Source organism: Pseudoalteromonas sp. SG45-1 (genome assembly GCF_014164135.1).
Taxonomy (GTDB): Bacteria; Pseudomonadota; Gammaproteobacteria; order Enterobacterales; family Alteromonadaceae; genus Pseudoalteromonas; species Pseudoalteromonas distincta.
The window spans coordinates 57,672-98,184 of record NZ_JACJEP010000016.1; the positions used below are offsets into that span (position 1 = coordinate 57,672).

A 40,513-nucleotide genomic window follows, 5' to 3' on the forward strand; every position below is an offset into this window, starting at 1 on the left:
GCCTACAGAAGCGTGTGCTTGTTCGTGTATTCGTACTTCAGTATCCCGTGCTTTTAGTTCTGTAATTTGTTGTTGTTCTTGTTCTAATTGCAGCTCTTCTTGCTCAGATTCTTTTTTCTCGATTGCTTCACTTTCTTGCTCAGTGCCCTCAGGATTTTCTGAGTTTCCATCGCGCTGCTGAACTGACTTTTCGTCTGCTATTTTTCCCGTTGCGTTATACGTCGCACCATCGCTACTGCCTGGCAATTTTGCTTTTTCAGCATCACTTTGCGCTTTGGTTTCTGTATTACTTGCGCTACTAGATGCGGGAGCCGGAATAACTTCGCGTAGTTGGTTGTCACGCCGTGCGGTTTCCGTATAAACATTTGCGGTGTTTATATTGATAGACGGAAATGGCGTGACAATATTCATAATACTAAACTTTAATATCGATTAACGTGCCAAGTACATCATCGGCCGTTTGAATTGATTGCGTGTTTGCCTTGGCATTAAATTCTTCAACTTTTAAGTTAACAAGCGCTTCATCAACACGAGCTGGTTGTGCTACTGGTGCAGTAATCGCCTCTTCAGGGCGTGCTGCCGTAAGCTGACGTTGCTGCGCTAATTGCGCGTCATCTTGTTGTTCTATACTGGCACGGTTAATCTCAGCACTGGCTTTTTCAATACCTTGGCTAGCTCGGTTAAACCCTTCTATACCACTATTAAATACTGATCCGATTGGCATATTAAAACCTCCACCAAATAAACATTGTTTAATTATCGCTCAGGTTCTGCTCAAAATAAAGCTTTAAACAGCGCTATTCTTAGCTCTATTTTAAAGCATTGATTTAACGACAGATAAAAACTCACTTTTATGAGAAATAAATGGTGCATGGGATGCTTTATCTAGTACTTCATATTCAAACTCAGTATTTAGTGCTGACATTTTGCTAATAGCTTTATAAGGTACTAAAGCATCAAGCCGGCCAAATACTCCTCTAATAGGGACTGGGCAATGAGTAAATAAGTCACGTAAATCGTCGTTTTGTAAAATATCTAAACCAGCACTCAGGGCATCGCTTTGGGGTGCGCTGTACTGATTTAGCAATTGTTTAAGCTGCTTTATATCATCACGCGCCGACTCGCTACCCATTGCTTGAATAGCTAAAAAGCGCTCTATTGTTTTTTCTCGATGATTAACTAACTGCTCTTTAAACTGCGCCAATACATTCGCTTTTATTCCAGGCCAATTATCTGCCTCTGCAAAAAAAGGAGTCGATGCTATTAAAATAACTTTAGATACCTTTTCAGGCCAATGCTTCGAAATATAAAGTGCAAATAATCCACCTAACGACCATCCCATTAAAATGCTCTTCGGCTTTAATTGCTTACTCAAAATTTCTGCTGCATCATGCAAAGTATAAGGGCTTGGGCACACATCGCTATTACCAAACCCAGGTAGGTCATGGCTACGTACATTTCCTGAATATAAAAACTCAAGTTCTGGCTGTACTAACTGCCATACGCCCTGATTCATTCCCCAACCATGTAATAACACTAACTCATTTTGCATATTTGCCTAACCTTTACCAAACTTAGGCTCATCATAACGTTTAAAAAGGCGATTGCAATGCAAGGAGCGAGTCTGTGAAAAAGCCGTTTTAAATTGGTTATTTCCCTCTTATTGCGTGCAGTGTCAAAACTCGATTGCGACCTCTTTAGGGCTATGTGATTATTGCCTTGAAGATTTACCATTGTTTGATTTTAGTAAGCATACGAGTTTATTGCATCGACCTGATATTATTGAGATGTTTCCTAATTGCGAGTTTGATAAATTATTTGCATGCGCTTTTTATCAACCTCCCTTTGAGCATTGGCTTAAAAGGCTAAAATTTAATAATCAAATTCATTATAAAAAGGCATTGCAGCAAATTATACAAAAACAGTTAACGCAGTTTTTTGAGCAAAGCCCTAACTTGCCAGATACCTTTATTATTTTACCTCTTCATAAAAGCCGCTTTATTACTCGCGGATTTAATCAGGTAAGCCAAGTTTGGCAACCCTGTTTAGCTAATTACGCCCCACTAAGTAATGTTCTTATTCGCGATAAAAAAACACAAGCTCAGTCGGAGCTATCCAAAGCAAAGCGTATAAGAAACTTAAAAAATGCCTTTATTTGTACACAGGATATGGCCGGTAAAACAGTCGCTATTGTTGATGATGTGATGACGACAGGGGCAACATTAAACGCAGCTACTAGTGCACTAAAACAAGCAGGCGCTAAACAAGTGTGGGCTTTTACAACTTGCTTAACGCCTATTTAATTATTAAAAAGTATTAAACCAATCCGCAATAATACTTAATCATTTTGCGGGGCTAAACGTGTCGCTACCTGTGTTAAAAAATTCTCATTTACGACTGCATGGATGCAGAAGGTAGAGCAATGCAGAAGAAATTGCCGAGAACAACTAAATAGCGAATTTTTTGCCTAGCTATCAACGCGTTTTTCCATCCTCAAAATAGATTACTTAATTAAGCGAATTGGTATTATTCGCCATTTGCACGAAACGTATGACCAAAAAATAACGCATTGCTTAGTAGTCGACTAGTCCCATACCAGTAACCCCTAAATACAGGGTCGTCAGTCATACCAATCACAGTGCCTCGTCCATATGAGTGCGCAATTAAGCCAGCACCACCAGCAACTTGATCAACATTAACGGCATCAGTAAAACCTGCCAATAATGGGTTTTTAGTGTAGGTAAGTACATTTACGAATGGCGCATCGGAAACTTCTAGCAACCAAGTACTGTTTTTGAATACGGGCAATGTATTGCGCTTAAGTGAAAATGTAAGCGGATGAGTTAAATCTACATTAGTATTAAAAATAGCACCTGCAATGCGTTGACGTCCTGCTAAATGGTCCTTATCGGCGTAGCTTAAACCTTTTGTTTTAAATGCACTTGCTACATCTTGGCGTGATAGATAGCTTGCTTTAAGTAATTGCTGATCAGCTAAAAATTTAGCACCGCCTTTGTGACCCCAAATAACGCCGCCTTTTCTTACCCAGCTTTTTATAGCCACTTTGTCGGTATCAGATAAGCTATTGTAGTTACCATGAGCAAGTACTATATGGCTGTAATTACTGAGTTCAATAGAGTTTAAACGCTCCATTTCAACAATTGTTGGCGCAACACCTACAAAGCGATCGAGGTAATACCATACTTCCCCAGCTTCGTACTGGCTTACGCCTTTACCACCTACCAATAATACTTTTGGCTCGCTAACAACCGCCATTGTACGAGACCCTAAATCGGCTCCTTTGCTTGTAAGCCCTGAGTTAATAGGCTTGATTGCAATTCCAAACTCGCTTTGTGCTTTATTTAATATTCCAACCCAATCATTATTCGTTTGTAAGCCTGCTGGCACAATAATACTACCAGCATCAAAGCTTACTTCACTTGAGTTTGATTTGGCTGTTAATGGGCTTAGCGCTACACGCGCTTTAATACCTTGCTTTAACAGGCTGTTTAGCATTTTAGGTGCTAGGTAATCATCCCACGAAAAGCCAAACGCATAGCCTTGCTCAAGTGAAGCAAAAGAAGGTTTTACCGCTTTTTGCCACGGTGTACTTGCAACCTCTAAACCCCAACTGCTTTTTACTTTTGCAAAAGGTAAGTTAAACGCATGCGCTAAAGTCCAGCCAGATACGTCATAAAAGGTGTTATCAGCAAAGTTTTTTTGCTCGCTAAAAATAGCTTTTATTAGGCGGTACTGTGGCTGGGCTAAGGGCACAAAGTAGCTATTGGTTGTATAGTTGTTGCCATTTGCCTTGAGTGATTTAGTAAGCGAAAAAGCATCTATTTGATGCTGTTTCAACAACCCTAAAAAATCTTTAATACGAGTGTTGTCATCCGCGCCCTCAATAACATAACCTTCAAAGCTTTCATCACTGGCTAAATCAGTAGCTTGATTATAAAACTTAGCTTGGTAATCAAGTAATGCTTGGCGGTTATCAACAGCGGCTTTAAAGGTAGATAAACTCGTTAATAGTTGATTTTTAATAGTAAAGGGAAAGCTCAAAGGTCCATTTATAGTGTCTTGGATATGCCCGCGAGAACTTGCTTGCTCAAATAAAATGCCTATGCCACCATTTACATCGGGATAGGTTGAACCTTTACCGTAATAGAAGTCGTCAAAGCTTTCTTCAGTAAAGTACAGTGCGTTGTTTTCATCTAACGTTTTTGCGTGATAGTTAGCAATCGCTTTAGTTAACGTCACATTTTCATCCGGTGTTATAGGATGCTTACGACTAGGAATACCTGGCTGAAAAAAGTAACTGCTGTTTGGTCCCATTTCATGAAAATCGGTTAAGACATTTGGTTTCCACTGATGAAATTTAGCAATACGCGCGCGCGATTCAGGGTGTTGTAGTAATAACCAGTCACGATTTAAATCAAACCAGTAATGATTGGTACGACTACTTGGCCAGTTTTCAACATGTTCACGGGTTTTAGGGTCGCTTGATAAGTTCATACCTCGGTTACTGTTGGCCCAGTTAGCAAAACGAGCAAGTCCGTCAGGATTAAGCGAAGGGTCGAGTAAAATAACCGTGTTGTTTAATAGCTCATCTATTTCAGTACCTTGTGCAGCAGCTAAGTAATATGCCACCAGCAAAGATGAGTTACTACCTGATGACTCATTACCATGCACACTATACCCCATCCATACAACGGCAGGCTGCTTTGTAGAATTAGCATCTGATCCATCGTTACTTAAGCGTGCTAAGTGAGCTTGGCGTGTCTGCTCTATGCTTGATAACTTATCAGCTGCTGTAATTGTTAGCATGACAAGGGGGCGTTGTTCATGTGTGCGGCCAATCACTTCAAAATTTATACGGTCGCTTTTATCAGCAAGTATTTCCATATAACGTACGAGCTGATCGTGTCTCACGTGCCACTCTCCTACTTCGTAACCGAGTACTTGCTCAGGAGTAGGAATTGAAGGGTCAAATTTTACATCTTGTTCAAAATAATACGAAAGTGGCTTAGCTACACTTGAAAAGCTAAGCAACACCACCATTAATGTTAATACAAAACGCATATAAATCACTCAAAAAATGTTCGTTGTTTGCACGCTACCATTGCTTAAAATAGATGCCAACTTTTTACGCTCAACACTAGCCGCAACACGATGAGCGGAGTATGATACGCAGTATCCGAGTAATTTAGTCAAGTATAGATGGTTTTATGATTTCTATTTCCGAAACAGCGCAAGCGCATTTTGCTAAACTATTAGCAGATCAATCACAACAAACCAATATTCGTGTGTTTGTTGTAAACCCTGGTTCATCACAAGCGGAATGTGGTGTGTCTTATTGTCCAGAAGACGCTGTAGAAGCGAGCGATATTCGCCTAAACTTTAACGGTTTTGATGCCGTTGTAGATGCAGAAAGTGCTCCATTTTTAGAAGAAGCTGAAATCGATTTTGTTACCGACAAAATGGGTACTCAGTTAACGCTAAAAGCACCAAATGCAAAGGCGCGTAAAATAGGTGACGATGCATCGTTAAACGAACGTGTACAGCACATGCTAGAAACCGAAGTAAATCCACAACTTGCTAACCACGGTGGTCAAGTAAGCCTTGTTGAGATTACAGCTGCAGGTATAGCTATACTTCAGTTTGGTGGTGGTTGTAATGGTTGTTCTATGATCGATGTAACACTAAAAGAAGGCATTGAAAAAGAAATGATAGCTAAGTTTGAAGAAATCACCGGTGTTGCTGATATAACAGAACACGAAGCGGGCGATCACTCTTACTATTAGGCCTTGTAAATGCTAAAGCAGCTTATCTATCGCTTAGGGAGCAATCCTAAGCTGAGCTTAAAGCGCTTTTTTCGCGGCTTAGCACTGTTTGTGCTAGCCGTGATATTCATATCTATTGGGTATTACACCCACTACAGCTTACAAATAATTGGCGTTATAATTTTACTCCCCGCATTATTTTTTGCCGGTTGGGGCTACTGCGGTATTTTTGCCAATCGTTTTTCACAAGTTTTAAAAGATATGGGCCCTAAACACCATGACCCCGATCTCTGGAAATAAACCATTTATTTAATCTAATAGCTGATTATTTATTTTTAAGTGGTGATATTTAATTATTAATGTAACCCCGCGCATTAACATAAAACAGCTCATAGCCAGCCATAACCCGTTATTTTGCAAGTCTATAAACACCCAAAACACACCAAAAAAGCCAACTCCAGCTGAAAGTATCATACTGTTACGCATGTTCTTTGCTCGCGTAAGCCCTACAAAAACACCATCAAACAAAAAGCAACTCATGGCCAAAATTGGTAATACTACTATCCATGGTAAATAATGCGTTGCCTCTTGAATAACCTCTGGCACATTGGTTAAAAGCTTGATTATGGTGTTGCCAAATAATGCAAAAAATAGGCTATATAACACACCAAAAAGCATACCCCAAAATACGCTTATTTTAACCCACAGCTCTATGTTTTTAACACTTCCTTGGCCTTTCGCTTGCCCTACTTTTGCCTCAGAGGCGTAAGCAACGCCATCAAGAGCAAAGCTCACCAACATTAAAAAATTAAGTAAGACAGCATTAGCAGCTAATGTAGTTTCGCCTATACGCGCCGCGTAAAATGTCATAAAACTAAAGCATAATTGCAGTATTAAAGAGCGAATAAATATATCTCTATTCAAACTCAATAATTCAGCCATTTTGCTAATACTCAACCAATTCGGTACATTTAGATCAATGTCTTGTTTTTTAGCTAGTTTAGCCACTAAAAACAGTGCAAATACTAGTGCTGTATAGTCAGCAATAAGTGACGCCCATGCAGCGCCTGCAACTGCCCAATCTAAATAAACAACAAAATAAATATCGAGCACTATATTAACGATATTAGTGACGAGTAATAAATAAAATGGACCTCGACCATAATGCACACCAAGCATCCAACCCAGTAACACTAAATTACATAATGCTGCTGGAGCACTAAAAATACGAATGCTAAAATACTGATAAGCTTGGTTAAGTACGTCGCCATTGGCTGCGGAGAGGTAAGCAATAGCGTGCTTTATTAATGGGGATAACACAATTAATAGCACGGCCACTGCGCTTGCAAGCAATAGGCTTCGTTTAAGTAAAGCGGCAAGTTGGGTTAAATCGTTTTTTCCGTATGCTTGTGCCACGAGTCCCGTGGTGCTCATTCTTAAAAAACCAGCAAGCCAAAATAAAATAGATATAACTGCAGAGCCAAGGGCAATTCCAGCTAAGTAGTGAGCGCTTCCTAAGTGCCCAATTACAGCAGTATCAACAATTCCTAACAACGGCACTGTGATATTTGATAGTATCATCGGACCCGCTAACAACAGCAAGCTTTTATGGTGTGCCTTATTATGTATAAGAAATTGTTTCATTTAGTGTTATTTATCCTCATTAGTGTATCTGTACGGGCTCAAGCAGCCATTATTTTACAGTATCATCATGTTAGTGAAACCCTACCCGCTGTCACGAGCGTTAGCGCCAATACATTTACGGAGCACTTAAGCTATTTAAAAGAGCACAACTTTAACGTTATTCCTCTTAATGAGTTAATTAGCGCGCTTCAACAAGGTGAAACTTTACCTGATAAAACTCTCGCCATCACCTTTGATGATGGCTATAACAATAACTATGAACAAGCCGCACCTATTTTAGAAAAGTTTGGCTACCCGTACACTATCTTTGTAAATCCTAAATTAATAGACGAAGGTATGAGTTACGTAATGGGGTGGGATAAGCTCAAAGAATTATCTAAAAAAGGGGCATTAATAGCCAATCATAGCGGACAACATGATTACTTACACCTTAAGCTTGAAAACGAAACCGATGCACAATGGCAATCACGTATTAAGCAAGATATTCTTAACTCTCAAAAGCGCATAAAAGAAGAAATAGGCCACGACTATAAATACTTAGCATACCCGTATGGTGAGTTTAATAACGAGCTGCAAGCACTCGTGACAGAGCTTGGTTTTGTGGGTATTGGCCAGCACTCAGGCGCTGTAAATAAAGATTCTAATTTTAGCCGCTTGCCGCGTTTTCCTGCATCAGGCTTTTACAGCAAGCTAGAAACCCTTATTACTAAGCTCAACTCACGCGCGTTTAATATCACCAATTTAACTTATCAAGATAGCGTTACACAGCAAAATCCACCCACGCTCACAATGGAATTTAAGATGGGTGATTTTCATAAGAGCCAATTTGCCTGTTATGTATCAAGCGTAGGCCAAGCAGATTTAAAATGGATAACTAAAAATACTGTCGAAATCACCTCACCAAAGGTGCTTAATAAAGGGCGTTCTCGTTTTAATTGCACGGCCCCTTCTATTTCAAGCCCTGGTGATTACTTTTGGTTTTCGCAGCCTTGGGTAATTGAAGCATCTAAACCTTAACGGCCTGATGTAAAAGCCGCTGGGTTATTTTATCCAGCGCAACTATCTCGTCAGCTGCATTTAGCTCAGCAGCTGCTTTAGGCATACCCCATACCACAGACGAATACTCATCTTGAGCCAAGGTATGTGCTCCGTTTTGTTTTAGTGCAAGTAAACCTTTTGCGCCATCACTCCCCATTCCTGTTAGTATGGCTGCAACTACGTTTTTAGCCCCAGTTTCAACTAATGAGTTAAACAACACATCTACCGCAGGTTTATGTCTGTTCACCGGCTCGCCATCATCAAGCTGGCAATACAAGCTAACACCTCGTTTTTTAATACTTAAATGAAACCCACCCGGTGCTATATAAGCCCAGCCTGCGCTAAGCTTATCGCCATGTTCAGCTTCTTTCACATTTATCGTGCATGTACGATTCATTCGCTCAGCAAATGAAGCGCTAAACACAGGAGGAATATGCTGAGTAATTACAATTGGCGGGCAATTTTGTGGCATTTTAATAAGCACTTCTTTTATAGCCTCAGTCCCCCCCGTTGAAGCACCTATCGCTATTACTTTATTAAGTAAAAACTGAGAATGAGTATTAATAGGCTCATTTGTGACGACCGTTTTTTTATAGCTTCTTACTCTTGCTCCAGCAGCTATTCGCACCTTTTGTTGGACAAGTGATGCATATTGGCTCAATTGCTCTCTTACGTTATTAGTAGGCTTAGCTATAAAATCAACAGCCCCTAATTCGAGCGCTTCTAGTGTGATAGGAGAGCCTTTTTGTGTCAGTGTTGAAATCATCACTACTGGCATTGGTCTTAATCGCATTAAGTTTTTTAAAAAACTAATACCATCCATTTTTGGCATTTCTACGTCGAGCGTTAATACATCAGGACTGAGTTTTTTTATCATTTCGCGAGCTTCGTAGGGATCCTCAGCACTCCCCACTACTGTAATGTCTTTAGCTTGTTGTAATATTTCAGTGAGTAAACGCCTAATTAAAGGGGAGTCGTCAATTATTAATACTTTAATCATGCATACTCCTAAAACAGCTCTATATCGGTTACTACTTCTTGCTTTTTAAGGTTTTGTAAGTAACGGACTTCGCGTTTTTCAATCGTATTATTATGTAGGTTTTTAAGTTTTTTCATATGAACTTTACCAGTGTTCGGGTGAAAAAATATTTTTCGCGGCCACGGCCCCCCCATATCATGGGCAACTAGATTTAATGCCTCTTCTTTAATATACGCTGCTGCAAAACTAATATTACCCAGCCCTATATCAGTCATCGCACTAATAATTTTCCCCCCGCCAAAAAGTTTTACTTTTAGGTTACACCGAGACGCGCCATTTTTTAAAACTTCGTTTATAAGATACTCCATAGCCCAATTACCGTACCGACAACTTAAACTATGCGCATTTTTAAGTTCTACTCCCTTTTGAATTGGTAACATAAAGTGATTCATCCCGCCAATACCAAGTACTTCATCGTATACACAAGCCGCAATACACGAACCCAGAACTGTAGAGATCAGTTCATTATTTTTAGAAACATAAAACTCACCCGGAAGTACTTTAGCAACAACGCTACCTCGGCCCGAATCCCAGTATCGTTTAATATGTTCAAAGTTAGGTAATACCGGCCTAAACTCAGCGTGCATTTTGTCCCTTTTGGTACATAGTTTTCCCTAAGTTTTTGAATTGTGAATGCTCTTTACCCATACTTTCTGAGTGACCTAAAAACAAATAACCTTGTTCATTTAATATATTGGCGTAACGCTTAAAAAGCTGATCTTTTGTTTCTTTATCAAAGTAAATAACAACATTACGACATAAAATAAGATCAAATGATCCTTTCATTGGCCAGTCTTGTAATAAGTTTAAACGCTTGAAAGAAATAGACTCTTTTAGTTTATCTCTAACTTTATAATTTTCACCGTCTTTGCTTTTTAAAAACCAACGCTTAAGTTGCACGTCATCTAAGCCATTAACATTCGCTGCGGTGTAAATACCTTTTTGTGCTTTTGCCAATACATTAGAATCTAAATCGGTTGCTAGTATTTTTACATCCCAATTGCTCGGAAATGCGTTATTTAAAGTCATCGCCAAACTGTAAGGCTCTTCCCCTGTGGAGCAACCTGCAGACCAGATTCTTACTCGCTTACTGTTTTTATTTGCCTTTAAAAGAGCAGGTACAAGCTCAGATTTTATAAATTCAAAGTGATGTATTTCACGAAAAAAAGACGTTAAGTTCGTTGTTATTGCATTAATAAAGGCATCAAATTCCTGATCTTTATGGCTATTTAAATACTCTAAGTAAGCTTTAAAATCAGTTAATTTACGCTCCCTAATACGTCTTGCTAAGCGTGAATAAACCATCTCTCGCTTATGATCCCCTAATACAATTCCACATGCGCTGTAAACTAAACTGGCAATTTCCTTAAAGTCGCGGTCGGTACACAAAAACTCTTTCATTGTCCGCTCCCAATTAAACCTAACGCTAACAAGTAGTGCCTCGCTGTAACTATTTATTAGACGAGGCATAAAAAGGCTAAATATTAAAACTCTTCCCACTCATCAGCTGAGTCTACAAAGTTATCGCCCCTTGGCTTATTACTCACAAAACGACTTTGCGGCTTATGAGATAGTTCAGGGGTTCGCATAGTTGATGACATCATTGTCATCTCTTGCTGATCTACTGAGAAAAAGTTAAGTAATCGGCGCATCTCATTAGCTTGCTCAGCCATAGACTCACCAGCAGCAGAGGCTTGCTCTACTAGAGCGGCATTTTGTTGCGTCATTTCGTCCATTTGAGAAATAGCTTTGTTAACTTGCTCAATACCCGCACTTTGTTCTTCAGATGCCTCTGTAATATCAGAAATCATTTGCGTCACTCTTTGCACCGACACAACAATCTCTTTAAGTGTAGCGCCCGACTCATTAACTAATTGAGAGCCATCAGCTACTTTGCCTACACTATCTCGTATTAACTCTTTAATTTCTTTCGCTGCGCCCGCAGAGCGCTGCGCTAAATTACGAACCTCACCTGCAACAACCGCAAAGCCTCGACCTTGCTCACCCGCTCTTGCTGCCTCTACAGCGGCATTAAGCGCTAATAAATTCGTTTGAAACGCGATTTCGTCTATTACACCGATAATATCTGCAATTTTTTTGCTCGACTCATTAATTGCCGACATGCTCGTAACTGCTCTATTAACAACTTCACCACCTTGAATCGCTTTTTCACAGGTTTCTTCTGCCAAGTCGTTTGCTACTTTTGCGTTATCAGCATTTTGACGAACGGTACTGGTCATTTCCTCCATACTTGAAGCTGTTTCTTCAAGTGACGAGGCTTGCTCTTCTGTACGTTGGCTTAAATCAGCATTACCTTGAGAAATTTCTTCTGCACCACTGGCTACTAACGTTGCCGATGAATTTATGCGATTAATCACTTCTGTTAATTTATCTGCCGTAGCATTTGCGTCGCGTTTAAGTTTATCAAATGAACCTTTGTATTCTTTTTCAATACGTTTTGATAAATCACCACTTGCCATCGCATCGAGCATATTGCCAGTGTCGGCAACGGCATCATCAACTATTTTAACTAAGCTATTTAATCCTTGAGCCAAACGTAAAAAGAACCCTTCCTTCCCGTCTTCTGCAACTCTTGTATCTAATTCGCCATTACCTGCAGCACCAATAAGCTCAGCGATTTCTTTTTCAAGCGCAACTTCATTGGTTCTATCTTCCCACTCAACAATGGTGCCTAAATGCTTTCCGTCTTGACTGATCCAAGGTGAAGCAATCAAGGTAAAAGTAACACCTGCTAACAGTAGCTCGGCTTTATAGGGCTTATCTAGGTTTTTTAATAAATCACGTTGATGATTAGGGTGCTTATGAAAATCATCAACACAGGTGCCAATTAAATTATCAACAGAAAAGCTTGGCAATACGGTTTGTAATTCTTTTTCGCGGACTTTTAGCATTTGCTGAACACGGTCGTTCACAAATACTATTTTAAGGTTTTCATCAGCAATCATTACGTTTGCTTGGCAAACTTTAAGCGCATTTGCTAAATCGGCTGCTTTGCGAGATGCCTTTTCAAGCTCTTTTTGTTCAGTAATATCAGATGCATATTTAATCACTTTAAACGGCTTACCGTTCATATCATAAATTGGATTATAAGATGCTTGAATCCAAACCTCCTGACCCTGCTTTCCTATTCTTAAATATTCCCCTGAATCAAATTCACCGCGACCTAGTTTGGCCCAAAATTCTTTATATTCGATACTATTTGCATGTTCGGGATCAATAAAAAGCCTATGGTGCTGGCCTTTAATCTCGCTAAGTTGATAGCCAAGCGCATTTAAAAAGTTAGCATTGGCATCAATAATAGTGCCATCTAAATTAAATTCGATAACCGCTTGAGATTTACTTATAGCACTAATTTGCCCTGAAGCTTCTGCTGTTATTAACTTTTGCTCAGTCACGTCGGTGGCAAACTTAACTACTTTTAATACTTGCCCTTGCTCATCAACAATTGGGTTATAAGTTGCTTGGATCCATACCTCAGTTCCACCTTTAGCATTACGCTTAAACTCATCTGAGATAAACTCGCCATTACGCAGGCGTTGCCAAAAGTTTTTATAATCGTTGCCCTGAGCTTCATCTGGGTCAACAAACATCGAGTGATGCTGACCTTGAACCTCCTCAAGACGATAGCCCATCGCGTTTAGAAAATTCATATTTGCAGTAATTATTTTTCCGTTAGGTTCAAATTCAATCACCGCTAATGATTTATTCAATGCGTCTACAATTAAATCATTACTTGATTTTGACTGCTTTGGATTACTAAACCATCCCATGCTCATCACCACCTTTAAGTTTATTATTCATTTAGTTTCTATTTGCTAAATATTCATTGTTTTTTGCAGGTCAATTAGCGCTACCATTTTTTCACCAACATTCACCAACCCAGCTACATATTCACAATTACTCGATTCAGACAAACTAGGAACCGCTTTCGCATCTTGCTCCGCAATACTGTAAACATCAGAGACGGCATCAACAGCAACACCTATAATTTTACTACCTAGTTCAAATTCTATTTTGACAACGATAACCACCGTTAATGGTCCATAGTCGACACTTGGTAATCCAAAGCGCAACCGTAAATCAATAATTGGCACTATTGTTCCGCGTAAATTAATAACGCCTTTTACAAATTCAGGTGCATTGGGCAGTACTGTAATTTCTTCCCAACTGCGAATTTCTTGTACTGTTAAAATATCAACGCCATATTCTTCATCAGCCATAATAAAAGTTAAAAACTGTTTTACACCTTGCTGTTGCTGAAGACTTAATTGGTTACTTAACTGGCTTTGATCTGAGCTCATAACGCCTCCAAAGTGGCTTGCGTTTCAATAGTTAGTTCTTGGCTACCTGGCTTTTTTAAGCCTGAGAGCTTTATTAAGCCGCTAATGTCCACAATCAGCGATACACGCCCATCTCCTAAAATGGTAGCACCCGATACGCCATCCACTTTATGGTAGTTTGCCTCTAAACTTTTAATAACAACCTGCTGTTGAGACAGTAAATCATCAACTAATAAACCCACCTTTTGGTTATCTGTTTCTACAACAACAAGCAGCGTTTTATCGAGTGATTCAATAGCATTTTTATGATTAAAAATATCGTAGAGTCTTAATATAGGAATGTATTCGTCTCGAAGCCTCAATACATCAAGGCTTTTACCCACTCGACTCACTTTTGCAATATCAATTTGCAGTGACTCCACAATAGAAATGAGCGGAATAATATAAGTATGCTGAGCCACCTTAACTAATTGCCCATCTAAAATAGCGAGAGTAAGGGGTAATCTAATAGTAAACGTAGAACCAACACCGGGCGCTGAGGTTACTTCCACTGAGCCATTTAATGATTGGATATTTCGCTTAACAACATCCATCCCAACTCCACGACCAGATAAGTCACTTACCTCATCCATTGTCGAAAAGCCGGGCATAAAAATAAGCTCATTTATTTCATCGTCACTGAGATGGTTATCAGCTGAGATTAATTCGTTAGCGATGGCTTTTTCTTTTATTTTTTTTGTATTTAACCCTTGCCCATCATCCATTATTTCAATAACGATGTTTCCACCCTGATGAAATGCATTTAAGGTTACTGTGCCAACGGGATCTTTACCTGCCGCCAGTCTTTGCTCAACAGTCTCTAACCCATGATCAAGTGAGTTTCTTACTAAATGCACCATAGGGTCAGATATTTTTTCCATTACTGTTTTATCAAGCTCGGTTTGCTCTCCAATCAGCTTTAGCTCAACCTGCTTATTTAGCTTTTGCGCTATATCTCGCACTAATCGAGGAAAACGACTAAATACAAAATTAATTGGGAGCATACGAATACGCATCACATTTTCTTGTAAATCACGCGTATTATGTGCAAGTTGTGCTAAGCCTTCTTGTAGTAAAGTGATTGTGGCTGGTGTGATTTCTTGTTCGCTGAGTTGATTTAGCATGGCTTGTGTAATAACAAGTTCACCTACCATATTTATTAACGAATCAACTTTATCAATGCCAACACGTATAGAGGTAGATTCTGGTGCACTTGTAGGTTTTTTATCTTTATTAGCAACGGGTTGCTGTGGCTTACTTGGTAACTCAGCTACTTTTATTGAATCGGGTTCTTCAAGCTCAACAGCTTTAGGTATCTCATCTTGATTAGGTTGTATTGGCTCATCATTGCCAAATAAGCCGCCACATAATTCAACTTTTATATCGGCATCGTCTTCAACCCATTCAAACACTTCTTTTATGGCTTTTTCATCATGGCTAGTGCTTAAAAAAAAGCGCCAATGTAAAAAACATTCATCACTACTTAAATCGGTGATTTCTGGAACTTCATCGTAAAATACTGTGGTTTCTAACTCACCTAGCTCTTCAAGCTCACTGATCATATACAGTGGCTCGTTTCCTGTTTTAAATAAATGATGATGAGGTTTAAAGTCTATTTGATAGGTATTACTACTTGTTTGCTCTTCACAGCTTTGAGGTTTATTCTCATGTGTTTCATTTTTCATTCCAAGTACATGTTCAAATTGTACTTTTAACAAATCTGCTTCGGTTAAATCTGGCTCTTGTTCACCTTGAAGTGCAGCAAGTAAAGCGCGTAAGCAATCCACAGCTTTGAGTAATAAATTAACATGCTCGGTACTAAGCTCTCGTTCACCTTGGCGAATTTGATCTAGTAATGTTTCAAGTACATGAGTAAAGTCAGCAACGGAGCTAAAACCAAATGTCCCACTGCCTCCTTTTATTGAGTGAGCAGCTCTAAAAATAGTGTTGATAGTTTCTAAATCTTCCTCACCTGGCACTAAGTTTAATAGCTCAGCCTCCATGGTATCTAGGCCTTCAAAACTCTCTTCAAAGAAAACTTCAAAAAATTGACTTAAATCTATACTCACACTGCGCTCCTTAGCGAATAACTTTTTTAATTACCGCTAGTAGCTGATCGGGATTAAATGGTTTAACAATCCAGCCTGTTGCCCCAGCAGCTTTACCTTCTACTTTTTTTTCTAAACCCGACTCAGTTGTAAGCATCAGTAATGGTGTAAATTTATAACTAGGCAAAGTACGCAGCTCTCGTATTAATGTAATTCCATCCATTATTGGCATGTTTACATCTGAGATCACGGCATCAAAGTCTTGCTGCTTTGCAATAGCGAGAGCTTCACTGCCATCTTTAGCTTCGGTTACATCAAACCCTGCGGTTTTTAATGTAAAGCTCACCATTTGACGCATCGATGCTGAGTCATCAACCGCTAAAATTCTTTTCATATATACCCCTAACTTTTACTTTCGGTTGTTAAGTATTGGCTTAAGCCAAGTTTATTGATTGTATGTGTTAAGGCCTCGCTACTGCCTACCCAAATGATTTTGTGCTGTATGGTAAGTAGGTGTTTTTGTAAGGCGCATAAAAGTTGAATTGAGGCAGTATCAGCAGAAATCACATCGTTAATATCAAGACAGATATCATCGTTGCTATTGAGTTCGTGCAATAAATCTTGATGTAGTGTTTCAACTTGCGTAATAGCAAGTTCGCTTGGAAGTTTTAGCATTTAGTAGGTGCATTCCCTGTCAATTCAATTCATAACAAAAGCTTAGCCCTAGTTATTAAAATTGCCATAAAATGCTTAATTAAATTTAAATCGTCGTTAAAAAACAAAAAAAGGAGCCTAAAGCTCCTTTCAAATTGGTAAAAAGTAAAAACTAGTTTTTGTAGTAATCGGCTATTTTTTTAAACTCTTTCGTTAAAGTCGTCGCATTAATTAATGGCACACTACCTTGTTTGAATTCTGGTTTAAAAATAGCTCTAACCGCTCCATTTTGATCAACCATAGCGACCGAAGCACTATGATCAACTGCATATTCTGATTCACTACTATCGCTAATGGCGTAAATTAAACCAAGCTCTCTAACAACAGGAAAAAGGTGTTTATGCTCCCCTGATACAGCTAAAAAGTCAGGATTAAAGTAATCTATATATTGCTTTCGTTTAGCTGGTGTATCGCGTTTTGGATCAACCGATAAAAACCAAATTTGCAGCGGATAATCTGCTTGTAAGTTTTTATAAACAGCATTTAACTTAGCAAGTGTTAATGGACAAATATCTGGGCAGCTTGTGTAGCCTAAAAATACTAAATTCCACTGTCCTAAAAATTGTTGCTTAGTCACTAATTCGCCGCGCTGATCGTTTAGCGTAAAATCAGACAATGGCTTTGCATTTTCGTAAACTAATGCATCTACATCTGGTGGACTATTTTCATTTGAACATGCTGATAAAAACAAAACTAAAACAACAATTAATCCAAGCCATAACTGCTTCATAAAGTGAGCCATTTATCTATAAATAAGATTACAAAGAGTACCATTAAATGAATAATCGAAAAACGAAATAAGTCCATTGCAGTCTCATCATTTCCAGCAATTTTTAATTTGACGGCTTTATATATAAACACTGCATTTAATACACACGCACCTATTAAATATATTAATCCAGACATACCAATTAAATAAGGTAATACGCAAACTACAGCGAGTAAAACAGAGTAGGCAACGACGCACGTTTTACAAAAGTCGATTCCATGGGTTACTGGTAACATAGGAATTTTAGCGCGTTCATAATCACTTTTTCGCGCTATAGCCAGCGCCCAAAAGTGTGGCGGAGTCCAGGTAAATATTATCATTACAAGTAACCAAGGGGCTGCTGCCATTTGGTTTGTTTCTGACACCCAACCTAATAATGGAGGCATTGCGCCAGCCAACCCACCTATAACAATATTTTGCGGTGTAGCACGCTTTAAAAATGATGTATAAACAAATGCATAACCTACCAATGCAAATAACGTTAATATAGCGGTTAAGGTATTAGCCCACACCATTAGCATAATAAAACCCGCAACCCCAATAACAGCTGCAAAACTAAGCGCATGTGTTTTACTTAAACGCCCTTTAGCCACAGGACGATGACGAGTCCTTGCCATTTTTGAGTCTATCTCACTATCAACCACATGATTAATAACCGCTGCAGCAGCAGAAAGTAGCCCTATACCTAACAAGCTAATAAACTGTACAGCCATACCGCGCCCTACATCAGGAGCCAGCGCTAAACCAACCCAAGCTGTTAGTACCAGCATGGCTACCACTTTAAATTTACTAATTGCTAAGTAGTCTTGCAGCAAATTATGAGTACGCGAAATTAGCGATTGAGTATTAACGGGTAGCAGTATTTTTTTATCAATTATAAGTGCCATTATATTTCCCCTTTATGTGCGTGATTTTAGGTAATAACACAACCTAACCATGCTTAATAATAGTATGGCAGCCATCAAGTTATGCGCCAGTGCAACTCCCAACGGAATATGCCAATGTACTAAAATAAGCCCTAAGCTAATTTGGCAAAGCAGGGTAAGCAATACGCTCACCACGCAATTTTTAATTTTTTTAGAGTACGCTTGGCTGTATATTTTCCACATAATTAGCGCCAGAACGATGCAAGTAACCAGTGCCCAAATGCGGTGTAATAAATGAATAGACATACGCGCTTGCTGCGATAACACACCAAATTCATAATTACTGTGCTCAAGTGGTAATTGAAATACGCTACTCAATGAAAACGGTTGTGCGTAATTACACAATGGCAAACCACTACAATGCGGAGCGGCGTAATTTGCAGCCAGCCAACCACCAAGTGCAATTTGGATAATCAATACACTGAGCGCTACTAAACTCAAACCAAAATAGCGTTTTGCGCCGCTATCACCACCCATAATAGGTTTTGCGGTTAGCCGTAAATATAAAAGCGTTATAAGTGACAAAATACTAAAGCCACCTAATAAGTGGCCCATTACAATAAGCGGCTGAAGGTTCATGGTTACTGTCCACATACCAAGGGCAGCCTGAAACACCACTAGTAGAAGTAAAGCCAAAGACAATTTAACTGGCGTAGTTGGATATTGGCGCTTTAAAAAAGCCAACACAAATAAACCTAAAATAAGTAAACCTAAAGCACCTGCAAAGTAGCGATGAATCATTTCTTTCCACGCTTTTGCGGTTTCGAACATCATATCGGGGTAGCTTTGAGCTGCTAAGGCTATGTCAGCCTCATGCTTAGGTACCGTTAAAAAGCCATAACAACCAGGCCAATCGGGGCACCCTAATCCTGCATCACTTAAGCGGGTGTACGCACCTAAAGCAACTACAATCAAAGCGAGTAATCCTGTTATTAATACTAAGTTTTTATAATTTTTATACATCAGATACTCCAACTTAAGCTCAACTTAATTAGCTAGAACGAGAATAGTTAAGTAATTTTTTTAGATCTTTTAATAACCCTTTTTGTACTAAACGGTTTTCTTGTGGCTCGACCTTAAAGGGATATTCAAGTACCACTAACCCCATATGATCAATTAAATATAAACTTGCAGGGTTTAAACTCTGTTGTTCGGTAATAATTTTCCATGGTAGATTTTTATTGTCGGGGCTTCCCATTACAGCCATATCAACCTTGCCTTGGTTTTTACCAAGTGCCACATATAAGTTATTAAGTGCATTGAGTTGTTCGCTGCATGGGGTGTTACATTCGTTTGAATAATTAAGTGCGATAGTCCATTGTTTGGGATTATTTTGCGGCCAATTTTTAAGTTTTATTTCTTGGCTTAAAAACTCGCCATTATTAGTAATTGCAGTAGGCAACCAATCAAACTTTAATGCGCCATATGCCAAAATTAATGGGATAGCGCAGCAACCCACAAACAACAAAAGGGGATTATTTTTCATTATGTGTCCTTTTTTTACTCGCAAAAATAGCCACAACAGCACATGCAACAGCAATTAAAAACCATTGCAAAGCGTAGGCATTATGCTTTTGAGGGCTCATAACAACGGCCTCATAATGAGGTGTTGCAATCTCATCACCAGTACCTTGTCTGTAAACCATAAAATTAATTAATGATTGCTGGCTTTGAGTGCTCAGCATATTCAAGTCGATAGATTGGATTCTTGTAGGTAAGTCGTTATTTGTAGTTTTATCTTCAAGCGTAAAGCTACTTAAGTTATTTTCTTTTATTTGCGCTTTAAGAATAAAAACACCTGTAGGCAGAGTAACCTTTGGCAGTGCATCTCTAGATATAGGCGCTTTTACCCATCCTAAATTAACTAAAATCACTTTTTCTTCGGTGTCTGGCTTTAGTAAAGCAAGTAGGTCGTACCCTACTTGTCCGTTATAAACTTGATTATCTAAAAGCCAATATTGGTTTTGTACAAACCGCCCTTTTAACTCAACCAATACACCAGTTTTGTTCCAGCTATCAGGCAGGTTAAGTAATTGAGACCAGCTCATCACACCACGAGTCTGTTGCTTAGCAATGGCGGTTAGTTGTTGCTGCTTTTGCTCACCTCGCTCCAACTGCCAAAACCCTAATCGCACACATACAAGTACAACAACCACAACCATACAAAGTGTGATTAGTGAGCTAAGCTTTTGTTTGTGCCATAAAACTAACTGCATAAAGGGTCAACTCAGTGATTATTAAAATTATTATCGTACAGTTGTTAATATTTATACTTTTTAACTTATTTAGAGCATTGTTTATTATGGTCTCAGGGAAAACAGGGGGACGACCTATGTCTCACTTTTTAGGTCGTCGCGTATTGTTTTCGGTCGTTGTTTTAGTTGTTGTTATTGCAGCGCTTAAACTTGGTTTTATTAAAGCAAATAATTCGCCAATAAACGCTACAGCACATATACAAATACAAACAAACACAGCCACACCACATCAACAAAGTGCCAATACCAAGCAGCTGCTTGAAAAGCAAAGTGCTTATCTTTAGTAAAGTGCCCTTTTAATATCCGTAAAAATATTACAAATAAAAGTACGGTTCCAAGGGTTACATGCATGCCATGAAAACCTGTCAATAAAAAGAACGTATTACCGTAAATACCCGCATCTAGCGTTAGGTTAAGATCATTATATGCATGCATGTACTCCTCAACTTGCAGTCCTAAAAAGCAAACACCCAATAAAATAGTAGCGCCTAAAAAAACCTTAAGTGGAGTGCGTTTATTGTTTTCCATCGCTACGTGGGCAAAATGTAAAGTAACTGAGGAAGTAAGCAGTATTAAGGTATTTATAAGTGGTAAGCCTTGCCAGCCCATAGCTTGAGTAGTTTCGCCAGCAGGTGTTGAAACTAGCGGCCAAACGGCTTCAAAAGTAGGCCATAAAACCTCGTTAGTCATTGCATTATTGCCTGCACCTCCAAGCCAAGGTACCGACAATACGCGTGCATAAAAAAGCGCACCAAAAAAGGCCATAAAAAACATAACTTCAGAAAAAATAAACCAGCTCATACCTTGTCTAAAAGAGCGATCCATTTGTGCTGAGTACAAACCTTGGTCCGATTCACTAATTACATTTTTAAACCAGCTAAACAACATATACACAAGTACAGCAATACCGGCATAAAGCAGATAAACCCCGCTACCACCTTCTTTACCTACACTCATAACTGTTAAGCCTGCCCCTACTGCAATAAAAAACAATGCAACTGCACCTACAATAGGCCACGGGCTTTGCTCAGGTACGTAATAATGCTCATATTCTTGATTCATTTTATTTACTCCTAGTTTCACACTAGTTTAAAAAGCTAGTTATTACTTGCCACCAGCTGTTCACTAATATCAAATACGGTATAAGATAAAGTTAATTCTTCAATGTCGCTTGGCAATGCGGTATCAACATAAAAAAGTAATTTAAATTCAAGCTCTTCCCCTGCTTTTAGAGGTTGCTGATCAAAGCAAAAACAAGCTATTTTATGTAAATACTTTGCCGCTTTACCTGGCGAGACTGATGGTACAGCCTGCATTACTTTATCTAGATTGCTGTTATTTTTAGCACTAAACATTACTTCACGCATTGCACCGGGTTTTACCACTACACTGTATTCTTTTGATTTAACTTTAAACGGTGCACCACTTTGTGCGTGAGTAGTAAAGCTAACGCCAACTTCTCGGTTTTGTACTATTTGTGTACTTTGCTCTGCTTGCTCAAGCGAAGGCTTTCCATTAAGCCCTGTTACATCACAAAATACGTCATACAAAGGTACTAAAGCAAAGGCAAAGGCAAACATGCCTATGCAAATAAGTACCAAACGTTTGAGTAGCGGTGCATGTGTCATTACTTAATAACCGGCGGCGTAGAAAAAGTATGATATGGCGCTGGAGAGTCAACTTCCCACTCAAGGCCTTCTGCCCCTTCCCATACTTTTGCAGGCACTTTATCACCGCCACGCGCGCATTTAATTACCACAGCTACAAACAACAATTGCGATAAACCAAAGGCAAACCCACCAATACTTATGATTGCGTTAAAGTCGGCAAATTGAAGAGCGTAATCGGGAATTCGACGCGGCATACCAGCAAGCCCTACAAAATGCATAGGAAAAAACAGTACGTTCACGCTCACCAGCGATAGCCAAAAATGCCATTTAGCCAATGTGATATTAAACATATTGCCCGTCCACTTGGGCAGCCAGTAATAAGCCCCCGCCATTATCGAAAATACAGCCCCTGTTACTAATACATAATGAAAGTGCGCCACTACAAAATAAGTATCGTGATATTGAAAATCAGCAGGTGTAATTGCCAGCATCAATCCCGAAAAACCACCCAAGGTAAACAGCACAATAAACGCAATACTAAAAAGCATTGGCACTTCAAAAGTTATTGAGCCTTTCCACATTGTGGCAACCCAATTAAATACTTTTACTCCTGTAGGTACCGATATAAGCATGGTCGCGTACATAAAAAACAACTCGCCAGCGACCGGCATCCCAGTGGTAAACATATGATGAGCCCATACAATAAAGCTCAATAGTGCTATGGAGGATGTGGCGTATACCATTGAGGCATAGCCAAAAAGTTTTTTACGAGAAAAGGTAGGTACTATTGTAGATATAATGCCAAAGGCAGGAAGAATCATAATGTATACTTCGGGGTGACCAAAAAACCAAAAAATGTGTTGGAACATCACCGGGTCGCCACCGCCTGCGGCATCAAAAAAGCTGGTCGCAAAATACTTATCGGTAAGTACCATAGTGACAGCCCCTGCAAGCACTGGCATTACGGCTATTAATAAAAAGGCAGTAATTAACCACGTCCATACAAATAAGGGCAACTTCATCCATGTCATGCCTGGGGCACGTAAGTTCACTATGGTTACAATCACATTGATTGCGCCCATTATTGAGCTAATTCCCATAATATGTACGGCAAATACAAACAATGCAGTATTATCATTACTGTATGTTGTGGACAGTGGTGCATAAAAAGTCCAACCAAATGCAGGCCCCCCACCAGGCATAAATAACGATGCCAATAGGATTAGAAACGCAAACGGTAAAATCCAAAAGCTCCAGTTATTCATTCTTGGCAATGCCATATCTGGCGCGCCAATCATGAGTGGTATCATCCAGTTAGCAAGGCCTGTAAAGGCGGGCATAACCGCACCAAACACCATAATTAAACCATGCACTGTGGTCATTTGATTAAAAAAGTGAGGGTCGACCAACTGTAAACCTGGTTGAAATAATTCAGCTCTGATCACCATAGCCATTGCGCCACCAATTAAGAACATGGTCAGCGAAAAAATTAAATATAAACTACCTATATCTTTATGATTAGTTGTGTAAAGCCAGCGTTTAAAACCTTTAGCTGGGTGATGAGCATGATGAGCTTCATTGGCGTTAGGTTGTTCTACTATGCTACTCATTAGTTCGCCTCCACTTTGGCATCAAGTGCCGTCTGTATTTGACTCGGTTGAATAACATCACCCGTATCATTACCCCACGCATTACGTTTATAAGTAATAACCGCAGCTAATTGCTTTATAGATAACTGCTTGGCAAAAGCTTGCATTGCCGTACCGGGTCGTCCATGGATAACTACATCAATGTGATCTTTTATATCGCCAAGCACTATCGGGCTGCCTTTAAGTGCAGGAAATACGCCCGGTAACCCCATGCCAGTAGGTTGATGACATGCAGCACAATTAGCCATATATACTTGTTCGCCTAAAGTCATTAATTCTTCTTTTGGGAGGGTTTTATCAAGTAATGCGGCATCTGCTAATGCTGCTTTTTGTTTAGCCTGCTTTGCATCTGTAAGCCATGTTTTAAAATCAGCCTCAGATTTAGCGACCACCACAACGGGCATAAAGCCATGGTCTTTACCACACAACTCAGCACATTGGCCTCGGTAAGTACCTTCTTCGTTTATGTTCGTCCATGTTTCGTTTATAAAGCCGGGGTTCGCATCTTTTTTAACTGCAAAATCAGGTACCCACCAAGAGTGAATAACATCGTCAGAAGTCATTAAAAATCGTACTTTTTGATTTATTGGCAGTACAAGAGGCTTATCAACCTCAAGTAAGTAGTTAGGATTTTTATCTGCAAGATTCGCGATTTCATCTTGCGGGGTAGATAAAATAGAGTAGAACTCTACATCTTCGCCCATATATTCATAATGCCATTTCCATTGCGAACCCGTAATTTTAATAGTGAGATCAGCTTTGCTGGCATCTTCCATTGCAATTAGGGTTTTAGTGGCTGGTACTGCCATAGCAATTAAAATAACAAACGGAATTGCAGTCCAAAGTATTTCTACTTTAGTGCTTTCGTGAAATTGGGCAGGTACAGCCCCTTTAGATTTACGGTGATGAATAAGTGCCCAAAACATAATTGCGAACACTATCACCCCAATCACACAACATATTATAAATATGGTCATGTGCAGCTGATATACATTATTGCTTATATCGGTTACGCCTTTGCGCATATTGTATTGGCTGTTAGCCAAAACTGGGTGCGAAAAAACACATAATATAAGCCACAAGGTAGAGGTCAGTTTACCCATGTGACGGCTCCTTTGATGCTATTGCGAATGCAAAGCGAAGAGGCATACGGCTTAAACGCCAATTCGTTATTTTTATTTTTTTAGCCAATCTTATTTAATATTGATTGGTTTTGCTGCGCCAACAACGAGTTTGTGTATATTGTGTGTTCTCAAAACTAAAAAGCTGTGAGTTATTATTAGCTCAGCACATTAACAATTAGCTAAAAAACGAACAACAAGCAAGTTTTAGTATAAAAAACAATCAGGTGATATTGAATAATTAATAAAAAATCGGTAATCAACTGAGCAACAGAAAGTTCAAAATATGAGCAAAACAAAGGGGTTTAACGCATTCGGAGGGGGAAAATATAAGTGCAAAAAAGTTTACAGCTTAAATAGTCAGTGGGCTGTTTACGCCCTATTTTTAGTACAAATTTTAAAACAAAAATGCGTACTAGTTAGTACGCATTTATAAAACTGCTTGTTTAAAAGCTATTTTTAAAGTCACATCCAATCAGCGTTTCTTATAACGCCAACGGCTAAGCCTTCAATATTAAAAGACTCATTCTCAAGATCTACTTCAATAGAGTCAAAATCGTCGTTTTCAGCATGAAGTAATACTTTACGACCCGCTTTCTCAAGACGTTTTACAGTTACGTCTTCGTCTAGGCGGGCAACAACAACTTGTCCGTTTTCAGCGGTTTGAGTACGATGTACAGCAAGTAAATCACCATCCATAATGCCAATATCTTTCATGCTCATACCGTTAACGCGTAGTAAAAAATCTGCAGCCGGTTTAAACATTAATGGATCGATTTTGCAGTGACTTTCAACGTGCTCTTGCGCCAAAATAGGTGAACCAGCAGCAACACGCCCTATAAGCGGTAAACCTAATTGTTCTGGCTCTTCTTCTTCAATTAATTGAATACCACGGCTTGCACCTGGTTTCATTTTAATTGCGCCTTTTTTAGCAAGTGCTTTTAAATGTTCTTCAGCAGCATTGGCACTTTTAAAACCTAATGTTTGCGCTATTTCAGCACGTGTAGGAGGCATACCAGTGTCTTTAATAAAAACTTTAATTAGTTCGAGTATTTGAGCTTGGCGGTTCGTTAATGGTCGCATACAACTGGTTTTCCATACAGTACATTTAACTGTGAGTATATACAGTTAAATAAAAATCGCAAATTTAAATTAAGCCTTAAAATAGCTAAAGTAATTTCACTTGTGTACATTTCAAGGATATAACTAAAGCTAAGTTTATAAATGATTAAAAATGCAAAGGAGACATTATGAGTATTTGGTACCAGCCCATCACCTTAGAGCTGTGCAAGCAGTTAGAACAAGGCATTAATGGCCAAGGAACATTAATGAAAACTATGGGGATAGAGGTCACAGAAATTGGCGATGATTATTTGGTTGCCACAATGCCGGCAATTCCTGAGCATCATAACCCAATGGGCATGGTTCACGGCGGTGCTAACGTTGTACTTGCCGAAACAGTTGCCAGCTATGCCGCTAACTTTGTTGTCGATTTTACTAAATTTTACTGTGTAGGTCAGGAGATTAGCGCAAGTCATTTAAAAGCATCTCGCAACGGCACTTTAACAGCAACGGCTAGAGCGTTTCATATTGGCAAACGTAGTTCAGTATGGGAAATAAAAATTACAAATAGCCGCAATGAGCTGTGCTGCGTATCAAAAATGACCGCAGCAGTCGTAGAGCGAAGATAGTTACTTTTCGATTGGGTAAATGGTAATTTCCATACCCGCACCAATCGCAGATATACGCAATAATGTATCTGCATCTAAGGCTTGATTAAAGCACTTAGGAGAAGTCCCTGATTCAAAACCAATATCAAACGTTCTACGTGAACAGCTTAACCATTGCTTTAGCGCATTACGCGAACACGATTCAATAAGCTCACATATATGGTTTATGGCTTTATCAGGTGTGCTCACCTCACCTGTAGCTTCAATACGCGCTAGTTGACGGTATTCGTCTTTGTCATAATGTAAAATCGTCGCGACTTTTTTCAAGTCCGCCACTAGCAAACTAATATCTTGCTTTGATTCAAGCTCAAGATCTACATTTAAAAATTGAATTTCCGACATCGTTTCGTATTTATCCTCTAATAATTTCATTGCAAACTTTAACGCAGTTTTACCGTTATACCAAATCAACTATGCTCTATTAACCACTTTATATGGATATTTCGCAGCTTTTAAGTATTTTTTAGCATTTAAAGCTAGCTGGATATCAAATATTCAGCTCAATTAAACAGATAAGTCATGTTAGGAATTTAAGTGTAATCTTTTTTATTTTTAAATTATTACAGTAAGCTATAGTTTAAACTGCGACAAAATGTCGCAGTAACTTATCCTATTAATGTAATAAACTAGCCTCTAAAAATAATAAGACTAAAACATGAATAAAAAAATATTTAAACATGCTCGCAAGTTACATAAATGGTTAGGTTATTTATTAGCACTACAAATTTTAGCATGGTTACTAGGTGGTTTAATTATGAGTGCAATCCCTCTTGATAAAGTTCATGGGGAGCATCTTGCAACACGTACTCTTAATAACCCATTTACGCAGGCTGATTATGTTGCCTCCCTTGACGATATTGCCTCTCAGGTGGTTAATCCAACACAAATAATTTTTGAGAACTTCTTAACTACACCACTTATTACTGTCTTTAGTAATAACGAGCAGCAAAGCTTCAATGGCATAACAGGCCGACCATTTGAACCGCCAACTAAAATACAAATTACCGCAAATGCTAAAGCACACTTACTTATTGACGCTCAAGTAACAAGCGCTGTACTACTAAAGCTAGGTACGCGGGAAGTCGGATATAAAACCAATGTTTGGCAGGTCCAATTTGACGACACCTTTAACACAACACTGTACTTGTCAGAAAATAACGGCAAAGTTGTCACCGTTCGCAGCACGCTATGGCGAATATTCGACTTTTTTTGGATGTTACATATTATGGATTACGATGAGCGAGAGAATTTTAATAATCCACTACTTATTAGCTTTTCAGCAACTAGCGTACTTTTTTGTTTAAGTGGAATATTATTACTTATACAAAATATACGACTAAAACGATTTATCCGAATTAAAAATAAGAATAAATCAAAGTAGTCATATTGGTTTTTGAGAGCTAGCGCCCACTTATCAAAGAGTAAATAAGCCTAGGGCTTATTTTATTCCAAGTGCTTAAATCGACTCAAATGTCGCTTTAACATTTCGTTTTCGAAAATCAACTCATCACGCTCATCCAGCAATTGTAAAACTAAAGCTATTGCCGACCAATCTAACGAAAAGTCATGTTGGATACGGGCCGCTTTTTTAACTAAGGTCACTGCAGATACCGTAAATTGCCACTGCGTAACATGATCCCCCTCAATTGGAACCGCAATATTATGCTCAACTAGCTCATATAAAATTGCTTCGCTAATATCACTGCTCAAACATAGCTCTTTGCTAGTAAGTAAATCGTCTTTTTGTGTCACAATAATTTGCATTATGCCTTGCTCCAGTTATTACGGGGATTAAAGTGAGCTTTTTTGGCTAATTCTTCCCACAGTTTTTTACTGGCATCATCAACAGATGTTGGATTAACAATTTTAAGCACAGCAAATAAATCACCTTTAGCTTTTTTACTCATTAATCCCTTACCTTTAATACGCAAGCGTTGACCAGACTGACTATTAGAAGGAATAGTTAATTGGATGTTTCCTGTCAACGTAGGTAAATTTAGCTTTGTACCAAGAGCCGCTTCCCATGGTGCAAGAGGGACAACTATATTTAGGTTATGACCTTCAACATCAAATAATGGGTGAGGCACTAAACTAATTTGTAAATACAAGTCGCCATTTTGCCCATTAGCTGCCCCTAATCCGCCTTGCCCTTTTAGTCGAATTCGCTCGCCATTTACTGAGCCTGCAGGAATTTTCACTTTAAGTGATTTTTTAATTTCAGTGACACGGCCACTGCTGTCTCGCTGCGGTAACATAAACTCAACAGGCTTAACGGTATCAACTAAAGTCTCTTCAAGAAAAATTGGGAACTCTATTTCCACATCTTGTCCTTTTTGCGCGCGAGCGGCGTTACTTCTGCTCTGCCCGGAACGATCGAATCCACCAGCTCCGCCAAACATTGAATTAATAAAGTCAGAAAACTCTTGGTCGGTTTGAGGATCGCTTTGCTGATAATTACTTTGCGAAGAGGCATTGTTACCACCATAATGGCCTTGCTGTTGACGAGCACGATTTTGTTGATGACGACGTAACTCATCGTATTTAGTGCGTTCTTCTTTGTTATGAATGACTTCGTAAGCTTCTGCTATTTCTTTAAACTTATCTTCTGCTTGAGGCTCTTTGCTTACATCTGGGTGATATTTTCTGGCTAACTTTTTATAAGCAACTTTAACCGCTTTATCATCTGCATCAGGCGATACTCCAAGCACTGCATAATAATCAACAAATTTCATTTGCAATCCAAATCCTCATATTGAGTAAGCTTTAAGCATACTCCTTAACGGGTAACCTTGTGTGGTTAAAATACGATAAATAGTGAGAAATAAATGAATAGTGAAAGTAACTTTGAGTAAAAAAATTAATCAGGCACTTTTTATTAATATAAGCGTAGGCCTTAAGTTAACTTTATCTTTTATCTTCAGGGCTTTAAACTGCCTATTCCTGTAGTTCACATTTGTGATGGATATGACTCGATTTATTCTGGCCTTATTGGCTTGTTGTGTGTGCGTTTCGGTATCAGCCGAACAATTTACCCGTTTTTCAACGGCTAAAAGACATTTAATTAAAACCCTACCTGACAACGCCAAAAGCATTTACTGCGGCTGTGATATTAAAAAAGAAGGCAAAAAACTCGTTCCTGACCCGTCTAACTGTGGTTACATTCCTCGAAATACCCTTACCCGCTCAGGTAAAGTAAATGTGCGAGCACTACGCATTGAGTGGGAGCACATTGTTCCGGCGTGGGAATTTGGTCACCAGCTACAATGCTGGCAAGATGGCGGGCGTAAAAACTGCCGTAAAGTAAGTGCTAAATTTAGAAAAATGGAAGCTGATATAAATAACTTAGCGCCAGCTATTGGCGAAATTAATGCCGATCGCTCTAATTATCGTTTTGGTATGCTTAGCGAAAACGCCACACAATATGGCCGTTGCGAAGTAAAAGTAAACTTTAAGCAACGTGTAGTTGAACCGCCTGTTTATGCACGAAAACGTATAGCTGACACCTACGCTTACATGCAAAAAACATACGGTTTAAAAATCTCTGATAAACAGCAAAAGTTATTTAATGCATGGCAAAAGCAAGCATTCGCAGATACAAGTAGTGCGAGCAAACTCTAAGCTTTAACACTCATTTACATAAATCAAAGTTATAAATGTTGAATAAACGAGCGAGTGTTGTAATATTTTAAACAACTTATTTACAAAAAAGCCCTTAACTATGTTTAAAAATAATAAAACCTCGCTTGCCATTTTCACTGCATTTGCGGGCTTTGCTTTGACCGGTTGTGGCGGCGGCGGTAGCGGTATCGACTCAGCCCCTGTAGTTACAACACCTGTTAGTAGCAGTCCAACATGGACTGCGGGTGTATTTGAACCCTCTAACGATTTAAAAAACTTTTGCGAAACCCCGCGTACGGGTAACGATCCCTTTAATAACAACGAGCCTTACCCAGATCAAGCCGGTTCTGCCCTTTACGAAAAACTCTGGCTTCGCTCTTGGAGCGACGAAACCTACCTTTGGTATGATGAGATTGCCGATAACGATCCTGAAAGCTTTGCCACAGTAGCCGATTATTTTGCCCAATTAAAAACAGAGCAGCTTACCGACTCAGGAGCAAAAAAAGATAACTTTCATTTTTCAGAACCTACTGAAGATTACTTTCAAGAAGCGCAATCGGGCGTTACTTCTGGTTACGGTATAAATTGGGCGTTTATTGGCGATACAGCCGACCGTATTTTACGCGTCGCTTATCTTGAAGATGATTCTCCTGCAAGCCAAATAGGCTTTCAACGTGGTGATACTGTACTTTCAGTTGACGGTGTTAGCATTAATACCAATACACAGTCGGGTGTAGATACGCTTAACGAAGGTTTATTTAGTCCTACTAACGGCGACTCACATACTATTGTTGTACGCAGTAACGATGGCGCCGAAAAAACATTTAATGTAACCGCTGGCAATATTGAACAAACACCGGTTCAAAATGTTAAAACGATTACAACCGCAAATGGTTCAAGCGTGGGTTACATGCAATTTAATAGTCATATAAGCATTGCCCAAGAAGGGCTTATTGATGCAGTAAATAAGTTTAAAACCGATGGTATTGATGAGCTTGTAATCGACTTTAGATATAACGGTGGTGGTTTATTAGCACTGTCGGCACAATTGGCTTATATGGTTGCCGGTAATGCCAACGTTAACAACCGCTTTTATTATCAAACTCAACAAAACGATAAACAACCCGTTGATTCGCCTTTTCCATTTATTGATGAAGAAATAGATTACTCTACTTTTTTTAGCACAGGTGAAAACCTACCTGATTTAAACTTATCGAAGGTTTATGTATTAAGCACATCAGGCACCTGTTCGGCATCAGAAGCTTTTATTAATGGTTTAAAAGGTATAGACGCAGAAGTTATTTTAATTGGCGATACAACCTGCGGTAAGCCCTATGGCTTTACCCCAACTCATAACTGCGCAACAACCTATTACACTATTCAATTTAGTGGGGTAAATAGCAAAGGATTTGGCGAATACGCTGGGGGTTTTACACCAACCCCTACGCCACAATTTGATGCTGATGTTCAAGGTTGTGAAATTGAGGACGACTTTGATCATCAGTTAGGCGACAGTGACGAGGCCGTTTTAGCCACCGCATTGTTTCATGTTGAAAATGGCAATTGCCCAATTAGAACGGCTGCTGCAAAAGCAGAGCCAGCTAATTTTTCAAGCTCTCGTGAATCTCTCATTCCTTTAAATATGCCTGAGCAATTTACCCAGCGTAATATGGACTTAACTTGGCCAACACTGAGTGAGGAAAGGTAATGGATAAATTATTACTCCCATTAGCTACCTTATTCGCTTTAGGTGGATGCCAAAGTGTAAATAGTGATCCCGCTAAACCCGCTATATTAACGAGCGTTAATCCTAGCGTTATTGCAACACTACAACAGGCAATTCAACAAGCTAAGGGAGGCGCATTAGTAACACTTTCCGATTCCGTATTTACTAAACGTAGCGAACTGCTAATTGATCATGCAATGAGTAAAGGGTCTGATGGCAGAGTAATTATGGGCGCGCATAATATAAAATCTGAGAAGTTTATTTTGCAACTACGTAATAACCAATGCGAGCTTTACTATCCTAAAAAAGAGCTTACTACAGTACTTGAAGGTGTGACCTGTAAAGAGTTATAAGGCACTTTATTAGCGTTTATAAAAAGGCGCGCAGCACATCGCTGTACGCCTTTTTCTATTTTAAAGCGTTATTACAAGTCTTCATGCGGACCAAACACTTCATAATGAATCTGCTCGTTTTTAACACCTAGTTCAAGTAACTGCTTTTTTATAAATGCCATAAAACCGGCAGGACCACATAAGTAAAAGTCGCCATTACTCAATGGTAGCTGTGCTTGTACTGCATTTAGGTTCATTAACCCAGTAAAGTCAGCGCCCTCTGTCGCTTGGTTAAACCACGTTATTGTTTTCAAGTGGTTATTCTGCGCTGTTAGATCATATAAATATTTTGAAAACGAATGTTGCTGAGTATTTTCGCAAGCATGTAAATACATAATCTCTTGATTAGAATTGTCGCTTAATAACGTTTCAAGCATAGCCAGCATTGGCGTTTGCCCAACACCTGCTGAAATGAGAACCACTGGACTTGTGTTATTGCGTAAAAAGAAGTCTCCTGCCGGCGGGTATAACTCAACAATAGTGCCTTGCTCTAATGAGTGTAAATAATTAGACACCATGCCAGGCTTTGGCTGTAGCTCTTTTTTAACACTAATACGGTAGTTTTTAGCGTTACTTTTTTGTGAAATAGAATACTGGCGAATTTCTTCATATTCAGCGCCCTCTGGCTTAACTTTAATACCTAAATACTGCCCTGGTTTATGTGTAATAACAGCTTCGCCATCAACTGGCGTAAGTGTAAAACTCGTTACTAGTTCTGATTCGGCCTGTTTGTTGGTTATTTCAAATTGCCGAGTTCCCGCCCAACCACCGTGTTTATTTTTACTGTGCTCATACAAAGCAGCTTCTTCGGTTATACAAATATCAGCAAGTACGCCGTAAGCTTCGCGCCAAGCGTATTCAACATCGGGAGTAAATTGCTCAGGAAGAAGCTCTTTAAGCGTACCAATTAAGTGTGCACCTACAATAGGGTAATGCTCAGGTAAAATATTCAAGCTTGTATGCTTATGATTAATACGTGTTAGCGCTTCTTTTAATACGGCTAAATTATCAATATTTTGTGCATACGCAGCCAATGCATTAAAAAGTGCAAATTGCTGACGACCTGTATCTTGGTTCGCCATATTAAAAATATTTTTAAGCTCAGGATTATGACTAAATAAACGCTTATAAAAATGATCGGTAACAACCGTACCCGCCTGCGCTAATAACGGAACTGTGCTTTTTACAATCTCAATGGTTTTATCAGATAACATATGTATTTCCTATGGATGAACTAACCACGACGCCCATCAACACGACGCCGCGTTAATATAGGTGTGCAGTGAATTAAAAATAATGAAAAAGCTACTAACCACAGCAAAGCACTTATTTGCCAAGCAAGGTGAGGCCTAATAATAAAAGGGAGTAATGAACGAGTAATAGCGGCCACAAGCAAAAATGCAAAAGCAACAGCCATGTAATGAGGAATAGCGAGTATCCGCCCTGTATGACCATGCGATACACGCGTCATCATTGCTAAAATCATCATACCTATTGTGCCAATAGTGATTAAGTGCAGCGCATCTTTAAATTGCATTGCACTGCTATAAAAGCTAAATGCAACCATCATTAACCCTACGCCTAACGCTAAGTAGGAAAAATGCAAAGACCATAACAACGGCACTCTCAATACCTTGCTATCCCACCAACAACCAGCCCTAAGCAGGTGAAGCGCAGCAACAGTTGCAACAACTAACGCAGGATTAATCGTGTTCAAAAACAACTTGTTGATGAAAAATAAAGTGATAGCCACAATAGATAAATACATAACAGCTTTATCTATTTTAGGAGTGCGAACTTGTGCGGCTAACCCCAGACCTTTAGCGGTAAAAAATGGTAAAACGCGGCCCGCAACAATGCCAACTAGTAAAGTAATAACCAGCACTGCGGTATCAACCACACCAAGTGCAAGCTGCATGTTTTGTTGTAAAACAAGTATTAAATACAATACATTGAGCCCACAAAGCACAGCTAAAATAGCTAAAAACGGATAGTTACTTTTGCTATTGGCTTTTAATAACATATTAGCCAACGCGGTTATGGCGCCTAGCCACCAAATAACTTGTAATGTAAGTGCAGCATATAAATTAAAATGAGCAATATCTGGCAGTACTACAAAAAATGCTAAGCGCGCTGCAAGCCATATAAACGTAAGCCACATAAGGGCTTTGCCACTTATGCTCGGCACGCCTGTCCACGTTTGTGCTGCGGTAAGTAAAAAGCCAACAGCTACAACTCCTGCAAAGCCAAACAGCATTTCGTGCGCGTGCCATAATGTCGCAGGTATCGATAAGTGCCAACTTGCATGGCCTGTTAAAATAAGTAGCCAATACCCCACTGACAAAAATGCCAATAAGCCACCGCCTAAAAAGAAAGGCCTAAAAGCTAGCATCCATAACGGCCATTGAGATACTTGATGAATAGCAACGCGTGCTGGCATTGGCTCAGTTAAGTTTATAGGGCGCATTATTTTATTTCCTGCCCTACACCATACTGAGCAAAAAAGTATTCAGCGCACGCTAGTGCCTCATGCAGTGAACTAAACTGTGTTTGATTATTTAAATTATTCAGCATTAGTGTGTTCATGGCGATCTCTGTAACTAACTACGTTACTTAGCTATTACACATACTGTGCCAACAAGTTTAATTAATTAAATTCAACAAGTTAAATTAAATCACTTTACAGTGTGAGTCTTTATGACCTACTATAAATTAACTCATAAAAACACAAATAGGTCATTTTGACGTGAACCAGCAATTCAACCTTACACAAGTTGCTCTAGAGCTTGCTCAAAGTACACTACACGAGCATAGCTTTGATAAATTACTAGCAACGGTTGAGCGGGTTATTCCAAGTGATGCAAGTGCGTTATTAGTGCTTCAGGGCGAACAATTAAAACCACTGGCAATTAAAGGATTAATGCCCGACAGTTTAGGCAGACGATTTAAAATAGTAGAACACCCTCGCCTAGAAGCTATTTGCAAAAGCACACTCGCGCTTCAATTTGCGCACGACTGCCCACTACCCGATCCATACGACGGATTACTATTAGCTAAAACCGGCGACATACCGGTACATGCATGTTTAGGTTTACCTCTTTATGATAAAAACGCGCTACTTGGCGTACTTACGTTTGATAGCCTTAACGCCAATGCATTTAACAGCATAAGCGCTGATACACTCAATACCTTACAAACGCTGTGTAGCGCGCACTTTAAAACGGCCTTAGAACTTGCCCATTACAAACAGCATGCACAGCACTCAAGTGCATTAGTACAAGAACTAAATCGTGAAGCATTAACACGTGACGGCGGTGAAATTATTGGTCAAAGTCCACTAATGCAAACACTTAAAAACGAAATTAAACTCGTTGCAGCATCTAACTTTAGCGTGCTTATATTAGGTGAAACAGGGGTAGGGAAAGAGCTTGTTGCACGTAATATTCACTTAAATTCAGCTCGCAAAGATCAACTGCTTATTCACTTAAATTGTGCATCGCTTCCCGAAAACCTCGCTGAAAGTGAATTTTTTGGTCATGCGAAAGGGGCTTTTACAGGCGCACAAAATTCGCGCCAAGGTAAATTTCAATTAGCTGATGGCGGCACGTTATTTTTAGATGAAATTGGGGAACTACCCCTTGCCATGCAAAGTAAACTATTACGAGTGCTACAAAGTGGCGAAATACAAACGGTAGGAGAAGACACGCCAAAGTACGTAGATGTACGCGTCATTGCCGCAACCAACAGAAATTTAAAAGAAGAAGTAGCTCAAGGTCGCTTTAGAGCCGATTTATACCATCGCCTCAGTGTCTACCCTATTACTGTGCCACCACTTAGTAAACGCGAGCACGACATAACACTCTTAGCTGGTTATTTTATTGAGCAAACAGCCCGTAAATTAGGGATAAAACAATTAAAACTAAGCCCTGAAGCGCAAGTACTGCTTAATCAGTACAGCTGGCCAGGTAACGTGCGCGAGCTTGAACATGTCATTAGCCGCAGCGCCCTAAAAGAAAAACAAAGCCAATGGCAAAATCCGATAATAACCATTACAAGCGAGCACTGTGACTTAACACCGAGTGCGCCGCAAAACTCTCTAGTAGCAAGCCAAAGTACAACCAACACCTTAATCAACCAACCTTTAAAGCAAGCTGTAGAATCGTTGCAATACAACGTAATTACCGAGCAATTAAAGAAGCATAACTACAACTGGTCAGCAGCAGCAAGAGTACTTGAATTAGATAGAGCAAACTTAGTACGCTTGGCTAAACGCCTAGGGATAGAAGTAAAAAAAACACTATAATCTTTTAAAATACAGCTAAAACGCTGCTAAAACTATTGATTAGCAGCTAACTTACTAAAGTGTGTTTTTAACAACCCTGCAAAAGCTTGTACTTTAGCAGTGCGATGCACTAAGTGATGTGTGACTAACCATACATCGGTAGGCCAGCTTAACTCACTGTGTAATATAGGCACTAAATCAGGATATTGCGCCGCTACGTCATGTTGTAATCCGCCAATGCCTAGCCCTTTAATGATTGCACGAGTCGCTTCTGCAGTTTCAGATACTCGCAGCTTTATTTGCGATGCAGGAATGTGCTCATCAGCCCATGCAAAATAAGGCACGCGGGCATTAAAACCAGCCACGCCCGATACAAAGTTATGTTGTTGTAAATCACTTAATAATTTAGGCATACCGTATTTATTAATGTAACGTTTATTAGCGTATAAACCCGATGAAAGCTGCGCCAAATGCTGAGCAATATAATCGCCTTCATCAGGCCTTGGGCCTGCACGCACTGCAATATGTGCTTGTCCGTGATCGAGCCTTAGCCTTTTTTGTTCTAAAATAACCTCAAGCTGCACTTGTGGATGTAGCGCCTGAAATTGCTCACATACATCACCAAGGACATCCATGAAGCCACTTACCGTCGTTAGCAACAAACTACCTCTAAGGGTGCTATCGGCCGCTACTATATCGTTATGTAACTGCTCTAAGGAGCTATGGATTGTTTGTGCTGTTGCAAATAACTTGGTGCCAATTTCAGTAACCTTGTAGCCACGAGCATGGCGATGAAAAAGCCGTGCATTTAAGTTTTTTTCAAGATTATTAATTCGCCTAAGCACTGTGCTGTGGTGCACATTAAGCTCCTCGGCCGCTGCTGTTAGCGTGCCTAACCGTGCTACTTCGAACGCAACTTTAACGTCTTGCCAATCTTCAAATTTTATCGCCATGCTGCCTACCTTTTACTTATGTGCATATACGCACATAAGTGTTGCGTTTATTAGGGTTTTCTACAAGTGAAATTTTGTTACATTAGTCATGTAACTTAAAACATTAAAAGGCCACTACCATGTCAGCACCAAAAATTATCGCCCTAGCTGGAAGCCTTCGCCAAGAAAGCTTTAATCAAAAAATTATTAATGAGGCAGCACGTTTTGCTCTACAAACAGGTGCTGAAGTAGAAGTAATAAAACTAAACAAATTAAACATCCCACTATTTAACGAAGATATTGAAGCGCAAGGTACACCAAGCGATGTACAGCTTTTAAAAGATAAGCTACGTACAGCCGACGGTATTTTACTAGCAAGCCCAGAGTACAACGGCTCTATTACCGCAGCACTAAAAAATGCGATTGATTGGGCATCGCGTACAGAGCAAGGTGCTGTTCCTGCTTTTCGTAATAAAGTGGTTGCTTTGTTTGCAGCATCGCCTGGTGGGCTTGGCGGCTTACGCGGTTTAAATCATGTGCGTGATATATTAAGCGGTATTGGATCGTTAGTACTTGCCGATCAACTTGCAGTACCCGCTGTGCACACACTGTTTAATGAGAATGGGCAAATAAATGAACCTGTAACGGCTGAAAAAGTATCAGCCCTCGCTCATCAGTTAGTAAGCGTTGCAAGTAAGTTAAGATAACTTGCACGCCTAAATAACTAATTACTTTGTCGCTGCTATTTTGGCGGCGATAAAGTCGGTGTGCGTTACATATAAAAGCCCTGCTACTTTACGTATAACGTAGTCTTCTTGGGGATCTATTTCTCCATCGGCATACGCTAAGCGCCATAATAACTCTATTATTTCTATTCGCTGCTCCGCGCTACAATGCTCATTAATCTGTTTTGAAAACTGAAAGTAATCTATCGAATCATCTAAGCTACTTGCCGCATTATTAGTAAGCTCATTAACCTCAGTGTCTGTTAAATTAAAGTACTTTTTTAAGGTTACAGTCAGGGTTCGTTGTTCATCATGTTCAAGCTTGGTATCTGCGCGCATAACTTCAATTAATAATGCAGCAACCGCTGTTTTTAAGTCGTGCTCTTGCATACTTGGCTGCTGTTCATCGAATACAGCAAAAAGTTGTTTTATTTGTTTGAACATCACACTTTCCCTTTTTGGGTGTTAGACTAATACGTAAAGAAATCGACCTTATTACTCTTATTAATGGGTATAAAGTTCGCAAATTAAAGGATACATTTTATGAAAGGAATAAACACACCACGCTTATTTATAGGCGCTACGCTGGTGGCCCTTTCGAGTGCAAATACTGCACTTGCTGAAAAAGCCGAAACCGAGAAGCTCTACGACTTTGATAACAAAGTACATTACTACCAAACACAAATTGGCGAAGACAACTATAAAATAGAAATCCAGTCAGACGATTACAAACACTTTACCAATCAAAGTGTATTTTTGTTACGTCATGCTGACCGTCTATGCCGAGGCAATACCTTTATGTTGAAAGTACTTGAAGGCGTGCAAGAGTACGAACGCTTTCCAACAAAACCACGCGCTTACCAACCAGATTTAAGTGTTTTACTCCAATGCGAAACTAAAGAAAATACAAGTAAGGGTAAGTAACCTTAATCTTTATAACCCCAAGGTGCTGATGGTGGAGTAATTGGTTTAGTTAAATTAAAATCCACCTTAAATTCACGTCCTTGGCGAATTAATCGATAAGTAAATACTTCTGGGTAAATATACATTTGCCATGTATTTCCTACAGACTGCGCAAGACCTTGTTTTACAAATAACTCTTTAGAGTATTGGTCTGCTGGAAACGACTGCATTTGCGCGAACCCTGCATCAAGCGTATGGCCACCATACATAGTTGATGCGTCGTCTGTTCCATCTTTATGACGGTGATCGTGCTTTAAACTCAAGCCGCTACCCGTTTTAGTTATGATCCACGTACGTGATGCATCGTCTCCTACATGAAACGGTACTTGTAACTCAGTCTCACTACATTTACGTACATGCATAACCAGTTTTTTATCTGTAAATGAGCTTGGGCCTTTCGCGTTATCTACCGCTACTTCACCTTCAAAAGCTTTACCACAATGCGCTGCAATACTATTAAAAAAGGCATCATGAGTAGGAATAGACACTAACGGTGCAGGGCGTGCAAAGGCTGTCGATGAAGCAAGTAATAAAGTTGCTGCAGTTAATAATTTCATTTGTTTCTCGTTATAGTTATTTTAAAACACCTGTAATAGTACAGTTTTCTTAAGTACTTTATTAGAAGTATCTAAATAAAAATGAGAACAGGACAACTAGATAAAATTTTAAGTAATGATTAACGACTAAATATCTCTGCACTCATTAACAATCCTACTTTTATAAATATTAATTGCACACTCCGAGATGTGATTTTAACGTCGGGAGTCGCTACGCTCGAACGACCCACGTGATGGATGTTGGTATGAGTGTGTGTTAACTGCGCACATTTCACTTTTCTGCAGATGTAAAAAAGCCCGACTATTTCTAGTCGGGCTCTCTACAATGTGAGGTCGGTGCGCTACGCAGTAGGATGTCGTAGTGCCCACAGCGGTAGAAAGTCGTAGTGCCCACAGCGGTGGAGAGTCACATAGCAAATTCTACTGGATTGGCCCACTGAGATATTGAGGGATTTTGCTGTGATTTTAACGTCGGGAGTCACTGTGCTCGCCCGGCCTACGTGATGGGGGTTGCTGTGAGTGTGTGTTAATTGCGCACATTTTACTTTTCTGCAGACGTAAAAAAGCCCGACTATTTCTAGTCGGGCTCTCTACAATTTGAAGCCTGGTAATGTCCTACTTTCACATAGCAAATGCTACACTATCATCGGCG

At 39.5% G+C, this 40,513-nt stretch carries 44 protein-coding genes (1 of these 44 running past the window's edge); 13 read left to right on the forward strand and 31 right to left on the reverse strand.

What is annotated here, in order from left to right; genetic code table 11:
- The 3 genes from H5117_RS13905 to bioH all read right to left on the reverse strand — a co-directional run.
- On the reverse strand, window positions 1-411 hold the start of the coding sequence (locus H5117_RS13905) for a putative metalloprotease CJM1_0395 family protein (protein WP_138489779.1). Its footprint begins 444 nt before the window's first position; only the first 411 of its 855 coding nucleotides appear in the window; it begins with the start codon at window positions 409-411; the stop codon falls past the left edge of the window.
- Window positions 412-415: 4 nt separating this feature from the next.
- Window positions 416-724, reverse strand: a complete 309-nt coding sequence (locus tag H5117_RS13910; RefSeq protein WP_002959563.1) for a hypothetical protein — start codon at window positions 722-724, stop codon at window positions 416-418.
- 90 nt (window positions 725-814) lie between these two features.
- A complete protein-coding gene (gene bioH, locus H5117_RS13915) occupies window positions 815-1,552 on the reverse strand; it encodes a pimeloyl-ACP methyl ester esterase BioH (protein ID WP_182738390.1) in 738 nt (245 codons plus the stop codon).
- Between the two features lie 181 nt (window positions 1,553-1,733).
- Here bioH and H5117_RS13920 point away from each other — a divergent pair, with 181 nt between their 5' ends.
- On the forward strand, window positions 1,734-2,303 hold the full coding sequence (locus H5117_RS13920) for a ComF family protein (RefSeq protein ID WP_259404441.1): 570 nt from the start codon (window positions 1,734-1,736) through the stop codon (window positions 2,301-2,303).
- Between the two features lie 223 nt (window positions 2,304-2,526).
- On the opposite strand, the gene H5117_RS13925 is transcribed toward H5117_RS13920, so the two are convergent.
- Complete coding sequence (locus H5117_RS13925; RefSeq protein WP_182738396.1) at window positions 2,527-5,082, reverse strand: M14 family zinc carboxypeptidase; 2,556 nt, start codon at window positions 5,080-5,082, stop codon at window positions 2,527-2,529.
- A 146-nt stretch (window positions 5,083-5,228) separates the two neighbouring features.
- Between H5117_RS13925 and nfuA the strand changes: the two genes are divergently transcribed.
- Together nfuA and H5117_RS13935 are read left to right on the forward strand one after the other, a co-directional pair.
- Window positions 5,229-5,804, forward strand: a complete 576-nt coding sequence (gene nfuA, locus H5117_RS13930) for a Fe-S biogenesis protein NfuA (protein WP_002959571.1) — start codon at window positions 5,229-5,231, stop codon at window positions 5,802-5,804.
- A 9-nt stretch (window positions 5,805-5,813) separates the two neighbouring features.
- Window positions 5,814-6,083, forward strand: a complete 270-nt coding sequence (locus H5117_RS13935) for a hypothetical protein (RefSeq protein ID WP_002959572.1) — start codon at window positions 5,814-5,816, stop codon at window positions 6,081-6,083.
- A gap of 9 nt (window positions 6,084-6,092) precedes the next feature.
- Here the strand turns inward: H5117_RS13935 and H5117_RS13940 are convergent, their stop codons facing one another.
- Entirely contained in the window at window positions 6,093-7,364 is a 1,272-nt protein-coding gene (locus H5117_RS13940; RefSeq protein ID WP_138489783.1) for an MATE family efflux transporter, read from the reverse strand.
- Between the two features lie 42 nt (window positions 7,365-7,406).
- Between H5117_RS13940 and H5117_RS13945 the strand changes: the two genes are divergently transcribed.
- On the forward strand, window positions 7,407-8,444 hold the full coding sequence (locus H5117_RS13945) for a polysaccharide deacetylase family protein (protein ID WP_165724171.1): 1,038 nt from the start codon (window positions 7,407-7,409) through the stop codon (window positions 8,442-8,444).
- On the opposite strand, the gene H5117_RS13950 is transcribed toward H5117_RS13945, so the two are convergent.
- The 13 genes from H5117_RS13950 to H5117_RS14010 all read right to left on the reverse strand — a co-directional run bounded on the left by H5117_RS13950 (window position 8,434) and on the right by H5117_RS14010 (window position 20,517).
- Window positions 8,434-9,465: a chemotaxis response regulator protein-glutamate methylesterase gene (locus tag H5117_RS13950; RefSeq protein WP_024596107.1), complete on the reverse strand. Its 1,032-nt coding sequence runs from the start codon at window positions 9,463-9,465 to the stop codon at window positions 8,434-8,436. The genes H5117_RS13945 and H5117_RS13950 overlap by 11 nt on opposite strands.
- A gap of 8 nt (window positions 9,466-9,473) precedes the next feature.
- Complete coding sequence (gene cheD, locus H5117_RS13955) at window positions 9,474-10,091, reverse strand: chemoreceptor glutamine deamidase CheD (RefSeq protein ID WP_039489124.1); 618 nt, start codon at window positions 10,089-10,091, stop codon at window positions 9,474-9,476.
- Entirely contained in the window at window positions 10,081-10,905 is an 825-nt protein-coding gene (locus tag H5117_RS13960) for a protein-glutamate O-methyltransferase CheR (RefSeq protein ID WP_033020851.1), read from the reverse strand. The genes cheD and H5117_RS13960 overlap by 11 nt, the downstream gene beginning before the upstream one ends.
- An 83-nt stretch (window positions 10,906-10,988) precedes the next feature.
- Window positions 10,989-13,295, reverse strand: a complete 2,307-nt coding sequence (locus H5117_RS13965) for a methyl-accepting chemotaxis protein (protein WP_182695874.1) — start codon at window positions 13,293-13,295, stop codon at window positions 10,989-10,991.
- 45 nt (window positions 13,296-13,340) lie between these two features.
- Complete coding sequence (locus H5117_RS13970; RefSeq protein WP_182738398.1) at window positions 13,341-13,826, reverse strand: chemotaxis protein CheW; 486 nt, start codon at window positions 13,824-13,826, stop codon at window positions 13,341-13,343.
- Window positions 13,823-15,913: a chemotaxis protein CheA gene (locus H5117_RS13975; protein WP_182716561.1), complete on the reverse strand. Its 2,091-nt coding sequence runs from the start codon at window positions 15,911-15,913 to the stop codon at window positions 13,823-13,825. Before H5117_RS13975 ends, H5117_RS13970 begins: the two co-directional genes overlap by 4 nt.
- 10 nt (window positions 15,914-15,923) lie before the next feature.
- On the reverse strand, window positions 15,924-16,286 hold the full coding sequence (locus tag H5117_RS13980; protein ID WP_002959593.1) for a response regulator: 363 nt from the start codon (window positions 16,284-16,286) through the stop codon (window positions 15,924-15,926).
- Between the two features lie 8 nt (window positions 16,287-16,294).
- Window positions 16,295-16,567, reverse strand: a complete 273-nt coding sequence (locus H5117_RS13985) for an STAS domain-containing protein (RefSeq protein ID WP_002959595.1) — start codon at window positions 16,565-16,567, stop codon at window positions 16,295-16,297.
- Between the two features lie 151 nt (window positions 16,568-16,718).
- Window positions 16,719-17,336 (reverse strand): SCO family protein, encoded by a 618-nt coding sequence (locus H5117_RS13990; RefSeq protein WP_024595084.1) that lies wholly within the window; start codon window positions 17,334-17,336, stop codon window positions 16,719-16,721.
- Complete coding sequence (gene cyoE, locus H5117_RS13995) at window positions 17,333-18,262, reverse strand: heme o synthase (protein ID WP_182716562.1); 930 nt, start codon at window positions 18,260-18,262, stop codon at window positions 17,333-17,335. Before cyoE ends, H5117_RS13990 begins: the two co-directional genes overlap by 4 nt.
- 12 nt (window positions 18,263-18,274) lie before the next feature.
- Complete coding sequence (locus H5117_RS14000; protein WP_182738401.1) at window positions 18,275-19,264, reverse strand: heme A synthase; 990 nt, start codon at window positions 19,262-19,264, stop codon at window positions 18,275-18,277.
- A 28-nt stretch (window positions 19,265-19,292) separates the two neighbouring features.
- On the reverse strand, window positions 19,293-19,787 hold the full coding sequence (locus H5117_RS14005) for a hypothetical protein (RefSeq protein WP_024595087.1): 495 nt from the start codon (window positions 19,785-19,787) through the stop codon (window positions 19,293-19,295).
- Window positions 19,777-20,517, reverse strand: coding sequence for an SURF1 family protein (locus H5117_RS14010; RefSeq protein ID WP_182738403.1), 741 nt, complete (start codon window positions 20,515-20,517; stop codon window positions 19,777-19,779). The genes H5117_RS14005 and H5117_RS14010 overlap by 11 nt, the downstream gene beginning before the upstream one ends.
- A 14-nt stretch (window positions 20,518-20,531) precedes the next feature.
- Here H5117_RS14010 and H5117_RS14015 point away from each other — a divergent pair, with 14 nt between their 5' ends.
- Window positions 20,532-20,840 (forward strand): DUF2909 domain-containing protein, encoded by a 309-nt coding sequence (locus H5117_RS14015; protein ID WP_182738405.1) that lies wholly within the window; start codon window positions 20,532-20,534, stop codon window positions 20,838-20,840.
- On the opposite strand, the gene H5117_RS14020 is transcribed toward H5117_RS14015, so the two are convergent.
- The 5 genes from H5117_RS14020 to lexA all read right to left on the reverse strand — a co-directional run bounded on the left by H5117_RS14020 (window position 20,743) and on the right by lexA (window position 26,019).
- Entirely contained in the window at window positions 20,743-21,618 is an 876-nt protein-coding gene (locus H5117_RS14020; RefSeq protein WP_002959610.1) for a cytochrome c oxidase subunit 3, read from the reverse strand. The genes H5117_RS14015 and H5117_RS14020 overlap by 98 nt on opposite strands.
- A 35-nt stretch (window positions 21,619-21,653) precedes the next feature.
- Window positions 21,654-22,184 (reverse strand): cytochrome c oxidase assembly protein, encoded by a 531-nt coding sequence (locus H5117_RS14025; protein WP_182693454.1) that lies wholly within the window; start codon window positions 22,182-22,184, stop codon window positions 21,654-21,656.
- Window positions 22,184-23,776, reverse strand: a complete 1,593-nt coding sequence (gene ctaD / locus H5117_RS14030) for a cytochrome c oxidase subunit I (protein ID WP_002959615.1) — start codon at window positions 23,774-23,776, stop codon at window positions 22,184-22,186. Before ctaD ends, H5117_RS14025 begins: the two co-directional genes overlap by 1 nt.
- Window positions 23,776-24,918 (reverse strand): cytochrome c oxidase subunit II, encoded by a 1,143-nt coding sequence (gene coxB, locus H5117_RS14035; protein WP_182693453.1) that lies wholly within the window; start codon window positions 24,916-24,918, stop codon window positions 23,776-23,778. The genes ctaD and coxB overlap by 1 nt, the downstream gene beginning before the upstream one ends.
- A gap of 483 nt (window positions 24,919-25,401) precedes the next feature.
- A complete protein-coding gene (gene lexA, locus H5117_RS14040; protein WP_024595093.1) occupies window positions 25,402-26,019 on the reverse strand; it encodes a transcriptional repressor LexA in 618 nt (205 codons plus the stop codon).
- A 167-nt stretch (window positions 26,020-26,186) separates the two neighbouring features.
- Here lexA and H5117_RS14045 point away from each other — a divergent pair, with 167 nt between their 5' ends.
- Window positions 26,187-26,627 (forward strand): PaaI family thioesterase, encoded by a 441-nt coding sequence (locus H5117_RS14045; protein WP_149603343.1) that lies wholly within the window; start codon window positions 26,187-26,189, stop codon window positions 26,625-26,627.
- Here H5117_RS14045 and H5117_RS14050 read toward each other — a convergent pair whose 3' ends face one another.
- Window positions 26,628-27,008, reverse strand: coding sequence for a hypothetical protein (locus tag H5117_RS14050; protein WP_024595094.1), 381 nt, complete (start codon window positions 27,006-27,008; stop codon window positions 26,628-26,630).
- Between the two features lie 313 nt (window positions 27,009-27,321).
- Here H5117_RS14050 and H5117_RS14055 point away from each other — a divergent pair, with 313 nt between their 5' ends.
- Window positions 27,322-28,047 carry a hypothetical protein gene (locus H5117_RS14055; RefSeq protein ID WP_182738407.1) on the forward strand — a complete coding sequence of 242 codons (726 nt, stop codon included), beginning with the start codon at window positions 27,322-27,324 and terminating at the stop codon, window positions 28,045-28,047.
- A gap of 62 nt (window positions 28,048-28,109) precedes the next feature.
- On the opposite strand, the gene H5117_RS14060 is transcribed toward H5117_RS14055, so the two are convergent.
- On the reverse strand, window positions 28,110-28,430 hold the full coding sequence (locus tag H5117_RS14060; protein WP_024599636.1) for a chaperone modulator CbpM: 321 nt from the start codon (window positions 28,428-28,430) through the stop codon (window positions 28,110-28,112).
- Window positions 28,430-29,398, reverse strand: coding sequence for a DnaJ C-terminal domain-containing protein (locus tag H5117_RS14065; protein WP_182738409.1), 969 nt, complete (start codon window positions 29,396-29,398; stop codon window positions 28,430-28,432). The genes H5117_RS14060 and H5117_RS14065 overlap by 1 nt, the downstream gene beginning before the upstream one ends.
- A gap of 232 nt (window positions 29,399-29,630) precedes the next feature.
- On the opposite strand from H5117_RS14065, the gene H5117_RS14070 reads away from it, so the two are divergent.
- The 3 genes from H5117_RS14070 to H5117_RS14080 all read left to right on the forward strand — a co-directional run bounded on the left by H5117_RS14070 (window position 29,631) and on the right by H5117_RS14080 (window position 32,363).
- Window positions 29,631-30,284 carry an endonuclease gene (locus H5117_RS14070; protein ID WP_149603346.1) on the forward strand — a complete coding sequence of 218 codons (654 nt, stop codon included), beginning with the start codon at window positions 29,631-29,633 and terminating at the stop codon, window positions 30,282-30,284.
- 100 nt (window positions 30,285-30,384) lie between these two features.
- A complete protein-coding gene (locus H5117_RS14075) occupies window positions 30,385-31,992 on the forward strand; it encodes a S41 family peptidase (protein ID WP_182738411.1) in 1,608 nt (535 codons plus the stop codon).
- Entirely contained in the window at window positions 31,992-32,363 is a 372-nt protein-coding gene (locus H5117_RS14080) for a hypothetical protein (RefSeq protein ID WP_182712894.1), read from the forward strand. Before H5117_RS14075 ends, H5117_RS14080 begins: the two co-directional genes overlap by 1 nt.
- Window positions 32,364-32,434: 71 nt before the next feature.
- On the opposite strand, the gene hmpA is transcribed toward H5117_RS14080, so the two are convergent.
- Window positions 32,435-33,616 (reverse strand): NO-inducible flavohemoprotein, encoded by a 1,182-nt coding sequence (gene hmpA, locus H5117_RS14085; protein ID WP_024605008.1) that lies wholly within the window; start codon window positions 33,614-33,616, stop codon window positions 32,435-32,437.
- 20 nt (window positions 33,617-33,636) lie between these two features.
- The gene (locus H5117_RS14090) at window positions 33,637-34,869 is read right to left on the reverse strand and encodes an NnrS family protein (RefSeq protein WP_154904119.1); all 1,233 of its coding nucleotides are present in this window, start codon (window positions 34,867-34,869) and stop codon (window positions 33,637-33,639) included.
- A 279-nt stretch (window positions 34,870-35,148) separates the two neighbouring features.
- On the opposite strand from H5117_RS14090, the gene norR reads away from it, so the two are divergent.
- Window positions 35,149-36,705 carry a nitric oxide reductase transcriptional regulator NorR gene (gene norR / locus H5117_RS14095; protein ID WP_182716569.1) on the forward strand — a complete coding sequence of 519 codons (1,557 nt, stop codon included), beginning with the start codon at window positions 35,149-35,151 and terminating at the stop codon, window positions 36,703-36,705.
- Between the two features lie 32 nt (window positions 36,706-36,737).
- Here norR and H5117_RS14100 read toward each other — a convergent pair whose 3' ends face one another.
- Entirely contained in the window at window positions 36,738-37,637 is a 900-nt protein-coding gene (locus H5117_RS14100) for a LysR family transcriptional regulator (RefSeq protein ID WP_154904117.1), read from the reverse strand.
- A 119-nt stretch (window positions 37,638-37,756) separates the two neighbouring features.
- Between H5117_RS14100 and H5117_RS14105 the strand changes: the two genes are divergently transcribed.
- A complete protein-coding gene (locus H5117_RS14105; RefSeq protein WP_182738413.1) occupies window positions 37,757-38,323 on the forward strand; it encodes an NADPH-dependent FMN reductase in 567 nt (188 codons plus the stop codon).
- Window positions 38,324-38,344: 21 nt separating this feature from the next.
- Here the strand turns inward: H5117_RS14105 and H5117_RS14110 are convergent, their stop codons facing one another.
- The gene (locus tag H5117_RS14110; protein ID WP_154904115.1) at window positions 38,345-38,785 is read right to left on the reverse strand and encodes a TerB family tellurite resistance protein; all 441 of its coding nucleotides are present in this window, start codon (window positions 38,783-38,785) and stop codon (window positions 38,345-38,347) included.
- A gap of 99 nt (window positions 38,786-38,884) precedes the next feature.
- Here H5117_RS14110 and H5117_RS14115 point away from each other — a divergent pair, with 99 nt between their 5' ends.
- Window positions 38,885-39,265, forward strand: a complete 381-nt coding sequence (locus tag H5117_RS14115; protein ID WP_002959647.1) for a hypothetical protein — start codon at window positions 38,885-38,887, stop codon at window positions 39,263-39,265.
- Window positions 39,266-39,267: 2 nt separating this feature from the next.
- Here the strand turns inward: H5117_RS14115 and H5117_RS14120 are convergent, their stop codons facing one another.
- Entirely contained in the window at window positions 39,268-39,861 is a 594-nt protein-coding gene (locus H5117_RS14120; RefSeq protein ID WP_182738415.1) for a hypothetical protein, read from the reverse strand.
- Window positions 39,862-40,513 lie beyond the last annotated feature (652 nt).

Coding starts and splice junctions, on each gene's coding strand:
- H5117_RS14025 (WP_182693454.1), bottom strand. CDS start 22,184: ATGACACATGCACCGCTACTCAAACGTTTGGTACTTATTTGCATAGGC.
- H5117_RS13945 (WP_165724171.1), top strand. CDS start 7,407: ATGTATAAGAAATTGTTTCATTTAGTGTTATTTATCCTCATTAGTGTA.
- H5117_RS14065 (WP_182738409.1), bottom strand. CDS start 29,398: ATGAAATTTGTTGATTATTATGCAGTGCTTGGAGTATCGCCTGATGCA.
- coxB (WP_182693453.1), bottom strand. CDS start 24,918: ATGGGTAAACTGACCTCTACCTTGTGGCTTATATTATGTGTTTTTTCG.
- H5117_RS14120 (WP_182738415.1), bottom strand. CDS start 39,861: ATGAAATTATTAACTGCAGCAACTTTATTACTTGCTTCATCGACAGCC.
- cyoE (WP_182716562.1), bottom strand. CDS start 18,262: ATGGCACTTATAATTGATAAAAAAATACTGCTACCCGTTAATACTCAA.
- H5117_RS13935 (WP_002959572.1), top strand. CDS start 5,814: ATGCTAAAGCAGCTTATCTATCGCTTAGGGAGCAATCCTAAGCTGAGC.
- H5117_RS14000 (WP_182738401.1), bottom strand. CDS start 19,264: ATGTATAAAAATTATAAAAACTTAGTATTAATAACAGGATTACTCGCT.
- H5117_RS14075 (WP_182738411.1), top strand. CDS start 30,385: ATGTTTAAAAATAATAAAACCTCGCTTGCCATTTTCACTGCATTTGCG.
- H5117_RS14105 (WP_182738413.1), top strand. CDS start 37,757: ATGTCAGCACCAAAAATTATCGCCCTAGCTGGAAGCCTTCGCCAAGAA.
- H5117_RS13950 (WP_024596107.1), bottom strand. CDS start 9,465: ATGATTAAAGTATTAATAATTGACGACTCCCCTTTAATTAGGCGTTTA.
- H5117_RS14115 (WP_002959647.1), top strand. CDS start 38,885: ATGAAAGGAATAAACACACCACGCTTATTTATAGGCGCTACGCTGGTG.
- H5117_RS13965 (WP_182695874.1), bottom strand. CDS start 13,295: ATGGGATGGTTTAGTAATCCAAAGCAGTCAAAATCAAGTAATGATTTA.
- H5117_RS14090 (WP_154904119.1), bottom strand. CDS start 34,869: ATGCGCCCTATAAACTTAACTGAGCCAATGCCAGCACGCGTTGCTATT.
- ctaD (WP_002959615.1), bottom strand. CDS start 23,776: ATGAGTAGCATAGTAGAACAACCTAACGCCAATGAAGCTCATCATGCT.
- H5117_RS13960 (WP_033020851.1), bottom strand. CDS start 10,905: ATGAAAGAGTTTTTGTGTACCGACCGCGACTTTAAGGAAATTGCCAGT.
- H5117_RS14070 (WP_149603346.1), top strand. CDS start 29,631: ATGACTCGATTTATTCTGGCCTTATTGGCTTGTTGTGTGTGCGTTTCG.
- H5117_RS14100 (WP_154904117.1), bottom strand. CDS start 37,637: ATGGCGATAAAATTTGAAGATTGGCAAGACGTTAAAGTTGCGTTCGAA.
- nfuA (WP_002959571.1), top strand. CDS start 5,229: ATGATTTCTATTTCCGAAACAGCGCAAGCGCATTTTGCTAAACTATTA.
- H5117_RS13980 (WP_002959593.1), bottom strand. CDS start 16,286: ATGAAAAGAATTTTAGCGGTTGATGACTCAGCATCGATGCGTCAAATG.
- bioH (WP_182738390.1), bottom strand. CDS start 1,552: ATGCAAAATGAGTTAGTGTTATTACATGGTTGGGGAATGAATCAGGGC.
- H5117_RS13970 (WP_182738398.1), bottom strand. CDS start 13,826: ATGAGCTCAGATCAAAGCCAGTTAAGTAACCAATTAAGTCTTCAGCAA.
- H5117_RS14060 (WP_024599636.1), bottom strand. CDS start 28,430: ATGCAAATTATTGTGACACAAAAAGACGATTTACTTACTAGCAAAGAG.
- H5117_RS14020 (WP_002959610.1), bottom strand. CDS start 21,618: ATGAATCAAGAATATGAGCATTATTACGTACCTGAGCAAAGCCCGTGG.
- H5117_RS13990 (WP_024595084.1), bottom strand. CDS start 17,336: ATGAAGCAGTTATGGCTTGGATTAATTGTTGTTTTAGTTTTGTTTTTA.
- lexA (WP_024595093.1), bottom strand. CDS start 26,019: ATGCGACCATTAACGAACCGCCAAGCTCAAATACTCGAACTAATTAAA.
- H5117_RS14055 (WP_182738407.1), top strand. CDS start 27,322: ATGAATAAAAAAATATTTAAACATGCTCGCAAGTTACATAAATGGTTA.
- H5117_RS13910 (WP_002959563.1), bottom strand. CDS start 724: ATGCCAATCGGATCAGTATTTAATAGTGGTATAGAAGGGTTTAACCGA.
- cheD (WP_039489124.1), bottom strand. CDS start 10,091: ATGCACGCTGAGTTTAGGCCGGTATTACCTAACTTTGAACATATTAAA.
- H5117_RS13985 (WP_002959595.1), bottom strand. CDS start 16,567: ATGCTAAAACTTCCAAGCGAACTTGCTATTACGCAAGTTGAAACACTA.
- H5117_RS13940 (WP_138489783.1), bottom strand. CDS start 7,364: ATGATACTATCAAATATCACAGTGCCGTTGTTAGGAATTGTTGATACT.
- H5117_RS14110 (WP_154904115.1), bottom strand. CDS start 38,785: ATGTTCAAACAAATAAAACAACTTTTTGCTGTATTCGATGAACAGCAG.
- H5117_RS14045 (WP_149603343.1), top strand. CDS start 26,187: ATGAGTATTTGGTACCAGCCCATCACCTTAGAGCTGTGCAAGCAGTTA.
- H5117_RS14005 (WP_024595087.1), bottom strand. CDS start 19,787: ATGAAAAATAATCCCCTTTTGTTGTTTGTGGGTTGCTGCGCTATCCCA.
- H5117_RS13925 (WP_182738396.1), bottom strand. CDS start 5,082: ATGCGTTTTGTATTAACATTAATGGTGGTGTTGCTTAGCTTTTCAAGT.
- hmpA (WP_024605008.1), bottom strand. CDS start 33,616: ATGTTATCTGATAAAACCATTGAGATTGTAAAAAGCACAGTTCCGTTA.
- H5117_RS14010 (WP_182738403.1), bottom strand. CDS start 20,517: ATGCAGTTAGTTTTATGGCACAAACAAAAGCTTAGCTCACTAATCACA.
- H5117_RS14080 (WP_182712894.1), top strand. CDS start 31,992: ATGGATAAATTATTACTCCCATTAGCTACCTTATTCGCTTTAGGTGGA.
- H5117_RS14050 (WP_024595094.1), bottom strand. CDS start 27,008: ATGTCGGAAATTCAATTTTTAAATGTAGATCTTGAGCTTGAATCAAAG.